Below are 57,671 nucleotides of genomic sequence, written 5' to 3'. Positions count from 1 at the left end.
GACGACGTCGAAATTCTCGGTGATGCTGTTGGCGCCGTCACCGGCCGGATGAGTTTCATTGTCGATGAGGGTGTAGCTGTAACTCACAACCCCCGTGGCCGGGTTGTAGCCGGTGACGGTCAGGGTGTTGCCCAACGGGGTGGTGATCGATTGCGGGAAGCCTGCGGCAACACCACCGCTGATCACGTTGATCCCTCCGATGCTCAGGCTGGTCAGCCCGTCAGGAGCAGACACGCTGAACGTGCCGGTCTTGGTCAGTGCCCCAGGGTTGGGGGCCGAACCATCGGCCAGGTTGGCCTCATTGAGGGTCAGTTCGCCCCCTGCCACCGACAGGCCGGTGAGGGTCACCGGATTGTTCGGCACATCAGGAACAACCGGTGTTACAGGAACAACCGGTGTTACAGGTAGATCTCCTGAACCTCCTGAACCACCTGAACCGCCTGCACCACCTGAACCGCCTGAACCGCCTGCACCACCTGAACCGCCTGAACCGCCTGAACCACCTGAACCGCCTGCACCATTGTCGCCGTTGTCGCCGTTGTCGCCGTTGTCGCCGTTGTCGCCGTTGTCGCCGTTGTCGCCGTTGTCGCCATTGTCCGGGTTTCCGGCCAGCCGTTCCAAGGGGAATTCGGGAATGCCGTTGAAGCCTGCGGTAGGAAAACCAATAGTCGGATCGACCCGCCCGCCCACCTCTTCCAGCATGACAAACGTGTGGCCGCCACCCAGTGCACCAGGTGCGCCGGTCGAACCCAGTCCGGCCGCCGTGGCTTCAGCGGTCTGGGTCGGGTCGTCGCCGGCAACGATCGCTTTTTGCAGTTGCTCGACATCGGTCAGTTGCGCCTGAGTCGGCGTCACCGCTTCAGCGGTGTCTACATGGGGTGCCTGATGCGCGAGTAACTGAGGCGTCATCTCCATACTGCTGCCACGCCCAAGTGTCAGTTCCTGGCCATTCTGCAGATGAACCGCCACCGCGCCTTCGACCCCGGTGACCAGTTGATCGCCGGCGAATAACCGGTCCCCCTCGACCAGCGCGCGTCGGGTGCCATCGCTCGCAACCGCGAACACCTGACCAATGACCTTACTGACAATACCGATGAGCGTAGCCATGTGCACTTCCTCCGCTGCCAACCGCTGTCGGCATCCTGTTTTTGCGAAGAACGTGCTCATGGCTCCAACGGGTTGCCTGGCGCAATCGCCTGCTGGCAGCGGTTACCTGAAGTAAGCCGCTGCCCTGGCGCCGTTCTCGCCAAGCGTGCCGCTCGCGGGCGACGTGTCTGCTGCGGGATAAAAACCCTCTGCAATCAATGGCATCGGGATCCACTTGCGCAACAAGTCACCCTTTGAGCGATGCGTAACGGTTTTGATCCACTAAGGTGACAAAAAACCGTCACCTCAAAACCGTCCGCTTCCCTCCCCTCCAGCACTTCCCCGCCCTATGTCGATATGTGATTTGGAACTTTCCTCAAGCCCCGCTGAGCGCCCTAACGCTCATAAATCAAGGGCTTTCGGAGTGAACAATGTGCTGGATTTTGCGGAGCGCATAAGTTTTTTTTGGCATAAGTCTTATGAAAAATTCTTCTATGGTTCTCTCCAGAATGTTCTTAGCTCTGTTGTTACAAGCATGAAACGGTTTTCACTATAAATATCGTCAAATATTTGGCGACTAATAAGCACCATTAGGAATCAGGGAGAGGCACCCATGCGCGTATTAACCCCCCTCTGCAGCGCAATTCTTCTGGCCATGGCCTGCACTTCTCAGGCTCAAGCCATGTCATTGACGGAGGCAATCCAGAGCACCATCGCGACCCACCCGGAGTTGGCGTCGCGTGTAGACAGCCGCCTCTCGGCCGATGAGCAAGTGAAAGTCGCCAAGGGAGGATTTTATCCTTCGGTTGATCTGAATGCCGCCTACGGGCGCGGGTACAGCGATAACACCAGCACCCGGGCATTAGGCAATCACCACACCGAAATCCTGACCTACACCCAATCGGAATTGCGCCTGCGGCAGATGCTCTTCGATGGCTTCAATACCGCCAACGAAGTCCAGCGCACCAAAGGCGTGGTCAATTCCCGGGCCTATTACGCTCAGGGCACCGCTCAGGATCTCGCCCTGCGCACCATCGAGGTCTACCTCGAAGTGCTCAAGCGCCGCGAGCTGGTGACCTTGGCCACGAACAATCTGCAAGCTCACATGCGGGTCAACGATCAGATCGGTCTGCGTACCCAGCGTGGTATCGGCAGCAACGCCGACTCCGACCAGTCCGTCGCTCGCCGGGCACTGGCGCAAAACAACCTCGATACCGCTGAAGTCGATCTGGCGGATGCTGAATCGAACTTCTACGCCGTCGTGGGGCGCCTGCCCGATGAACTCGAAGCCCCGCCCTCGACCCGCGGCGAGCTGCCCGCCACCCTGCAGGAAGCCCAACAAAGCATGGTGGAAAACAACCCGTACCTGAAATCTGCCCAGGCTGACGTGCAATCGGCCGAGAGCCAGTACGAAGTTGCCAAGTCGCCGTTCTACCCTCGCTTCGACGCCGAAGCCGCCGTGGGTGCGAACAACAATGTCCAGGGCGATGAAGGCCACGACAACGAGTGGCGAGTCGGCGTGGTGATGAACTACAACCTGTTCCGCGGTGGCAGCGACAAGGCTCGCCTGGCCTCCGATGCGCACCAGATCAACCAGGCGATGGACATCCGCAACAATGCCCTGCGCCAACTCAACGAGAACATTCACCTGGCCTGGAACGCCATGGTCAATGCCAAGAAACAAACCCCGACCGCCCGCGAATACGCGGATACCAGCCGACGCGTGCGCGTGGCGTATCAGGACCAGTTCGGCCTCGGTCAACGCACCCTGCTCGACCTGCTGGACAGTGAAAACGAGCTCTACAACGCCAACCGCCGCTACACCGAAGTGCGCTACACCGAGGAGTTTTCGATGTACCGCGTGTTGGCGAACATGGGTCAGTTGCTGAGCAAACAACGGGTGGTGTTGCCCGCCGATGCGATCGCCTCCACGGAAGTAAAAAACGAAGCCCGTTTGCCTGAACTGAAGTAGGCCTATGGAGAGATCAATGTGACCAGCATGGAACCCGGCAACATCAGTGTCGATCCGCGCCTGAGCTTCGATGACCCGCTTCTGGACGGTCTGTTGATCCTCTGCAAACTCCACGGCGCGACAGTCAGTCGCGCCAGCCTGAGTGCCGGGCTCCCCCTGAACAAACAACGTTTGAGCCTGGACCTGCTGCCTCGCGCAGCGGCCCGGGCCAGTTTGCAGGCGCGATTGCTGCGCCGTGAACTGGCGGACATTTCCGCCCTCAACCTGCCTGTGATGCTGATCCTCAACAACGGCCGTACGGCTGTTCTACGACGCTTCGGTGATGACGGGCAGTTGCTGATTTTGCCGAGCGAAGCCGACGGCGGTGAACAATGGGTCAGCACGGACGAACTGGCCGAGAATTACAGCGGCCAGGCCTTGTTCGCGCGGCCACGGCATGAACTCGAAGACTTGCGCTCACCACTGGTGCCGCGGGTGGAGGCGTGGTTTCGCGACACGTTGAAGCTGTCGAAGTGGCTGTACAGCGATGCGATTCTGGCGAGTTTTCTGATCAACCTGCTGGGGATGATGGTGCCGCTTTTCGTGATGCAGACCTACGACCGGGTGGTGCCGAACCAGGCCACGTCGACCTTGTGGGTATTGTCGATCGGCTTGCTGATCGGCACCGGTTTCGAACTGGTGCTGCGGGTGGTGCGTGCGCACCTGCTGGACACCGCCGGTAAGAAAACCGACGTAATTCTTTCGGCCACATTGTTCGAACGCATCACCGGCATGGCGATGAAAGCGCGGCCGGCGACCATTGGTGGTTTCGCCCAAAGCATTCACGACTTCCAGGGCCTGCGGGAATTCCTCACCGCCGTAACCCTGACGAGCCTGATTGACCTGCCCTTTGCCGTGCTGATGCTAGTGGTGATCGGCCTGCTCGGCGGCTGGCTGGTGGTGATTCCGTTACTGGCGTTTCCGATCACGATCATCTTCGCAATGGTGATCCAGGTGCGCCTGCGCGACACCGTACAGAAAAGCCTGACCCTGGGCGCCGAACGCCAGGCGCTGCTGATCGAAACCCTCGGCGGTCTGGAAACCCTCAAGGCCTGCAGCGCCGAAAGCGAACGCCAGCACAAATGGGAAAGCACCCACGGCGCCCTCACCCGCCTCGATAGCCATGCGCGCAACCTCTCGGCACTGGCCACCAACGGCACGTTGTTCATCCAGCAATTCTCCGGCATGGCGACCATCGTCGCCGGGGTCTACAGCATCATCGCCGGCAACCTCAGCGTCGGCGCGCTGGTGGCGACCTACATGCTCGGCAGCCGGGTACTCGCGCCGCTGGGGCAGATTGCCGGTTTGATCACGCGCTATCAGCAAGCGCAACTGACCATGAAAAGCACCGATGCGCTGATGTCCTTGCCGCAGGAACGCGACGCCAAACAACGGCCGCTGGAACGCACACAACTGCAAGGTGCACTGGACGTCAGCAGCGTGACGTTCCACTACAACGGCCAGAACGCTCCGGCCCTGGCCAACATCAGCTTCAGCGTGAAACCCGGCGAGCGGATCGGCATCATCGGCCGCAGCGGCTCGGGCAAAAGTACGTTGGCGCGGCTGGTGATGGGTTTCTACGCACCGGAAGAAGGCCAACTGCTGCTCGATGGCCTGGACCTGCGACAACTGGACGTCGCCGACCTGCGCCAGCAAATCGGTTACGTCGCCCATGACCTGCCGCTGTTGGCCGGCAGCCTGCGCGACAACCTGACCCTCGGCGCCCGTTACATCAGCGATTCACGGATGCTCGAAGTCGCCGAGCTGACCGGCGTTACCGAGCTGGCCCGTCAGCATCCGCAAGGCTTCGACCGGCCGGTGGGTGAACGCGGACAACTGCTGTCCGGCGGGCAACGTCAGGCGGTGTTGCTGGCCCGCGCCTTGTTGCTGGATCCGCCGATCATGTTGCTCGACGAACCCACCAGCGCCATGGACAACAGCAGCGAAGACGTTCTGCGGCAAAAACTCCACCGCTGCGTCCAGGGCAAAACCCTGCTGCTGGTGACCCACCGTACCTCGATGCTCAGCCTGGTGGATCGCCTGGTGGTGCTGGACAACGGGCGGATCGTCGCCGACGGTCCGAAAGAAGTGGTCATCGATGCACTGCGCAAGGGCCGTGTCGGCTCTGCGGCTGTCTAGGAGCTAGCCATGGCCCGTTCATCATCCGACGTTTCAAAGGATCGCGGCTACTTCGGCAGTTTCAGCAAAAGCGCCGAAAGCGAATTCATGCCGGAAACCGCCGGCGCCTCGCTGCAGGATTCACCACGCTGGTCGCGGATCACTGTGTGGCTGGCGGCGGCGCTGATAATCACGGCGGTGGTCTGGGCCAAGTTCGCGGTGCTGCAGGAAGTGACCATGGGCGAAGGCAAGGCGATTCCGTCGAGCAAGGTTCAAGTGATCCAGAACCTGGAGGGCGGCATCGTCACTGAGATCTTCGTGCGCGAAGGGCAAATGGTGAACAAGGGCGACACCTTGCTGCGCCTCGATGACACTCGATTCCTGTCGAACAAGGGCGAAAGCGAGGCGGATCGTTATGCGCTGATCGCGCAGGTCGAACGGCTGTCGGCCGAAGCGGAAGGCCGGCCGTTCAAGCTCTCCCCCGAAGTGATCGCCAAGGCGCCGCAAGTGGCCGAAGACGAACGCTCGCTGTACGAACAACGGCAACGTAGATTGGCCAGCGAACAGCGCACGCTGAGTGAACAACTTCGGCAAAAAACCCAGGAACTGGCGGAATTCCGTTCCAAACAAGGCCAATTCAGTTCAAGCCTGGCGCTGCTGCAGCAAGAAATGAATATGTCCGCGCCGCTGGTGGGCACCGGGGCGGTTTCGCCGGTGGAAATCTTGCGACTCAAACGCAGTGCGGTGGAGATTCGCGGTTCATTGAACGCCACGACCCTGGCGATTCCTCGTGCGGAATCGGCGATCAATGAGATCAAAAGCAAGATTGATGAGTCCGAACAATCCTTCCGCTCCGACGCGGCGAAAGAGCTGAATGAAAAACGCACCGACCTGTCGAAAATCACGGCATCGAGCATTGCTATCGATGACCGCGTAACCCGCACCACGGTGGTGTCGCCGGTTCACGGGATTATCAAAGTGCTGAAGGTCAACACCATCGGCGGCGTGGTCCAGCCGGGCAGCGACATGGTGGAAATCGTGCCCATTGAAGACAACTTGCTGATCGAAGCCAAGGTCCGCCCACAGGACGTGGCGTTTCTGCACCCGGGGCAGAAAGCGATGGTCAAGTTCAGTGCTTATGACTACACGATTTATGGAGGGTTGAGTGCGAAGCTGGAGTTGATTGGGGCGGACACGATTACGGATGACAAGGGCAACAGCTTCTACCTGATTCAGGTGAGGACGGATAAGAATCACTTGGGCGGGGATGTGAAACCGTTGCTGATCATTCCGGGGATGGTGGCGACGGTGGATATCATCACCGGGGAGAAAAGTGTGTTGGATTATCTGCTAAAACCGGTGCTTAAAGCCCGGACCGAGGCGATGCGCGAGCGTTAGTCTCTGGCTGGGGTTTTCTGTGATTGGTCTACCGTTTTCGCGAGCAAGCCCGCTCCCACATTCGACCGAGTTCCTCAGGAGAAATGCGATCAAATGTGGGAGCGGGCTTGCTCGCGAAGAGGCCCTGAATCACAACGACTATTTCGGCCCATGATTACGCTGAAAAACCGCCTCCCCCATCGCTGCAATTTGCCCCTCGATCAAGGCTTCGAACGGCCGTAGCAACGGTTCGAAAGTGGTCGGCGCTTCGAGGGTCTGCAACGCCTGAACAATCGCCTCCACCGTCGACAACGCGCCCGGCCCCGGAGCCTTGCGCAATCGATATCTCGACACCGCGCCCTCTGCCAACGACACCCTCGGCAGCGCAGCCAGCAATGGGTTGAGGTGGAGCATCTTGCGCGCCTTGCGCCAGGTGCCGTCCGGGACGACCAGCAATAAAGGTTGATCAGTTGCCGTGTAAGCCTGCAACGGCTGCGCATCATCGGCAGGAAACAGCAGCCGCGCCTGATAACCCGGCTGATTCAACAATGCCGGCAAATCCTCGAACACCTCGCCAACCATCAACTCGGCATTCTTCAACCCCAACGCCGCCAACCGCGCGGTGTTCAGCGCATGGTTCACTTCGCTGGGATGCTGCAACAACAGCACTCGGGTACGGCTGTCGAGGCTCGGAATCAGCGGGCACAGGCAATGGGTTTGCGGACGCAGGCAGCGCGGACATTGGATTCTGGACATTGCTTCTTTTTCCGTTAAGCAGCCTGATTGAGTTGCGCTTTGAGCAAATCGCGAAAGGTCTGGATCAGCGGCTCGCGGCTGCGGCCACGACGCACGATCATCGAAAACGGCGCCTGGTAACCGAAAGTCGCCGGCAGCAGCACTCGCAAATCGCCCTTATCCGCCCAAGCCTGCGCATAGTGCTCCGGCAGGTAACCGATGTAGGCGCCGGACAGCACTAGAATCAGCTGCGCCTCCATACTTTCCACCGTCGCCGCGCTGTGTTTAAAACCGTGGCGCGCCAGTTCCGCCTGACTCCAGTAACCACGGCCGACCATACGCTGCTGGGTGATCACTTGTTCAGGAATGCGCCGCTCGGTGAACAGCGGATGACGACTGCTGCAATACAACCAATGTTGCTCGCGGTAGAGCGGCATGTAGACCAGACCGCTCATGCGCGTGGAGAACGCGCCGATGGCCAGGTCGAGACGGTTATCCTGCACGCCGAGTTGCAGCTCGTAAGGGCTCATCACCGAGAGGTGCAAATGCACGGCCGGGTGTTCCTGGCTGTAGGCGCCAATGGCTTCGGCGAAGGGCAAGGCCTTGTCGCTGACGGTGGAGTCGATCACCCCCAGGTTCAAGGTACCGCGCAGTTCGCCCTTGAGCGCCGCAGCGTATTGTTCGAAGCCTTCGAGTTCGCCGAGCAGGCGCAGGGTTTCCTGGTGAAACAGCTCGCCTTTGCTGGTCAGGCTGAAACCACCCCGGCCGCGATGACAGAGGACAAGACCGAGGGCGGCTTCGAGCTGGCTCATGTAAGTGCTGATGGCCGAGGTCGAGAGGTTGAGCTCTTGCTGGGCGTTGGCAAACCCCTGATGGCGAACCACGCTGACGAAGATGCGCAACAGTTTCAGGTCGGGTAATGCGTTGGCCATGGGGTTCTCCAGCAAAAACACACGTAGACGATGAGACCTGTAGCAGCTGTCGAGCAGCGCGAGGCAGCGTTCGGCTGCGAAGCAGTCGTGAAATCAGGCGACGCGGTGATTCAGGAAAACCTCGCGCTTAGGTTTTACGACTGCTGCGCAGCCGAACGCAGCCTCGCAGGCTCGGCAGCTGCTACATAAGACATTGCGAGTCTATCGCCGTCATTGGCATTAGTTTAGAAAAATCTGAACTAAGTATTTGCCCGTAGCGATTCTTCCCGGCCACTACATTTCGCAGAATCGGCCCACAGCGGTGCCCGTGTCTCTCCGACCGGTCAACCGACATAAATAAAACAACGACGATGAGGCCCTACCCGTGGACAAGACTCTTCACCAACCACTGGGCGGCAATGAAATGCCGCGCTTCGGCGGCATCGCCACCATGATGCGACTTCCCCATTTGCCAACCGCTGCCGGTCTGGATGCTGCCTTCGTTGGCGTCCCGCTGGACATCGGCACCTCGCTGCGCCCCGGCACCCGTTTCGGACCTCGCGAAATCCGCGCTGAATCGGTAATGATCCGCCCGTACAACATGGCCACCGGCGCTGCACCGTTCGACTCGCTGTCGGTTGCCGACATCGGTGACGTGGCGATCAACACGTTCAACCTGCTGGACGCGGTACGGATCATCGAAGAGTCCTACCACAAAATCCTCGAACACAATGTGATCCCCCTGACCCTCGGCGGCGACCACACCATCACCCTGCCAATCCTGCGTGCGATCCATAAGAAGCACGGCAAGGTCGGCCTGGTGCACATCGACGCTCACGCCGATGTGAACGACCACATGTTCGGCGAGAAAATCGCCCACGGCACCACCTTCCGTCGCGCTGTCGAAGAAGGCCTTCTCGACCCGGACCGCGTAGTGCAAATCGGTCTGCGCGCTCAGGGCTACACCGCTGACGACTTCAACTGGAGCCGTAATCAGGGCTTCCGTGTGGTTCAGGCCGAAGAGTGCTGGCACAAATCCCTGGCACCACTGATGGCCGAAGTTCGCGAGAAAGTCGGCGGCGGTCCGGTGTACCTGAGTTTCGACATCGACGGCATCGACCCGGCCTGGGCACCTGGCACCGGCACCCCGGAAATCGGTGGTCTGACGACCATTCAGGCGATTGAAATCGTTCGCGGCTGCCAAGGCCTCGACCTGGTCGGTTGCGATCTGGTAGAAGTCTCGCCCGCTTACGACACCACCGGCAACACCTCGCTGCTGGCCGCGAACCTGCTGTACGAAATGCTCTGCGTACTGCCTGGCGTAGTCCACCGCTGAGGATTGCTCGTGAACGAACGTGATCAGGTACTCCAGGCCGCTGCCGATCTGGTAGCCGCCTTTGCCCGTAACGACCGCGAAGCTTACTTCGGCGCCTTCAGCGCCGACGCCAGCTTCGTGTTCTACACCCTCGAACATCCCCTGCTGTCGCGCGATGCCTATCAGGCATTGTGGGACACCTGGCGCTCGGAGGATGGCTTCGAGGTGCTTTCGTGCACCTCAAGCAACGCCTTCGTCAGCCTGCAGGGCGACGTGGCGATTTTCATCCATGACGTGGCCACCGAGCTGCGCATGCAAGGGGAGCAACACTTCAGCCAGGAGCGCGAGACGATTGTGTTTCGCCGACAACAACAAGGCCTATGGCTGGCCTGCCACGAACATTTGTCCGCGATGCCGGAAGGGCTGCCAACCCCTTAGCCAAACAGGTGACGCTCACACACGATGAGCGCGCCTTTATGATCGGAGCTGATCATGAATAACAACAACAAAGACCAAAGCCTTACGCACATTGAAACCTACGGGGTCGAACAGATCCCGGACAGTGAACGCACCGCAGGCCCGACGGATTTGTTCCGGATGATCTTCGGTGGTTCCAACACGTTTGCCACCGCTGTGCTCGGCAGTTTCCCGGTACTGTTCGGCCTGTCTTTTCAGGCGGGCGTCTGGGCGATTGTGCTGGGCGTGCTGCTGGGCTCGCTGATCCTCGCGCCCATGGGCCTGTTCGGTCCGATCAATGGCACCAACAACGCCGTGTCTTCCGGTGCGCACTTCGGCGTGCACGGGCGGATCGTCGGTTCGTTTCTGTCGCTGTTGACCGCCATCGCCTTCTTCTCGCTCTCGGTGTGGAGTTCGGGTGATGCGCTGATCGGTGGCGCCAAACGCCTGATCGGCCTTCCGGAAACCGACCTGACCCTGGGCCTGGCCTACGGTCTGTTCGCGATCCTGGTGCTGACCGTTTGCATCTACGGTTTCCGCTTCCTGCTGTGGGTCAACAAGATCGCAGTGTGGAGTGCCAGTCTGTTGTTCCTGCTGGGCATCTTCGCCTTCGTCGGTCCGTTCGATGTGAACTACGCCGGCACCGTCAGCATGGGCCAACCGGGTTTCTGGGCCGCCTTCATCGGCGCGGCGCTGGTGGCGATGAGCAACCCGATTTCCTTCGGCGCGTTCCTCGGTGACTGGTCGCGTTACATCCCGCGTGACACCTCCAAGCGTCGGATCATGGCGGCGGTGGTGATCTCGCAGATCGCGACCTTCATCCCGTTCCTGTTCGGCCTCGCCACTGCCACCATCGTAGCGATCAAGGCGCCGGACTACATCGCGGCCAACAACTACGTCGGCGGCCTGCTGGCCGTTTCGCCGAGCTGGTTCTTCCTGCCGGTGTGCCTGATTGCGGTGATCGGCGGCATGTCCACCGGCACCACCTCGCTCTATGGCACCGGGCTGGACATGTCCAGCGTGTTCCCTCGTGTGCTGTCGCGGGTCAAGGCAACGTTGCTGATCGGCGTGATGTCGATTGCCTTCATCTTCATCGGGCGCTTCACAGCGAACCTGGTGCAGAGCGTGTCGACCTTCGCCGTACTGATCATCACCTGCACCACCCCGTGGATGGTGATCATGATCATCGGCCTGCTGGTGCGTCGCGGCTTCTACTGCCCGGATGACCTGCAAGTGTTCACCCGCGGCGAGAAAGGTGGCCGTTACTGGTTCACGCATGGCTGGAACTGGCGTGGGCTGGGTGCCTGGATCCCGAGCGCTGCGGTGGGCTTGTGCTTTGTGAACCTGCCTGGGCAGTTCGTGGGTCCGCTCGGTGAACTGGCCGGCGGCATCGACATCAGCTTGCCGGTCACCCTTGGCCTGGCGTCGCTGGTGTACCTAGCGCTGTTGAGCCTGTTCCCGGAATCGGCCGCGGTGTTCGGTCCAAACGATGCACGCAGCAACGGCACGGATTCGCTCGCTAAACCGGCGATGCGACAAGTCGCCTGACTCAACGCATTACCTGTGTGGGAGCGGGCTTGCTCGCGAAGACCGCGGCACATCCAACATTGATGTGACTGACAGACCGCTTTCGCGAGCAAGCCCGCTCCCACCAGGAATTGATTTCAGCCTCACCATAAAAAAGACAATCGGAGACACGCCATCATGGCATTGGATTTATTCGTCGTACTCATCTATGCCGCCGCGATGCTGATACTCGGCTACTACGGCATGCGCAAGGCCAAGACCCACGAAGACTATTTGGTCGCCGGTCGTAACCTGGGCCCGACCCTGTACATGGGCACGATGGCTGCCACCGTTCTGGGCGGCGCGTCCACAGTGGGTACCGTGCGCCTGGGCTACGTCCATGGCATTTCCGGTTTTTGGCTCTGCGCCGCACTGGGTTGCGGGATCGTGGCGCTAAACCTGTTCCTCGCCAAGCCGCTGTTGAAGCTGAAAGTGTTCACCGTCACCCAGGTGCTGGAAAAACGCTACAACCCGATGGCTCGTACCGCTAGCGCCACAATCATGCTGGCCTACGCCCTGATGATCGGTGTGACATCGATTCTGGCCATCGGTACCGTTCTGCAAGTGTTGTTCGGCCTGCCATTTTGGATCTCTGTGCTGCTGGGTGGTGGCGTGGTAGTGATCTACTCGACCATCGGTGGAATGTGGTCGCTGACCCTGACTGACATTGTCCAGTTCGGCATCCAGACTGTAGGCCTGATGTTCCTGTTGCTGCCGATCTGCCTGTACCGCGTAGGCGGCTGGGATCAACTGGTCGCCCAATTGCCGGCCGCCAGCTTCAGCTTCACCAGCATTGGCTGGGACACCATCATCACTTACTTCATGATCTACTTCTTCGGCATCCTGATCGGTCAGGACATTTGGCAACGGGTGTTCACCGCCAAGAGTGAAAAAGTGGCCAAGTACGCCGGCACCTCGGCCGGGATCTACTGCATCATCTACGGTTTGGCCTGTGCCCTGATCGGCATGGCCGCTCACGTGCTGATTCCGGATCTGGACAACGTCAATAACGCCTTCGCCGCCATCGTCAAACTGTCTTTGCCGGACGGTATCCGTGGTCTGGTGATTGCTGCAGCACTGGCAGCCATGATGTCCACCGCCAGCGCCGGCCTGCTGGCCGCATCGACCACCCTGACCGAAGATCTGCTGCCGAAACTGCGTGGCGGAAAACAGCCGAACGTTAACGTCAACCGCCTGTTTACCTTACTGACCGGCATCGTGGTGCTCGGCATCGCGCTGGTCGTAAACGATGTGATCAGCGCGCTGACCCTGGCTTACAACCTGTTGGTAGGCGGCATGCTGATCCCGCTGATGGGTGCGATCTTCTGGAAGCGCGCAACCACCGCCGGCGCTATCGCCAGCATGGGCCTGGGCTTCGCCACAGCGTTGGTGTTCATGTTCAAAGACGGTCTGGATGCCAACACCCCGATCTACTACAGCCTCGGCGTTGGTCTGGTGAGCTTCGTGCTGGTCAGCCTGATGTCCCGTCGCCCGGTAATGGTGGCTAACGCCGCCTAAGCTGAACATAACGACTTGATGCTTTCTTCGACGGGTGTGGCGTCGGTTGCCACACCCGTTTTTTTTCGTCTGAAGGAAACTGCTTATGAAGATCGTCAGCCGCGATCAGTGGTTCGAGGTGAAACAGCTCAGTGACGGCATTCGCCTGATTCACGAGCCTTACATCCGCCCCTTCTATCGCTGCAACCTCTGGCACATTCAGGGTCGTGACAAGGACTTGCTGCTGGATAGCGGTTCCGGGCTGGTCAGCCTGCGCGAGCAACTGCCATGGATCACCGAACGGCCGCTGGTCGCCGTGGCGAGTCATTGCCATTTCGACCACATCGCCGGGCATCACGAATTTCCTGAACGGTTGGTGCATCCGGCTGAAGCGCAGATCCTCGCGTCACCGGACGGCGAGAACACGCTGAGCACGGCGTTTGTCGGTGACGAGATGTTCGAAGCGCATCCCGACTGCTCGTTGTGCTACGCCGAATACCGGGTCAAAGCTGCTCCAGCCACCGGCCTGATCGAAGAAGGCGACGTGCTGGATCTGGGCAACCGCACGCTGCAAGTGCTGCATACGCCGGGGCATTCACCGGGCGGCATCAGCCTGTACGAAGCGGCGACCGAGACGCTGTTCAGCGGCGACATCATCTACGACGGGCCGCTGATCGAAGACGCCTATGCCCGCAGCCTGAAGCGTTTGCGCGAGTTACCGATCCGCACGGTGCATGGCGGGCATTTCGGGAGTTTTTCCGGGGAACATTTGCACACGATGATTGACGAGTGGCAGCGCTTGCACGCCTGAAGCCTGCTGTACTCAGCCCCAGGGACGACAACAATAACGCCCTCGAAAAACCACCATGAAAAGAGCTGCCGTTCGTGCTGCCGTGCATCGTTTCATCCGCCGCCTGCTGGAGGGTCAGGATGACTTCGACGACAACGCGAGCCTCGCGCAATTGGGATTGGAAAAAGAAGATATCGAAGAGCTGATCTTCCATCTGGAAGATGAGCTGGGTATGACAGCATTTACGGCGTGCTCAAATCGGGCAAGCCTTATGACCCGAAACTTGCGCTTGCTCGGTGAGGTTCAAGACGGTATCTACAGGTACATGGGCAATCGCAGCATTGGCGCGACTCCCTGTAGGAGCTGCCAAAGGCTGCGATCTTTTAGGCCTTGACGCGTTACCGGCGGCGCTGCTGGCGTCGGCGTTGTTCGTCGTCAGTGCGAATAGGCACAGGTTGCAGAGGCGGTTCGATCAAACCGAGTGCAACACCCAGATCGTGCAGCCAGTTTTGGATTTTCTCTTTCATGGTGCCCCCTTCAGGGTAGTGCCGAGTGACCAAAATTCTGTAGCCACTTCGCACTGATAATAGTCCGATGTCCTACGTAATGCTCGCCCAAAGTCGCAATGATCTGTTACTGAATTGATCAAAATAGCTGACCGATAGTTCAAGCTATCGCCCGAGCCTGACCCGGCGCCGACGGATAGACCAATTGTTGCTGCTCAAGCCAGGCGTTCAAGTTCGCCCCAACCATGCCTTTGCGCCACATCAGCCACGTGGTGGCACTGGCAAATGGCTCGGCCAACGGATGCACCGCCACGCTTTCCCGTCCCGGCAGGCTGGCAAGCATCGACTCTGACATCAGCGCCACGCCTGAGCCGGCGATCACGCAGGCAAGCATCCCCGGATAAGACTCGATTTCCATCGCCCGGCCCATGGCCGCGTGGTAATGGGAGAACCAGGCTTCCAGGCGCATGCGGTAGGAACAACCCTGCCGAAAGGTGAACACCGACCTCCCTTCCACATCCAGCGCGCTGAGGATCGGCGGGTGATCGGCCTCGCTGATCAGCACCAGCCGTTCGTCGCACAACGGCACGCCGTCGAGCCCGGCCAGTTCCAGCGGACCATCCACCAACGCCGCATCGAGACGACCGGTAAGCAAACCTTCAAGCAATTCGCCGCTTGGCCCGGACTGCACTTGCAGGTTCACCGCCGGGTAAGTGCGGTGATAACGCGCCAACAACCCCGGCAGATGAATCGCCGCCGTGCTGTACATCGTGCCGAGTACAAAGTCCCCGGCCGGTTGCCCGCCCTGCACCGCCGCTTGAGCTTCGTCGCGCAAATTGAACAACTTGGCGGTGTAGTCCAGCAGGACTTTTCCCGCAGGCGACAACTGCAAACGCTGACGTTCACGCACGAACAGTTCTACGCCGAGTTGCTCTTCCAGCTGTTTAAGCCGGGTCGACAGGTTCGACGGCACCCGGTGCAGGCGTTCGGCAGCACGGGTGATGGAACCCTCCTGCGCTACCGCCTGGAAAATCCGCAATTGGCTGAACTCCATGCAATTCTCCAAATCAGAACAAGTTACTCACTATTATTCATTTTAAAAGAAAGTCAATCAGTCCTAGCCTGACGGTCATTGATCCTCTGTCGGAATTCAGACTATGTCCCCTCTGATTCGCTTACTCGCCAGTTTCATCGCCCTGATGATGGCCATGGGCATCGGGCGTTTCGCCCTCACGCCTCAGTTGCCGCACCTGCTCAGCGAAGGTCAGATCGATCTGACCGCCGCCGGTCTGATTGCTGCGGCCAACTACCTCGGCTACTTCGTTGGCGCGGTGGACGCGATGTTCTCTCGCCGTCCCGATCAGGTTCGTCGGCGGCTGCTGGGTGGTTTGTGGCTCTGTGCATTGCTGACGTTGGCATCGGTCTGGGCCAACGGGTTTTGGTCCCATCTGGTGCTGCGGTTCGGCACCGGCGTGGCCAGCGCCTGGGTGCTGGTGATGATCACTGCGTTGAGCCAGCCACTGGCCGCGGCGGCCGGTCGCCCACGGCTTGGCGCCCTGGTATTTGCCGGACCGGGTTTGGGGATTTTTCTGACGGGCTTGTTGGCCTTGGGATCGAACCTGCTGGGGCAGACTTCTGCAGCCTTGTGGCTGGTGTATGCCGGCGTCGGGCTGGCGATGCTGCTGGGGATCCTGCCGTTCCTGCCGCAACCGGCCACGACCGTGGCCACCGCCCCCAGCGTCGCTGGCTCGGGAAATCATGGCATCGGCCGTTTAGGCGTGGTCTATGGGCTGTACGGTTTGGGCTACATCATTCCGGCCACTTTCCTCTCGCAAATGGCCAACGCGCAGTTCCATGGCCAATGGCAGGCCGACCTGTTCTGGCCTTGCTTTGGCCTTGCTTCAGCCATCGGGGTGGTGCTGGTGAGTCTGCGTCGACAACACCCGCAGGGCACTCGTTATTGGCTGATGGCGACGTTGTGGCTACAAGCCGCCGGGGTCTTTGCTTGCTTGCTGGGCAGCGGCTCAGGCCTGGCCTTGGGCGTGATCCTCTGCGGCACGCCGTTCCTGGCCTGCATGCAGCTGGTGATGCAACGTTCCCGGGAACTGGCGCCCCACGCCACCCAGCGCAACGCAGGGCTGCTGACCGCGTGCTTCGCCGTGGGTCAGCTCAGCGGGCCGTTGCTGGCGGCGTTGAGCAGCCATTTCAGTGGTGGTTTGCAGCCAGCGCTGGTGTTCGCCGGCGGTGGTTTGATTGTCGCTGGCGGTCTGTTATTGCGTCCGGTCAGCTCTGCCCAAGGGCTTTGCGCAAACGACGGCGCACCCACTGCTCAGCGCTGACAAACGTGATGCCCAACAACACCAGCACCGCGCCGATAACGAAGTTGAAGCTCAGCTCTTCGCCCAGCAGCACCACGCCGAACGTGACGCCGAACAGCGGCGTCATGAACGAAAACACGGCTAGGTTCGCCGCCAGATATCGGCGCAACAGCCAGAACCAGGTCAGGTAACTGAAGAACGACACCACCAATCCCTGGAACAACACACTGGCCACCGCCACGGTGGTCAGGCTGACGTGGGTGACCTGGCCGCTGAGGATCGCGATCAGCAACAGGCCTACGAAACCGACAATCAATTGATAGAACAGCGTCAGGGTCACCGGCGCTTCTGACAGGCGCGAAGCGCGCACCACCACTGTGGTTGCCCCCCATGACGCGCCAGCCAGTACGCCCAGCGCATCGCCCATCAACATGCGGTGATCGAGGTTGTCCCAAGACACCCCACCGGCAAAGGCGATGGCGATCCCGACGAAGGCGAGGAAAATCCCCAGCCACTGGACCGGCCTTAAACGCTCACTCGGCAACAGCCAATGAACTCCCAATGCGGTGAAGATTGGCGCGGTGTAAAGAAACACCGACATGTGCGCGGCGGTGGTCAGTTGCAAGCCTTCGGAAATGAAGAAGAACTCCAGGCCAAAAAGCGCGCCAGCCAGTAAGCCACCGCGCCAGGTGTTGCCCACTTGATCCCAGCCGCCCTTCCAGCAGATCAACACTCCTACGAGCAACGCGGAAATACCCGAGCGCCCAGCGGCCTGCATGACCGGCGCGATGTCTGGCGCCGCCCACTTGATCATCACTTGCTGAATACCCCAGATCAGGCACAACCCGATCATCACTTGCAGGGCAAACCCATCGGCGCTGCGCCGGGTGGCGCTCACCGGAACACCTCGACAACACAAAACATGGCAGTACTCGCAACAGGGGCCGGCGCGAGGTCAGCTTAGTTCAATGCGATCGGCATGAATGACGATCTGGCCGTTCTTGTACAACGCACCAATGGCCTTTTTGAAGTTACCTTTGCTCACGCCAAACATACTGCTGATCACCGTCGGGTCGCTCTTGTCACTGACCGGCAGGCTGCCATTGTTGTCGCGCAACTTGGCGAGAATCTTCGAGTTCAGGCTGGTGGCGGCTTCTTCGCCGACCGGTTGCAGGCTCAGGCTGATCTTGCCGTCGGCACGGACTTCTTTGATAAAGCCCTTCTCTTCTTTACCGGCGCGCATGAACTTGAAGATTTCGTTCTTGTGGATCAGCCCCCAATGCTTGTTGTTGATAATCGCCTTGAAGCCCATATCGGTGGCTTCGGCAACCAGCAAATCAACTTCCTGGCCAGGGGTGTAGTTGCCCGGGGTCTTGTCGAGGTAGCGGTCCAGACGCGCGGTCGCGGTGATGCGGCGGGTGTGCTTGTCGAGGTAGACGTGCACCACGACATACTCGCCGGCGGTCATCTGGCGCTTTTCTTCGGAGTACGGCAGCAACAGATCCTTCGGCAAGCCCCAATCCAGGAAAACACCGATGCTATTGACTTCAACGACTTTTAAACTGGCGAACTCACCGACCTGAACTTTCGGCTTTTCGGTAGTTGCGATGAGTTTGTCATCGCTGTCCAGATAAATAAAAACGTTGAGCCAGTCTTCATCTTCGCTGGGAATATCTTTGGGAATATAACGATTAGGCAGGAGGATTTCGCCATCCGCGCCACCGTCCAGATATAAACCGAAATTAGTGTGTTTAACCACTTGCAAACTGTTGTAGCGCCCGACTAAAGCCATTTCCAATACCCTCATTGCGTGGGCGGCATTCTACCCGGTTTTGCGGGCCGCGTTCGCTGGCCAGCCCGGTGGCGCAAGAAAATCCTCTGAAGGGCTTAATTTTCCTGGGTTTTACCGCACGCGCCTGGCCGCTCGTCAGGCCGTTCTGGCGATTTGCGCGCCTACGCACCAGGCAGAAAACCGTAATTTTTCACGATCGTTCTTAGTTAAAACAGCAGCTTAGAGGCCTATTCAGAATAATAACTTGTGATTAATTCTTCATCTTCCCTGTGTATTTCGGGGGGATATTTACCAAGCAATTGTCAAGTATTTCCTGTACGATGCCTGGCCAAGTTAATTTTCTATAGGTTAATGGCCGCCATGCGTGTAAAAGCATCCAACAGCAAAGCAAAGCCAGCTCCAGCCGTTGAAACCAGCGAATCGATCAACAACCAGATTGCTGCGTTCCTCAAGTCCGGCGGAGAGATCCAGCAAATTGCCAAAGGCGTCAGCGGCCAGACGTTCGGCCCGTCCAAGCAGATCACTCTGGGCAAGAAGTAACTTCCCCAAGATCCGCCGCGTCACCTGGTCCCTAAGCGCTTTGAGCTTCGAAGCGCTTGGACTGGAACCCTCCTCGCAACACCCCCACAAACAAACCAATATTTCAAAAATCGACGAACGGCCCTCGATTCGCCGGTATGCTTACACACGTCTAGATCAAGCGTTTCAGTAGGTTTTCAGTGCCTGCACCTCGCTGTCATGGAGTGACGCATGCTCAAACCCTCCTATTTATTGCTCGGCACCCTGCTGTCGTGTTCGGTCGCCAATGCGCAAATCTTTCAGCGTGAACTGGGCGACTTCGATCTCAAACTCGGCACCACCCCCAGCCGCAGCATGGCCCAAGGGCTGGTCAAACCTTCCAGCACCGGCTCGTTCCACGGTGGTCTCGACCTGAGTCACGACAGCGGTTTTTACGTGGGCCAATGGGCACCGAGCATGGGTTTAACGTCAGGGGCCAACCTTGAAGTCGATTCCTACATGGGGTTCAAACAGCCTTTCGACAATACCCTCGGGTACGAAGTCGGCATGATCCGATACAGCTATCCGAAAGTAGACACCCTCGACAGCCAGGAGCTTTTCGGTGGTCTGACCTTTCTGGGCAGCCGTTTCGGCGCAGCCTTCAGCAACGACCCGGACAAACAGAACAGCACCGTATTCGCCGACCTCGGTGGCAATCAACCGTTCGGCATCGGGATCAGCATGAAATACACCACCCACCAGCTCAACACGCCGGTGTCCGTCGACGGTGGGTATGTAGGCAGTTTCACCGACTGGTCCGTGCAACTTTCCCGTCCGTTCATGGGCGTCGACCTGGACCTGATCTACAGTGACTCCAGCCTGAGCGGCAACAGCTGCTCCGCCTATTCCGGGCACAACAGCCAATGCGACGGGTTGGTCACTCTCAAGGCCGAACGCGCCTTTTACTGATCGGCTGAACTGCGAGGCTCATCCTGCGTTCACATAGAGAAGCCCATTAAAAAAGCCAGGCCTTCGCAAAGGATTCGCCCATGTCGCGCTGGTTGAAGTGTCTCGCCATCGTTATCACCCTCAGTCTCGCCCTCGGTGCGTGCAGCCGCGTGGGCCTGGCCTATCGCAACCTCGACGTGATCATCCCGTGGACGCTCAGCGACTACCTGGACATGCACGGCGAGCAGAAAGGCTGGCTCAACTCGCGCCTCAAGGAACACCTGAGCTGGCACTGCACCACGCAACTGCCGGGCTACCTCGATTGGCTGGATCGCCTGCAGGTCATGGTCGAGACCAACCAGGTCACAGACGCTGCGCTGCAAACCCGCGTCCAGGAAGCCAAAGCCGCCATCACCCAAACCGCCCGGGAAATCACCCCGTCGGCCATTGAGTTGTTACAGGGGCTGGATGACAAGCAAGTCGCGGAAATGAACGACGCCTTCGCCAAGGACCAGCGCAAACGCCAGGAGCAATATCTCAAACCGCCTCTCGATCAACAGATCAAGGCGCGCAGCCAGCGTATGGAAAAACGCCTGAACGACTGGCTCGGCCCGCTCAGCGCAACCCAGCATCTACGCGTTGTCGCGTGGTCCAATGCTTTGGGTGACCAGAATACGCAATGGATCGCCAACCGCGTCCACTGGCAGAAGCAGTTCAGCGCGGCGGTTGCGCAGCGCCAGAGTCCAGAATTCCCACAGCGCATCGAGACGCTTCTGGTGAATCGAGAGAGCTTGTGGACGCCCGCTTATCGCCAGGCCTACGCCAGCACCGAAGCCCAGGCACGGGCGTTATTTGTGGACTTGATGGCCGAAAGCACGCCGGAACAGCGCCAGCGATTGCTGAAGAAAATAGAAGGGGTGAGGAAGGATTTCAGTGATTTGAAGTGTCTGAAGGCAGCAAAACAGAGCTAAGTGCTACGCAAATCCAATGTGGGAGCGGGCTTGCTCGCGAATGCAGTGTGTCAGGCAACGATAAGTTAACTGTCACACCGCTTTCGCGAGCAAGCCCGCTCCCACATTGGATTTGCGCGTTTTCAGGCAATCTGCGCCTTCGACGCCACCTCATCAAACGTCACCTCATCCAGCGCATCTTCCTGCTCATCCAACACCTGCCGCGGATGGTCATTGCCCGGAATACTGCTGTCGATCAGGCTCAACAAACTCGAGCCACGCGGCGTCAAAATGTAGTTCGAACCGTTGCCACCCTGCTCCTCAGGCCGAGGCTCAATATAGCCGCGCGCCAACAGTAACTTTTCATACTCACCGGCCACCGCTTTCAGGTGATCCAGGTTCTCAATCTCCTCGCCCTCCGCCGCTTTTTCCGCCGCGTACTGCTCAGCGTAGGGCCGTGGCGTGAAGCTATGGCCGGCGCTGTTCTGCACCTCGTGCAGCAAGCGTTCAATCAAATCCCAGTTATAAGTCGTCATCCTGATTCAACCTCCAGTGCCCGCGAGTGAGATGGCCTTCATAGGGTGTGACCGGCGCGGCTCGTAGCCGTTCAGCCGAGGTTTTTGCCTGTACCGACCGGCGGCATGTCGAATTGGGCGTAGGCCAAACGACTAGGCTGTGTAAGTCACCTCCCAGCACCCCGCAGGAGAAACCCAATGAACATTCAGAATCATCCCGTCGTCTCCCGAGAAGAATGGCTCGCCGCCCGCAAGCATCACCTGGCCCACGAAAAAGCCTTCACCAAAGAACGAGACAAACTCAGCGCCGAACGCCGCGCCCTGCCCTGGGTGAAAATCGACAACGACTACCGTTTCCAGGGCCCGAACGGCGAACTGAAACTGGCTGACCTGTTCGGCGGCCGTAGCCAGTTGGTCATTTACCACTTCATGTTTGGCAAAGGCTGGGACGAAGGCTGCTCCGGCTGCTCGTTCCTGTCCGACCACATCGACGGCGCCAACCAACACCTGGCCCATCATGACGTCGCCGTGGTGGCGGTTTCCCACGCACCGTTCGCCGAATTCCAGGCTTTTAAACGGCGCATGGGCTGGAAATTCGATTGGGTGTCGTCAGAAGGCTGCGACTTCAATTACGACTTCGGCGTCTCGGCCCGAGCAGAAGACGTCACTGCTGGTAAAGCCACCTACAACTACAAAAAAACTGACGGCGCCGAAGAAGAGCTCCCCGGTCTCAGCGTGTTTTATCGCAACGAGGCCGGTGAAATCTTCCACACCTATTCCACCTATGCCCGAGGCCTGGACATGTTGGTTGGGGCTTACAACTACTTGGACCTGACGCCCAAGGGGCGTAATGAAGAGGAAATCATGGAGTGGGTAAGGCTTCATGATCGGTATGACGACGAGGCGCCAGCCGGCTGCTGCCATGGGGGGTAGAGCATCTGCCGAACACCCTATCCCAAACACCGCAAATCAACTGTGGGAGCGAGCTTGCTCCGGGCGGCGATCCGACGATGACTGACAAACATTCAACACTGATATCGACTGATACACCGCTATCGTTGGATCGCCGCCCGGAACAAGCTCGCTCCCACAGATGTCGGCAGTACTTAGTCATCAGCAATTTGCCAAGCGACTGTCCGACCGCACCAGGACATTTTCCCCTACATCAAATTCAGAACTGGGGCTCTGTACCGCTGGGAGGCTGATCCTTATAGTCAAACCGTCGCCCAAAAGGCGACCGGGTTTGGCGACCTGATCATAGAGAGTCCTTTTTAATTACGAGAGACTCCACCTATGGATAGATACATGCCCCTCACCGGAATCGACCTGATCCCGGCATCACTGCTCATCGACACCCAAGCGCCGCTCGACGTCCTGCAAGCCATGGCGGATTACCGCATCCGCACTGTCACTCAGGCGCTGGAGAACATCGCCTTTCGTGCCGAGATTGGTTGCGACACGGTTGTGCTATCTGACTTTTCTAAACTGCTGGCCATACCATTGCGCGATGGCTGTGATTTGATGGATGTGATTAGCAGACGGTTGCGGGCGCAGGCTGCGGAGTGAATGAAAATGGGCGACCTGTGGGTCGTCCGTTTTTAATGCCTGCTCAATTTTTGGAATACACGAATCAAAGGACGAATAAAGGCTTTCTCCATACTCCATCCCAAACAAATATATCCGCCTCCTTTATGTCCCGGCCCAAGCTAATCATATTTAAATTCAACCGCCAACTTACTGACAGCAACATCCAATGCAATTACGCAGCCACTCCAGATCGGACACCCACCCGTCATTCCGTTCTGAATATAGATTTTTCGAAGTTTTACAAGACAATCAAATAATTCTGAATCCACTTGAGCGCTGACGGGGCTAAACCAGTCCTGTTTACCTTCCTCGTCCACATAATCAAATAGAAGCTGGCAATGATCGTTCTCTGGAGATAGCTCCGCCTCGACTATGACCTTCATAGCCGTCGCGGGGGATGTGTCCAGCAAAATCTGCCCGAGTTGCAGATAAATATCGTCTTCGCTCATTATTCATACCCCTCCGGGACCATTCTGGTGAGTGATCAACCATGTTTAAATCGAAGAGCCACTGCCCCTCAGGAAAATGTGATCTGTACTTGTTTATCTCAACCAAACCAAATAAATCTTCCCTTTTACATTGAGGGCACGCTCGTCACGGGAATGCGTTCCTGAGGCTGCGTTATATCGTAGCTATGCTGCTCACAGCGGCTACCAACAAACTGGAACTCCACCAAATTTCGTCCTTACACTGCTACAACTTAGAGCTCTACTCCTCTGGGCGAAAGTTAATATATAAAGTTTCAATCACCGCACCCTCTACTTCGTCAATATCAGGCACATAAAAACTCATACCTAATTTTTCAACATCGAAACCGTCGTCATCAATAGCTGGGTGTATTCCCTCTCGACGAAACAAGTCCAGCACCTTAGAAGATTCCTCTCCCACCAGCAAATGTCCTTTCCAGGTAAACTTGCTTCCCCGGAAAAACTCAACCCCTTTCACCACATCATTTACATCGTAGTAAACATGCAGATGATGAAGATTAAAAGCGTCGGTCGTGTTCAATGCTGCTGTCGTTTTTTTGAACTCTTTGAACCCGCCACCCAAAACTCTACGAGCCTGCGGCCTAGACAATGTTCCATTCAAGGGGCCGACCGCACCGGATTTAAAATACGTAAAATCCATTCCCTACCTCCTAAAGTCGCTTGGATTTAGCTTGGAGGCATAGTCCAACATTTGCTTGATGCCTTCGTCATATTTATGACCAAATTTACTTCTGATGTCATCCACGTCCATCTGAATAGCATCCATCAGCCTGCCTTCCTCAAGCAACTCCTTCTGTTTTGCCCTGTAGGCTTTGGCTTCTGCACTGCGACCGTAGCTTGCAGTCAACTCGTGATCTGCCGGATCCATCTTGACCGCCGGGCCGTTCCGACTACTGATCGGAGCGCCCTTATAGCAACCCTGTGCAGGACAGTGGTGAGAATCTAAACCGTCGTTTCGAGGTTTGGTCGTATCCCTGTGCGCGCCACCCAGGACGTCATTTGGATCCCTTTTCTCTGCAACCTGAATGATCCTACCGCCAGCCTTAATCCCCAGCGTCTTGAACTCACCCACCACAGCATCAATCAGAAATTCGACAGCAACAACGTACGGATCGCCTTTCAGAACGCTGTCGGCATTCGATTTAGCCTCGCTGTGTTCTTCCTCCATGTACTTCAGAGTACGGTCGGTCAGCGCGGCCGCCAGCTTGATTGCCGCTTCCTCTTTCTTCTGCTGGTATTGTTCCCCAATCGTCAGGTCGATCGCCGCATGGGCTGCCAAGCTGACCGCAAATTTCAATGGTCCCATGATCGCCTGAAGAGACAGCGAAATGGCCTGAATTTGTTCTACCGGGAGCTTGCCGGCAGTTTCCAAAGCCTTTATGAGCGGGTTGAGCATGGCCTCGCCTGCGTTGCGAGGGAGAGGATCAATTTCTGTCCATCCGAGCTGTACTACATCGCCCTTTTTCCAGTCAGACTGGGTGTTATCAGTGGTATTTTTGTTGTCGTTGAGGACATGCAGTTGTCCATCATAAGCCGCCGCTTGATTAGCAAAATCACCCAGTGCTTTCAGCACACTCTCATCCAGTGACTCAAGCGCTTTCGGATCGGCACCTGCGCGCACAAGATTCTTGGTGATTGCAAGGGCACGCTCGTCGCCAAACATGTCCCACACGTTTTTCGGCACATCGCTGTTATCCACGTGCTGCGCCTGGATTTCATACCATTTGTCGTCAATGGCAGTTAAAAGCTTGGTGACCTGCTCCTTCTGGTTCTTGGGGAAATCAACGACGTTGTTCTTCCAGTCATTGACGGTCTTTACCGGATCCATGACCGCATCAATCGAATAACTGCTGGCATACAGATCCGTACGATGCTCCTCATCCCGAGTCACTTCGTAAGCCTTGTTCACATCGCGATTGAGCCCGGCCGTTGAGTCCTGCCCAGTAGCCTTGTCATGGCGCACGACAATCTCGCCCGCCCCCACTGTGGCGTTCAGCGTCTGCTCACGATCCTTGGTGTAGTTGTAACCCTCCACCGCCCAACTGTTCTTATCCGGGGCTTCCATGCCTTTGTTAGGTTTGTCGGCTTGGGAGCCACCCTCCGCGCCGTAGCTACCACTGACATTCAGGTAGTAACCGTGCTCGTTGTCCTTGCCGGTGATGTTGCGGAAACCCAGGGTATCGGTATCCAGCTTGAGATTGCCGTTGTCGGCGGTCAGTACTGCGCCATCCAGCTGCGTGTGACCTTCGGTGCGGATATCGACTTTGCTTTTACCGCTGATCACCGTCTGGTTTTCGACCCAGTTGGTCTGGCCAGTGGTTTTGCCATACCCGACCGAACCACTGACACCGTAAAACGAACCAGTGATGCTCAGGTCCAGTTCCTGCCCACGTGCTTTGCCGGTATCCGGCAACGAGCTCACTGTGAGGTTGCGACCCACATCACCAATGACTTCATCGCCACGCAATGTGGCGCCAGCGATCTTGGTGTCACGTCCACTTTCAAACTCCAGCTTGTTGCCTGCGTACAGATAGGCTTCCTGTTGTTTCACACCCTCACGGTTGAGGTCGCCAATGCCGATGTTGGCGGAGCCATAGATACCAAACCCGTCTTTACCGAGGATGATGCCGCCCTCTGCCCCCCAACTCCGACGATCGTTTTCACTGCTGTAAGCGTTTTGCGCCGATAGCACGTTAAGGTCGTTGCCAGCCTTGAGTTTGATATCCCGCTCGGCAGTGACCTGAGTGGCGACCAGCGTCAGATCGTTTTTCGCATCCAGATTGATGCTGCCACCGGCATTGAGTTGCGTCGCCGTAGAAGTGCCTTGACTCGACTCGCCCTTGTTACCGGAATTACTGATACCGACGCCCAGTTTGAATCCGCCGGAAGTGCCCCCCTTGATGCCGCCCTTGCTTTGGGTCTGATTGTCTTCGCTATTTTCGGCGCCGTGTGCCACATCGAAGGTGATGTTGCGGCCCGAGACATTGATATCGCGCCCGGCATCGAACTGGCTGCCTTTCACGTTGACATCATTTTCAGCTTCAAGCGTGATGTCGCCACCGGCCGACAGACTGGATGGACGATTGGTTATCGATGTCTGGGTGTGAGTCTGGCTGGTACTGGATGAGCCAAGATGACCATCAAACTTGGGCCCGCTAAAGAACTGATCAAGGGCATCGACCGACTTCAGAACGCTGGAACCCTTGCTGACCCCATCCTCACCTTTGCCAGTGCCTTTGAGGCTATCAACAGTGTTGCCATAGTTGTAAGCGACGGTGGTGGTCGAGCCGGTACGTTTCACGCTGTCGCGGGTGGTGACGATGCTGGCTTCTTCCGCCGCATCAATGTTGATGTTGTGACCGGCCTTGAGCTTGATGTTGTTTTCGGCTTGCAGGTCAGAACCCTGCTGATTGATATTCCGACCGGCATTGACGATGAGGTTAAACCCGGCATCGATGGAACTGCCGGCTGCTGTATAACCGCTGCTGTCGACCCCGTGCTTGATGGTTTCATTGCCGACAAACGTGGTGTACCCGTTGTTGTCGACGTTTTGCTTGAGGCCGGTGCTTTTATCGGTTTCCCAACTGTTGCTGCGCTGTTGATCGGTGGAGGCGACGACGTTGACATCACGCCCGGCATCCAGCTTCGCGTTGTTACCGGCGCTGATGCCGCTGCCGATGATATTGATGTCACGGGCCGCATTCAGAATCGCGTCATTTCCGGCGTTGACCTGGCTGCCAACACTGTTGGAACTGACGACCTCGCGCCCCTCTTTGTGTGACGAGTTGACAGTAATGTCACCCCCGAAACTTGGCGTGCCGACCGCCCAGCCAATAGCGTCCTTGAGTGTCAGGCCCAGCTTTTTCTTGTACTCCTCGGCACGGCTGTAGGCCAGATCATCGGAGGACGACAGCGTGATGTCACCGGTTTTGTCCACCAGCCCGGCGTGCAGTTCGGCATCATTTTCGGCATTGACTTCACTGGCGTTCAACCGCACATCGCGCCCCGCCAGAATGACCGCATCGTGGCCAGCATCCAGTTCACTACCGATCTGGGTGACGGTGGTCTGCAGCTGACTCTTGCCGCTGCTCGACATGCCGAACAGACCGGTTTTGGTTTTCTTGCTGTAGTCACCGGTTTCTTCGGTGGCAGACAGGATGGCGACGTCGTTGGTCGCGCCCACCACCAAATCGTTACCGGCCTTCAACTGACTGCCGATGATGGTGACGTTACGCCCGCCATCGAGGCTGACCGCGCCGTCCTCATCTTTGGAGCTGTTGACGGTCAGATCGTGGCCGGCATCAATCACCGAGGCCACATTGGTGCTGTCGTAGCTCTCTTTCTGAGTGGTGCTACTGCGACCGAACGAGCCAGTTTTCTTTCTGTAGTAGTAGGAAGAACTTTCGTCTTTTGCCGAAGCGACGGTGATGTCTTGCACCGCGTCGAGACTGATGTCTTCCTGAGCTTTGATCCGACTGGCGATGATGCCCAAATCGTTGCCGGCATTAAGGGCAATGTCTCGACCAGAGTTCAGCACGGAAGCCTGCTGAGTAGTGCTGTGGCTTTCCTGCGCGCGCTTTTTGCTGCGCGAGACGTAATCACTCTCGTTGGCTGCAGAGGTGATGACGATGTCGTTGCCTGCATCGATCCCGATATCACGTTTGGCGTCGAGGCGACTGGCAACAATGGCTACGTCACGATCAGCGCTGATCGACAGATCCCGGCCAGACGTCACTTCAGCAGCATGCTGGGTAATGGTCTGGTTGAGGAAATGGCTGCCACGCGCATTAGTGCTGCGATCCTGGACTGAGGTGATGTTGACGTCGCGAGTCGCACTTAGATCGAGGTCACGCCCACTCTGCAACACACCACCAATGTTGTTGATGTCACGCCCCGCATCGATACTCAGATCGTTGGCTGCCTCGATCCGTGCCGCGTTATCGAGATAATCGCGATGGAGCAGATTTCCACCCCGACGGACATCAACACCGGTCACGTCACGCTGGTTGATCACATCGCCGTTGGTCGCCGTCAAGGTCACGTCGCGACCGGAAATAATCCCGCCCGATTTATTGACGATGTTATTGCCCGCCTTCAGCGTCAGGCGATCACCTGCCTCGATCAAGCCGGTGTTTGTGAGGTCGTTGCCGGCCTCGGCGGAAAGGTTGTTGGTGGCGCGCAGGGTGCCGGCGTTGTTCAGGTCTTGGCCAGCGATCAGCTTGACGTCGCCGCCCTGGATCAATGCGCCATTGGGTGCCAGACGATTGTTCGCCTGGGCCAGGTAAAGCACCGGCACCAAGACTTTTTCACCGTTCACCACATGCTCTTCGAGCCAGACGATGTCGTGGGTCAGCGCCGCAACTTGCTGTGCGGTGAGAGTTACGCCCATGGACAAGTTCAACTGGTCCTTGCTGGCGATGGCGTTGGTCATCAGGTACTTGAACATGGCTTCGTCAGAGGTCTGACCGTCGAGGAAACGCTGGCCGGTGCGTGCGACGATCGACTGCTGGACCAGGCGTTGCTCAAACAAACCATCGCCCAGGCGTTTGGCGCTGGTGTCCGGGTTGTAGCCGAGGTTCGCCAACAGATAGTCCGAACTCATGAACTGCTTGAGGTTGGTCAGTACCGGGTTGGTTTCGATCAGGTATTTGTGCGGGTTGGAGCGCACGCTGGTGTCAGGCAGTCCCTGCACACGTGGCACGTCGAAGGAAATGTTCCCGCGATTGGGCAACAACACACCGACCGGACCGTCACCGGCGGCAGCATTGACGTTGATCAGAGCGGTCTTGTCGTTGAGATTCACCGACGGGCGACTGGCCAGGGCCAGCTCGCGATTTTTGACCGAGACCGGGTCGTTCTTATCGAACTGGAATTCGGTGGCTTGCCTGACAGGCATGCCGTCCGAACGCTGCGTGTTACCGGCTGAAACGGAACCAATAGTCCAGCTCTGTCCGGGTAGGATCGTCTGCTCGGTGCCGCCTTTACCGCTAAGGCGGAACAGGCCGTTGTCTACCGTTGGCAGGGTGAAGCCAGGCAACGTCAGCGGGTTGACTTGTTGTTGGGCCAAGTCCGGTGGCAGCTGGGAATTAATGCTAATGACGGTTGGGGTAACTTGACCGGCGAGTTGCGTAGCCCCCAGACGAGAGGCGCCGGCTCCCACGGCTACACCGTCACGAACCACACTGTTGGTCAGGTTCTGAGTGGCGTTGATGTAAACCTTGCCACCGGCCTGGACGACTGCATTGGCGTAAGACGACGGACCGCTATAGGTAATGGTGTTTTCAGAAAAGACGGCGTTTTTGACAAAGTCAGGGGCTTCGCTCCTGACTCCATCACTGTAATGTGGACGTGTAAACTCGTAGCTCCCTTCATATTCCACCCATATTGACCCAAACCTAATGTAGCGAATCGCCTCACCACCACTGGAACGCCCCCCTATGCGCTCGAGAGACTCAACGCCTTCGCTGTTCCATACACGCAAGTTTGGACTGATCAAACGTCCATCCCTATACCCGGAGGGACCCGGATCATAAGACGGGTCATTGGCAGCGTTGTAATCCATGATCGCCCGCCACTGATGCAAGGAATCCTTCGCCCCACCAAGCGAGCGTCTTATGCTGTAATCGCCAACCGCCGCCCCCTGGTTAGTGAAGTTCTGCAGATTTAACGACAGGTCGTTTCCTGCACTGATAGTGGAGGCGTTATTCAGTAGCTCTCGACCGTTACCACTAAAGTTTCGACCTGCTGTCAAACTGGCAGATGCCGAGTCCTGAATGATCTGAGATTGGTAGTTTTCCACCCAAACCAGTTATCCAGGGAAATGAGGTGCAAAGCCATCAAACGATGAACATGAGTAGCACTGCAGCCCAATTGCACCCGAAACCAGCCCGCCACCGGTTACCTGAAACACATCCTTGCGGTTCTCGATGTGATCGGCCGCCAAGGTCATATCGCCGACACTTTCGATGGTCCCCGAGATGTTATTGATCGATGAGCTCCAGCCATTGCTTTCATCCCGGGCGATGCTGATGTTGCCCAGGCCATAGATGTCCGCGTAGCGATTGGTGAGCGTCCCCACGCGCAGGGCCATGTCGCCACCACTGAAAATCAGCCCGTTCTGATTGAGCAATGAGTTGCTGTTGATGCGCAAGTTGCCGGCACCACCGAGGGTGCCGCTGTTGGTCAGCGAGGCGGCGTTGACGGTCAGGCTGTCAGCCGATGTGAGTCGTCCCAGGTTGGTCAGGTTGCCACGGCTGGTAACGGTTGCGGTGGTGCCGCCAGTGATACTGGCCGCAGCGGTCAAGTCGATCTGCGAAGCCGTAAGCCCCAGATTCCCGACACTGCTGACCCGTCCGTTTCCGCCGTATGCTCCGCTCAAGTCGAGGCTGAAGGTGCCGTTACTGGCCAGCAGGCCTTCGTTGGACCAATTAACCCCGCTGCCGATGAAACTGTCAGAGCCCAGCAACTGACCGCCTGCGGTTTGTATCAAGTTATTGACGTTAACTCGCAACCGCCCGGCCTGAATCACACTGCTGTTGGTCCAGCTATCGGCATTCAGCGTCAGCCCGCCACGGGTCACCATCGTGCCGCCCGCGTTCATGACGTTGGCCGTCGAGATATCGAACTCACCCACACCGACATGGGTCACGGTACCGCCCGCATTCAAGAAGCTCGGCGTCGCGAGGGTCAGGTCATTGTTGGCCGTTTCCAGCAAACCATTGCGGTTATCGAACAGGCTGCCGATCTGGAAGTTGGTTTTCCCGCTGATACCTAGCGCACGCAGTTTGCCAGTCTGGTTATCGAGGCTGGCGGCACGCACTGCGAGGGTGCCGGCGCTTTCAATCAGGCCGCCGCGGTTGGTGAGATTGCTATCGAGAACGACGTCGATACCATCGCCGCTGATCTTGCCGGCGTTGTTGTTCAGCGCACCGCCAATAACCTTGACCTGGCCTTTGGCGTAAATCCCGCCGTTGCTGTTATCGATAGCAGCGTTGCCAGCGTTAAGCAGAATGTTGCCGGTATTGGCGGCGATGCGTCCGCCGTCGCTGTAGATTCCGCCCAAGGCCTGAAGGTCGAGGCGATTGCCTTCGATCTTGCCGCCCTGGCCGTTGCGCAACACACCCGTCAGGCGGGTCTGCAGCAAACCTTTGAGGCTCGACAGCACACCGGCGCGGCTGTCGAGGCTGGCGGCGGTGATGTTCAGCTCACCGTTCTGGGCGATGACCTTGCCGCCCTGGTTGTCGATAGCACCGCCCTTCACGTCCAGGGTCATTGCCCCCAGACTTTGCAGCGCACCGCCTGCATTGTTGAGAGAGGCCGCTTTGAAATTAACACCGGCATCACGGCTGTAGATCAGACCATCGGCACTGTTGCGAACACTGCCGGTGGCGGTGAGGTCGAGTTGTCCATTGGCGGAAACGGTGCCGTGCTGGCTATTGTTCAAATCGCCGGTCAACAGAGTTAACAGGCTTTGACTAAGCAACTGGCCGCCTTGGTTGTCGATGCTGCTGGAACGCTTGATCACCAGCGGACCGGTGCTGCCGAGCGCACCGTTGGTGTTGGTCAGCGCACCGAGCAAGTCGAGGGTGACGCTGTCGTTGCCGACCAAGCTGCCGTTGCTGTTATCCAGGCTTGTGCCCGTGAACGTCAGGGCTTTTTTGCCAGTGATTTTCCCGGCGTTGTTGTTCAGGCTCGACGCATTGATGTCCAGGGTGTCGCCACTTTCGATCACGCCGCCCGCGGAGTTATTGATCGGGCCTTGGGTCATCGTCAGTGTTTGCTTGCCATTACTGCTGACAACGCCATTGCTGTTGTCGAGGCTGGCAGCGGTGATGGTCACGTTGCCGTTGCCACCCATACCGCCCTTGCCGGTATTGATCAACGCGCCGCTGAGGTTGATGTCCAGATTACCGAACTGACTGGAGACTGCGCCTGCCTGACTGTTATCGAGACTGCCGCCCGTCACGGCCAGTTTGTTCCAGCCGGAAACCAGACCGCCCTGGTTGTTCAGGCTGGCAGCGTTGAGCGTCAACTGATCGTTGCTGATCAGATTGCCGCCACGGTTATCCAGTTGGTTGCCGCTCAGGCTGAAGCTGTGGACGCTGGAGATTTCGCCTTTCTGATTATTCAGGTCGCGCAAGTGAGCGATGCTCAACACGCCTTTGGTGTTGAGCAGGCCGTCCTGGTTATTCAGGTCGGCCGGTACGGTGCCCAGATCGATACTGATGCCGGTGCCACCGAACAGGTTACCGCCCAGGTTGTTCAAGCCGTTGCTGTTGAGAGTGAGTTGCCCGGTCGCTTTGATCAGGCCTCTGGTCAGGCCCTGGTTCTGGTTGGTCAGCAGACCGTCGACGGTGATTTGCAGGTCGCCATCGCTGAGCATTTTGCCGGCGCTGGTATCGAGGCTCGCGGCACGAACTTGCAATGCTGCGGCGGCAATTTTGCCTTTGACCGAGGTCAGCGCCTGCTCAATACGCAGCGTGAGTTTTTGGTTGCTGAGCACCTGACCATCGCTGTTATCCAGCTGTTTGGCGACCAGTTCGAAGGCCTCTTCGCTAGAGATTTCACCATTGCGGTTGTTCACAGCTGCGAGGTTTTTCAGCAACAATTGACCGGGCGCGTTAATGAAGCCGTCCTGGTTGTTCAAGGCCCCGCCGCTCAGGTCAAGACTCAAGGCACCCTTGCTGAAGAGCTTGCCGCCTTGCTGATCCAGGCCACTGACGCTGGCAACCAGCGAGGTGGCCGAGCCGATGCTGCCGCCGGTGTTGGTGACCTGGCCGGCGCTCAGTTCCAGACGGTCGCCCGCGTAAATACTGGCCTGACTGTTATTGAGCGCGCCGGTGGTGATGCTCATTCCACCTTTGCTGCTGATCGCACCTTTTTGCTGGTTATCCAGGCTGGTACTGGTGAGGGTCAGTTTGGTGTCGGTCAGCAGTTTGCCGCCCTGGTTGCTGACCGCGCCTTTGCTATCGATTGTGAGCGCCTTGGCGCTGGAAATCGTGCCGCCGTTGTTGCTCAGGCTCTGGGCATTGATCGCCAATTTACCCTCGCTGATGAGGCTGCCCTGATTGTTGTCCAGATCCGAAGTGAGGTTCACCGTGAGGTTATTCAGCGTGGTCAGCCGACCGCTGTTTTCCAGGGTTTGCCCGGTCAGCGTCAACCCGGTATCTCCGGACAGCAGCCCTTTGTTGCGGTTGATAACCTTGTCCACGGTCAGTGCCAGGTTACCACCGGCCAGGATGTAACCGGCGTCGCTGTTGTCGAGTTGTTGGCCGATCAGTGTCACATCAGCCTTGCTCGACAACTCGCCGCTTCGGTTATCGAGGTTGTCGACGGTCAGTTTCAGCGCTTTTGTCGCCCCCACCAAACCCTCCTGACGGTTATCGAGACTGGTGGCTTTCACTGTCAGGCCGTCATCGGCGATGACCACACCGGCCTGGTTATCGAAGGCATCGGTGACCGTCAGATCAACCTCGCCACGACCACGGATTTCACCGTTGTTGTTATTCAGGCTCGCACTGCGACTGGCGAGGCCGGCAGACTTGATCAGGCCATGGATGTTGCTCAGTGCACGGTCGATGACGAGTGTGAGTTTTTCATTGCTCAGCAGTTTGCCGCCGTCGTTTTTCAGGCTTTGCGCGATAACGCTGTAGGCCTTGGCACCGGAGATTTCGCCGTTGCTGTTGTTCACCTCGTTGAGGTTTTTCAACAGCAACAGACCTGGTGTGTGGAGGTTGCCACGCTGGTTGTTCAGCAGGCCGTTGTTCAGGTCGAGGGTCAGGTCGCTGTTGCTGAACAGCTCACCGCCATCTTGATCCAGGCTCGTGACCTAGACGTTCAACTGCTGCTGACTGCCAATTTGCCCGGCCGAGTTATCCAGGTGTTTGGCGGTCAGGTCGAGAGTGCCGTCAGTCGCCAGACTGCCGCCCTTGCTGTTGTTGAATTCGCCGGTGGTGACGGTCGATGCCGCCTTGGCGCTGATGATGCCTTTATCGCTGTTATCGAGACTGGCGCTGGTCAGCACCAGACCTTTTTGCGAAGCGATCAAACCACCCTGGTTTTGCAGGGCTGCCACTACGTCGAGTGTCATGGCTTCGAGGCTCGAGAGCTTGCCCAGACGGTTGTCCAGACTGCCGCCGTTGAGCACCAGTGTGCCTTCGCTGCTGATCAACCCTTGCTGGTTGTTCTTGATGTCGTCGAAGGTCAAGGCGAGGTTGTTCTGGCTGACGATCTTGCCGCCCGAGTTGTCGAGCCCGACGCCACTGAGCGTGTTCGCGCCTTTGCTGAAAATCAGCCCGGCGGTCTGGTTGATGATCTGATCGACCTTGAGCGCCAGCGTCGTGTCAGAGAGCACTTTGCCGTTGTCGCTGTTGTTCAGGCTCGCACCGTTGATGTGCAGGTCGGTCTGGCTGGACAGTAAACCGCCACGGTTGTCGATCTGACCGACGTTAACCGTCAGCGATTTGAGCGACGCGACCAGGCCGTCATTACGGTTGTCCAGCGTCTTGCCGGTCAACTTCAGATTGCCCTCGGCAACCAGTTCGCCAGCCTGCTGGCTCAAGGTATCGATATTGGCTTCGATATCACCCTTGCCGGAAATTCGGCCGCCATTGTTGGCGACTTCTTTGGCCTTGAGGGTCAGCGGACCGGTGGCGGTCAGCAGGCCACCGTTGCGGTTGTCCAGTTTATTGCCGTCCAGGCTCAGTGCAGCCTTGCTTTCGAGCCGGCCTTTGTCACGGTTGTCCAAGTCAGTGATCAGCAGCTTCACCGCCTGATCGGCACGAATCACGCCATTGCGGTTGTCTGCGTTGTTGCTAATGACTGTCAGTGTGCTGATGCCGGAAATCTTGCCTTCGCGGTTGTCCAGTCGTGTGGCCTGCACATCCATCGCGCCGTTGGCCTGGATCAGCCCTTTGCTCTGGTTGTTCAGGAGACCGCTGACTCGGGTGGTCAGTTGGCCTTCGCTGCTCAGCTTTCCTTGTTGGCTGTTGTCGAGGTTTTGTGCGCGGACTGTCAGAGCTTGTTTCGCCCCCAGGGTGCCGCTGACGTTGTTAATTCCACCACTGGCGGTGATGTCCAGCAGGCGACCGGCTGTCACAAGGCCGGCGACGTTATCCAGTGAGGTTAAGTTCAGGACAACATCAGCCAGGCTGCTCAGCTCGCCGCTGCTGTTGCTCAATCGGCCGACATTACCAGTGAAATTGCCGGTGCTGTTGATCACGCCTTTCGAGTTCAGCACCTGATTGGCATTGAGGTTCAACGTGCTGTTGCTCAGTACTCGCCCGTTGTTTTGATTGTCCAGGGTTGCGGCGGTGATGTGGGTGCTTTGCCCGCTCAGCGTGCCGCCCTGGTTGCTCAAGGTCTGTGCGGTGTTGATGGTGAGAGTGCGGCTGGCGACCAGGCTTTTGCCGGTGTTGTTGAGATTCTGCGCGCTGAGGCTCACATCGCCGTTGGCGTTGCGGCTACCGTCGGCGTTGACCCCGGCCTCGATGACGCCGCTGTTGGTCAACTGACCACCGGCGCTCAGCACGATGCTGTCGCGGGCGGCGAGGGTTTGCTGGTTGCTCAGGTTACCTTGGGTTTGTACGTTTAGCGCCGTGCCCGCATAGACCGGACCGCGAGCGTCGAGGCTGGCGGCTTTGACGTTGACTGCGCCGTTAGTCGCCGAGGTGTCGACCAGACTCAAGTGGCCGTTGGCATCGAGCTGAATATCACCACCACTGGCGATCAGTTTGCCGTCGAGTTTCACCCCGACACCCGACTCGGTACCAACCAGTTTGATCGCCCCGGCGTACATCCCGCCCAGCGCCGACGAGTCGATGGCCAATTGCGGTTTGGCACTGCCGTCATCGGCGCGAGCGGTGGCATTGAGGCTCTGCGCATTGACGTCGTTGCGACCGGCGACAATCGTCAGGTTCTTCGCCTGAATCTCGGCATTGATCTTCGCGCTGCGGGTAATGATTTCGAAGCTGTCGACGTTGTTGGCGTTCAGCCCGGCGCCGTCGATGGACACGCTGCCCTGATCCACCTGAAAGCGATCCAGTCTACCGTTATCCAGCACCGGCTTGCCGGTGGTCAACGTCACGCGTGGGGTGTTGATGAAACCGCAACCGTTGCAGCTGATGCCGTAAGGGTTGGCGACGATCACGCGGGCCGACTGCCCCGCCACTTCGGTGTAACCGCGCAACTGGCTGGGGCTGCCGCCGATGACTTCGTTGAGGATGGTTTGCGCCGCGATCCGGTTGGTCAGGTTGGGGTTGCCGACGATGAGGCCGCCCAGTTGTGTCGCACCGGTCTGCGCGGCGACGTTGTTGAGGATCACACCCTGGGTGCCGACGTTGTAATCGTGGAACTGGTTATGCGACAGCCCGGTGCCATTTGGCGTGGCGATATTGACGATCGGCACACCGTTGCCCGCCTGGCCGAGGCTGGTGCCCGGCGTGGCTACCACAATCCCGTCGGCCTGGGCCCATATCGGCTGCCAGAACATGACGTTGGCCAACAGGAACGCCAACCCGCGCTTGGGCATGCCCCAGAAGTGTTCGCGGGACTTCACGGCAGCAGAAGGCTGACGAGCGAGAAAAGCGTACTGGCGAACGTCCATGTTGAAGGTCTCGATGGGGCGAAATTAGAGAAAGAAATCCATGCGGAAATAGATCGGCGCTTCGCGCTCGGTCAGGGTGTCCGGGCGTTCCAGGGAATGAGCAAAGGTCACGCTGGCGGCGAGGTGCTGACCGCGAGCAAACAGCTCCACGGAGTTGCTGGACATGCGTCCGTGTTGATCGCCGTTGTAGCGATCGCCACGGATCACGCCCTGGTCGTAGCCGAGGCTGGTGCCGTATTCGGCAAACACCGGGCGCATCCATTCCAGGGTCACCGGGCGGGTCCAGCGCAGGTCGTTGCGCCAGTAACCGCCGCTGTCGCCGGACAAGGATTGATCCTTGTAACCGCGAATCGACGATTGCCCGCCGAGGCTGGTGCGCTGCGGGCTGAACAGCACATCTTCGCTGCGCTGGCCAGTCATCAGGCTACTGAAACTGAACGACTCGCCCCACACCTTGAACGGCTGCAGGTAGCTCGCCGTCGCGGTGTATTTGCGGTAGCGCGCGTTCGGTTCGCCGGGGCCTGGATCGCCATTACTCTGAGCATCGAACGCGCCGATGCCTTCCTGCATCCCCACATCGAGGTTGACGAACGCACTGCCAATCCGCCGACCGTGGTTGATGCCGTACTGCATTTCGCTGATGCGGTTACTGCTCAGCTTGAGCTTGCTGTCTTCGATGAAGTTGTTGGTGCGCAGGTAAGAGATACCCGCGTTGAGAGAGGTCTTGCTGACGGCATCGCGATGGATCACTCGCTCGGCACGCAACTGATGGTTTTGGCTATCACCGGTTTGCTTGAAGTTGAAGCCGTTAGCTTGAGCTTGCGAGCGGTACTCACTCTGGCTGTAGGTGTAGTTGAAGTTCCACCAGCCCCACGGCAGGTTGTAATTGATCATCGCGTTGTTGGAGGTGTGCTGGTGATCGGTCATCGCATCGTGACCGCCGCGCAACATCAACTGATCCGCCAAACCCAGCGGGCTGTCCCAATCAAATGTCGTGCCCCACTGCTGCTCGCCGGTGCTGCGCTGGCCGTCGTTGCTGCGGGACAACCCGGCACGCCACGGCTTTTGCGGGGTGTTCTTGACCAGCACTTCACTGCCGCCGACGTTCTTGCCCGGCGCCAACTCCATCTGCGCCTGATTCGATGGCAAACGGTTGAGCTGATCGACCAGTTGCTCGATTTCCCGCAGGTTGACCAACTCGCCAGTCTTGCCGGGAAAAGCCATGCCCAACTCGCGGTCCGACAGCTTGCTGCCCTCCGCGCCTTTCAAACCTTCGAGCTTGCCTTCGACCACCAGCACCTTTAGATGCCCGCCGGACAAATCCTGCTGCGGCAAGTAGGCACGGCTGGTGACCAGGCCTTTCTCGATGTAATGGTCGGTGATGACTTTCAGCAGTTCGTTGAGCTGAGTGACGCCCAGGCATTGGCCGATGTAAGGCTTGAGCAGACGATTTTTCTCGCTCTCGGAGAGACTGTCGGCGCCTTTGAGTTCGATGTCTTTGATCGGGAAGCAACGCGTGTCGGCAGGGGCCGCCGGTTGCGTGGGTTTGGCTTCCTTGCCGGGTAACTCCTTGAGCTCTTCGAGACGCCGACGCTGCTCTTCGAGCAGGCGATCCTGACGTTCGCGGATCAGATCGGTTTCACCGGGGGTGGGGGCGGCGTGAGCAAGATTTAGCGGAGAAAGGCACAGCAAAGCCAGGCACAACCTCGCCACGAGGGCGGGTGGGTACATGTTCGATCCCTCGAATGGAGAGTGGTAGCACAATAGTGGCGCGATATTAGAGGGCCACTATTTTGGCGTCAATAAATGGTTGGACCCAGAAGGCGTAATCGACGAGGGGCACCACCTAAACCGGCTGATCACGAGTGAACTTTCACAACCTCGCGGCCTCAACCGATTAACCGCCCGACACGGAACCGAGGCCACCCCAATGAAAACCCTGCTGAAACTCACCCTCGCCGCCACCCTCACCTGCGCCCTCCCCGTCTGGGCCTGCACGCCCGAGGAAGCCACTGAAAAACGCGAACAATTAGCCAAGGAAGTCACCAAGCTCACCGAGCAAAATCCGGCCAAGGCCAAGGAGATCAACGATGAGTTACAGAAAATGGATTTGGGGACGGCGAGCAAGGATTTGCCGGATAAGTGCCAGTTGATCGATCAGCGATTGAAGGAGCTGGAATCAGCGGAGAAGAAAACCGAGGGTTGATCCGGCTCAGGAATCCCAGGCATAAAAAAACCGGACATTGGTCCGGTTTTTTATTGGTCGCTAGAACTGCTTATTCAGCAGCCGGCGCTTCCGGCTTGCGGCGCTTCAACGGAGCCATACCGTCCTTGCTGACCAGCGACAGGGCGTCGGTCTTCGGGCGGTTGGCGATCTTGCGTTTGGTCGGGGCCTTGGCGCCGGTTTTCTTCTTGTCGCCTTTGGCGTCGACCTTTTTCTTCTTCACGCCAACGGCTTTGCCCGAGGCCTTGACCTTTTTCGGTCCGCCGTAGGTGCCTTTGACTTCCTTGATGGTGCGGCGCTCGAAGCTCTGCTTGAGGTAGCGCTCGACGCTCGACATCAGGTTCCAGTCGCCGTGGCAGATCAGCGAGATGGCCAGGCCATCGTTGCCGGCGCGACCGGTACGACCGATGCGGTGAACGTATTCGTCGCCGCTGCGCGGCATGTCGAAGTTGATCACCAGGTCCAGGCCTTCCACGTCGAGGCCGCGAGCGGCGACGTCGGTGGCAACCAGGATTTTCACGCCGCCCTGCTTCAGACGGTCGATGGCCAGCTTGCGGTCTTTCTGGTCTTTGTCACCGTGCAGGACGAACGCTTTGTATTCCTGCGCCACCAGGCGGCCGTAGATACGGTCGGCCATGGCCCGGGTGTTGGTGAACACGATGGCCTTCTGGTAGGTCTCGTTGGCCAGCAGCCAGTTCACGATCTGTTCTTTGTGCTGGTTGTGGTCAGCGGTGATGATCTGCTGGCGGGTGGTCGCATTCAGATCGCTGACGTTGTTGAGCTGCAGGTGCTCAGGGTTGTTCAGCACCTTGGCGACCATCTCGCGCAGGCCCGAACCACCGGTGGTGGCAGAGAACAGCATGGTCTGCTGGCGGTTGGTGCACTCTTCCACCAGACGCTGGACGTCTTCGGCAAAGCCCATGTCGAGCATGCGGTCGGCTTCGTCGAGGACCAGTACTTCGACTTCCTTGAGGTCGAGGTTACCGGCGTTCAGTTGCTCGATCATCCGGCCCGGCGTACCGATCAGGATGTCCGGCACCTTGCGCAGCATGGCGGCCTGGACCTTGAAGTCTTCACCGCCGGTGATCAGGCCGGACTTAATGAAGGTGAACTGAGCGAAACGCTCAACTTCCTTGATGGTCTGCTGGGCCAGCTCGCGGGTCGGCAGCAGGATCAGGGTCTTGATGCTGACGCGGACTTTCGCCGGGCCGATCAGACGGTTGAGGATCGGCAAAACGAAGGCAGCGGTTTTACCGCTACCGGTTTGCGCTGTCACCCGCAGGTCACGCCCTTGGAGCGCCAGCGGAATAGCCGCTGCTTGCACAGGCGTTGGCTCGACAAATTTAAGCTCGGCCACGGCTTTGAGCAGGCGTTCGTGCAGGGCGAATTGGGAAAACACGGGTGCTACCTCGAAGAAATACAAAAAAACAGCTGCATAGGGTAACGGTTTCGAGCGCTAAGGCCGAGTTTCTTTATACAAACGGCGCTAAACAGTGGTTTTTTTGTTGCGTCTTTTGTCCTCAAACGTCATCCAAAGCGTCTTAAATGCTCTAATCGCCCCGTCGCGTCCTACAGAAGAACCGTTTTTGCCCATGGATATCAAACAGCTCTGGCTCAACGTCCAAGACCTTTGGGGTGCGCTCGATCAGCACCCGCTCCTGCATTCCAGCCTGGCATTGGTGCTATTGCTGGTGATTGCGCTGGTCCTCGGACGAGTGGCGCGCTACCTCATTCTGCATGCGACCAAAATGCTCGGTCGCCAGCCGGCACTGCACTGGATCAACGACTTTCGGCATAACAAAGTCTTTCATCGTCTGGCGCAGATCACCCCCTCGCTGGTGATCCAGTTCGGCTTGCACCTGGTGCCGGAGTTGGGCAAGACCAGTCTGATCTTCCTCGGAAACGTCGCGCTGGCATTCACCATTCTGTTCCTGCTGTTGGCGGTCAGTGCCCTGCTCAGCGCCCTGCTCGACATCTACGCGCGCACCGAACACGCCCGTACCCGCTCGATCAAAGGCTATGTGCAGCTGACGAAAATGGTTTTGTACGTGCTTGGCGCAATCATCATTGTCGCCACGCTGATCGACCGCTCGCCGCTGTTGCTGCTGTCGGGTCTGGGCGCCATGTCGGCGGTGATTCTGTTGGTCTACAAAGACACCCTGCTGTCGTTCGTCGCCAGCGTGCAGCTGACCAGCAACGACATGCTGCGGGTCGGCGACTGGATCGAGATGCCGCAAGTCGGCGCCGACGGTGACGTGGTCGACATCACGCTGCACACGGTCAAGGTGCAGAACTTCGACAAAACCATCGTTTCGATTCCAACCTGGCGCCTGATGTCCGAGTCGTTCAAGAACTGGCGCGGCATGCAGCAATCCGGTGGACGACGGATCAAGCGCAGCCTTTTCATCGACGCCAGCGGCGTGCGATTCATCCGTGATGACGAAGAGCTGAAGCTGTCACAGGTGCACCTGCTGACCGACTACATCAGCCGCAAACAGGCCGAACTCAAGGCCTGGAACGAAGCCCAGGGCAATGTGGCGGCGATGTCGGCCAACCGTCGGCGGATGACCAATATCGGGACTTTCCGTGCCTATGCGCTGGCGTATTTGAAGAGTCACCCGGAAATCCAGCCGAACATGACCTGCATGGTCCGCCAGATGCAGACCACCGCTCAGGGCATTCCGCTGGAGATCTACTGCTTCACCCGCACCACCGTGTGGGCCGATTACGAGCGGATTCAGGGGGATATTTTCGACTACTTGCTCGCGGTGTTGCCGGAGTTCGGCTTGAGCCTTTATCAGCAGCCAAGTGGCGGAGATCTAAGGGCCGGGTTGCTCCCGGCCATGCTAGGCGCAAGCCATATTCCCGAGACTGAAAAACACGTCATGTAACACCTCACTCCAGCAGGGGTTTAGGGTCTATTTCCCAAAGAGCCGGCGCACCTGCACGGGATCGGCATCACCGCTTTGGTCAAGCGCAAGGAAGTATTTGAGCTGCCATTGCTGCGTCTTCACCGCTTGTTTGGCGACGGGTCTGGACCATGGCGGATAGACACGAATCGCCCGCTTGCCACCTTCGCCATCAATCGACATGACACCCTTGGCGGCGAGTATCTTCTGGTCAAATACAAACTGCCCGCGATAGGTTTCATCAGCAACGCTCACCACCACAAAGGCGACGCCATCGCCGGTGTCGAGCGGTGCAATCTCGCTGGCAGGCGTTGGCCGCTTCCATAGCGTGACGAATTGGCCAATCTTGGTCGGCGTGGTTTTCGCTACGCGGAAGACCATCGCCTGGCCATCGAGGCCAAAGCGACAGGCGCCGTAGTCGGCACTCTCCTCCTCGCACCGAGCTTCATCCGTTAATGTCATGCCTGCGGGCTTGTAGATCTGCTCGATGGCGTCGATCAGGTCCGTCATGGCCGTTCCCGCAACGGCAGTACTTCTCGCCTGACGCCCAACCGACTGATCCACACCGCCATCAAAATCACCGCCCCACCCAGCAACAACCGTCCCAGCGCTTCATGCTGATTCCAGATCAGCAGATTGATCAACAACCCCACCGGCACATGCAGGTTGTTCATCACCGCGAGCGTCCCGCCATTCACCAGGCACGCGCCTTTGTTCCACCAGTACAACCCGAGCGCAGTCGAGACCAGGCCGAGGAACACCAGCACGCCCCATTGCAGCGGTGCTTCGGGCAAAAAGTTCTGTTTGCCGAACAACAGAAACGCCGGCAACGCCACCGCCAATGCCCCCAGGTAGAAGTAACCAAAGCGCCGGTAATGCGGCAGATCGCTCGGATGACGCGCCACCAGATGCTTATAAAGCACCTGCCCCGCGGCGTAGGTGAAGTTGGCCAGTTGCAGCAGCAGGAAACCCATGAAGAAATCCGGGTTGATCCGGTCATAGCGAATCACCGCCGCGCCCATCACCGCCACCAGTGCCGCCACCAACGCCCACGGATTGAAGCGTCGGTTCAGCGCATCTTCGATCAAAGTCACGTGCAGCGGCGTGAGGATGGTGAACAGCAACACCTCCGGCACTGTCAGCACCCGAAAGCTCAGGTACAGGCAGACGTAAGTCACCCCGAATTGCAACGCGCCGATCAGCAGCATGCCGCGCATGAACGCCGGTTCAACCGAACGCCAGCGGGTCAACGGAATGAACACCAGCCCCGCCAGTACCACTCGCACCAGCACCGCAAAGTAACTGTCGACATGACCGGCCAGGTATTCGCCGATCAAGCTGAAGGAAAACGCCTGAATCAGCGTGACAAAAAGTAGATAGCCCATGCTCGCCTCGTTTCGAATGGCGGCGACGATAGCGGTTTTTACTCTTCTCTGCGAATCGTCAGGCAACACACAAATCCACTAATGTGGGAGCGGCGGTGCGACGATTCGACTTGCTCGCGAAGAGGGCGTGCCAGTCGGTATCAATGTTGAATGACACACCGCATTCGCGAGCAAGCCCGCTCCCACAGGGGTTATGTGCACGCTCCCGAATCCCGGGCAAAAAAAAAGCCCGATCTCGCTAAAGCGTTCAATCGGGCTACAGCACTCAGGAGCAACAAGTGCAAAGGGAGGTTCGATGCGCGTAAAGCCTTGAAGAGGTTGCGCCAGGTCACTTGAACATCAAGGGATTATCTGGCGATTAAAGCCCTAGGCGACCTGAGAAAGCTTGGCGTTGGCCTGGCTCAGGCCTTTCTCCTGGAAGTCACCGCCCAGGTTCATGCCTTCGGCGTGAATGAACGTTACGTCGTGAATCCCGATGAAGCCCATGACCTGACGCAGGTACGGTTCCTGGTGATCCGCGGTGCTGCCGGCGTAGATCCCGCCGCGGGCGGTCAGCACGTAGGCACGCTTGCCGCTGAGCAAGCCTTGCGGGCCGGTGTCGGTGTACTTGAAGGTCACGCCGGCACGCAGCACATGGTCGAGCCAGGCTTTGAGGGTGCTGGGGATGGCGAAGTTGTACATCGGCGCGGCCATGACCAGTACATCGGCGGCCAGCAATTCGTCGGTCAACTGGTTGGAGCGTTCCAGGGAAACCTGTTCGATGTCGCTGCGTTGTTCGGCAGGTTTCATCCAGCCGCCCAGCAGGTTGATGTCCAGGTGCGGCACCGGGTTGACGGCCAAGTCACGCACCGTAATCTGGTCGGCCGGGTGAGCCGCTTGCCACTGGCTGATGAAGGTCTGGGTCAGTTGACGGGAAACCGAATCTTGCTGACGAGCGCTGCTTTCGATGATCAGAACACGTGACATGGCTTGTAGGCTCCATCTGAGAATGCTGTAAGGCGATGGAGTGAAGGTTAAACGGTGCCATATCGATGAAAAAGCGCAAATAACTGCTATAAACCATCAATAAATTCGTTTATAAGCGGAGCATGCCTGGCGGGCGTGCTCCGCTTGATGTCATTTGGGGGTGCAGGTCAGTTTGATACGCATCTTGATGATGCTCCGGTTGAACTTGGCGGTGGCATTTTTGTGTTTACCAGCGGCCACTTCGATATTGCGGGTGCGTGGCGCTTCCGGGCCATTGTTGAAAACTACCTTACAGGCCGCATCGGTGGTGCCGTAGTTGTTCACCTGAATGGAGGCGATGTCGCTATCCGTGTCATACGCGTTGTAGTCGATGCTCAAGCCGTTCAGCTGTTTTTCAACGTCGATCGGATAGGCAAACGCCGTCAGCGGCAGCATCGCCAACAGCACACAACCCGACACCACACAACAAAGCTTTTTCATTCAGCAGTCTCCAATAAGGACTGCCAGCTTAGGACAAGAGGAGCTATTCATGAAAGCGCCCCGCGTGACCCTTGATCAATGGCGAACGTTACAGGCCGTGGTCGACCACGGTGGTTTCGCCCAGGCCGCCGAAGCGCTGCACCGCTCGCAATCGTCGGTGAGCTACACCGTGGCGCGCATGCAGGACCAGCTCGGCGTGCCGCTGTTGCGCATCGACGGCCGCAAAGCGGTGCTGACCGAAGCCGGCGGCGTGCTGCTGCGCCGTTCGCGGCAACTGGTGAAACAGGCCAGTCAGCTGGAGGACCTGGCCCATCACATGGAACAAGGCTGGGAAGCGGAAGTGCGGCTGGTGGTCGACGCCGCCTACCCGAGCGCCCGCCTCGTCCGCGCCTTGACCGCGTTCATGCCGCAAAGCCGTGGCTGCCGGGTGCGTCTGCGCGAAGAAGTGCTGTCGGGGGTAGAAGAAGTCTTGCTCGAAGGCGTGGCCGATCTGGCCATCAGCAGTTTCAGCATCCCGGGTTTCCTGGGCGCGGAGTTGAGCGACGTCGAGTTCGTTGCGGTCGCCCATCCCGAGCATCCTTTGCATCGCCTCAATCGCGAACTGAATTTCCAGGACCTGGAGAGCCAACTGCAAGTGGTCATCCGCGACTCCGGTCGCCAGCAGCCACGGGACGTCGGCTGGCTCGGCGCGGAACAGCGCTGGACTGTCGGCAGCCTGGCCACCGCGGCGACTTTTGTCAGCAGCGGCCTGGGTTTCGCCTGGTTGCCTCGGCACATGATCGAACGAGAACTCAAGGAAGGTCTGCTCAAGCTGCTACCGTTGGACCAGGGTGGCAGCCGCAACCCGAGCTTCTACCTGTACTCGAACAAGGACAAACCCTTGGGGCCGGCCACGCAGATTCTCATCGAACTGCTGCGCACTTTCGACACTGCGCCGCTGGATGCACCTTTCGCCGCCCCTGAACAAGCCTGACACGGAGTGTACGCATGGCCTATTTCGAACACGAAGGTTGCAACCTGCACTATGAGGAATATGGCCACGGCACGCCGTTGCTGCTGGTCCACGGGCTCGGTTCCAGCACCCTGGACTGGGAACAGCAGATCCCGGCGTTGTCGGCCCGCTACCGGGTGATCGTCCCGGATGTGCGCGGCCACGGTCGCTCCGACAAACCCCGCGAGCGCTACAGCATCGCCGGGTTTAGCGCCGACCTGATCGCCCTCATTGAACACCTGAACCTCGGCCCCACTCATTACGTGGGCCTGTCCATGGGCGGCATGATCGGTTTTCAACTGGCCGTGGATCAGCCGCAATTGCTCAAAAGCCTGTGCATCGTCAACAGCGCGCCCGAGGTCAAACTGCGCAGCCGCGACGATTACTGGCAGTGGTTCAAGCGCTGGAGCCTGATGCGCGTTCTCAGTCTGGGCGCCATCGGCACGGCCCTGGGCGGCAAGCTGTTCCCCAAACCCGAACAGGCCGACCTGCGACAAAAAATGGCCGAGCGCTGGGCAAAAAACGACAAACATGCTTATCTCGCCAGCTTCGATGCGATCGTTGGCTGGGGGGTTCAGGAACGACTTTCGAGAGTCTCCTGTCCAACGCTCATCGTCAGCGCCGACCGTGACTACACACCGGTCTCGCTGAAAGAGACCTATATCAAACTGCTGCCCGATGCGCGGCTGGTGGTGATTGCCGATTCGCGCCACGCCACCCCGCTGGATCAACCCGAAATGTTCAACCAAACGCTGCTCGAGTTTCTCACCGCAGTCGACACCACCTCACTCAGGATCACTGACCCATGCTGAAAAAAATCGCCCTCGTCGCTGGCTCCGTTCTGTTTGCCGCCAACCTGATGGCCGCCACGCCCGCCAAGGCGCCGCACGTACTGCTGGAGACCACCAATGGCCAGATCGAAATCGAACTGGACCCGGTCAAGGCACCGATCAGTACCAAGAACTTCCTTGATTACGTCAACAGCGGCTTCTACAACAACACGATTTTCCACCGTGTGATTCCGGGCTTCATGGTCCAGGGCGGCGGCTTCACTCAACAAATGCAGCAGAAAGAAACCAAGGCACCGATCAAGAACGAGTCCAAAAACGGTCTGCATAACGTCCGTGGCACGCTGTCCATGGCCCGCACCTCTAATCCTGATTCGGCCACCAGCCAGTTCTTCGTGAACGTCAAAGACAATGACTTCCTCGACAGCGGTGACGGCTATGCGGTCTTCGGTAAAGTCGTGAAAGGCATGGACGTGGTGGACGTCATCGTCAACTCGCAAACCACCACCCGTGGCGGCATGAAAGATGTGCCAGCCGACCCTGTGTTCATCAAGTCGGCCAAAGTCATCGACTAAGCTACACAGGAAGTCTTGAGCGGCTGCCAGAGTGCGCCGCTCACACTGTTCAAAGGAGAGCCCGTGCGCGGGCGGAGAACCGATGCTTTATCGCCGTTTTGAGAAACTGATCGACATTTTCCGCGATGCCCCGACGGCCGCTCCGCCGGATCGGGTTCTCCCTTTTTATACCTATTACTTGAAGCAGGTCTGGCCGAGTTTCGCTGTCCTGCTGTTCGTCGGTCTGATCGGTGCGCTGATCGAAGTGGCGCTGTTCAGTTACCTGAGTCGCATCATCGACCTGACCCAAGGCACGCCTAACGTCGATTTCTTCAAGGAACATGGCATCGAGCTGGCCTGGATGGCGGTGGTAGCCCTGGTTTTTCGGCCGATTTTTGTTGGCTTGCATGACCTGCTGGTGCACCAGACCCTGAGCCCCAGCATGACCAGCCTGATCCGCTGGCAGAACCACAGTTATGTGCTCAAACAGAGCCTGAATTTTTTCCAGAACGACTTCGCCGGGCGCATCGCCCAGCGCATCATGCAGACCGGCAACTCGCTGCGCGATTCAGCTGTGCAAGCGGTGGACGCGCTGTGGCACGTGCTGATCTACGCGATCAGTTCGCTAGTGCTGTTCGCCGAAGCCGACTGGCGCCTGATGATCCCGCTACTGACATGGATCGTCGCCTTCATCAGTGCCCTTTACTACTTCGTGCCACGGGTCAAGGAACGTTCGGTCGTGTCCTCTGATGCGCGCTCCAAACTCATGGGACGGATCGTCGACGGCTACACCAACATCACCACCCTGAAGCTGTTCGCCCACACCAACTTCGAGCAGCAATACGCGCGCGAAGCGATCAAGGAGCAAACCGAAAAAGCCCAACTGGCCGGCCGGGTGGTCACCAGCATGGACGTGGTCATCACCAGCATGAACGGCTTGCTGATCGTCGGCACCACCGGCCTGGCCCTGTGGCTGTGGACGCAGTCACTGATCACCGTAGGCGCGATTGCCCTGGCCACCGGCCTGGTGATCCGCATCGTCAACATGTCCGGCTGGATCATGTGGGTGGTCACCGGGATTTTCGAAAACATCGGCATGGTTCAGGACGGTTTGCAGACCATCTCTCAACCGGTCAGCGTCACCGATCGAGAGCAGGCCAAACCGCTGGCGGTCACCCGTGGCGAAGTGCGTTTCGAGCACGTGGATTTCCACTACGGCAAGAAGAGCGGGATCATTGGCGACCTCAACCTGACCATCAAGCCCGGCGAGAAAATCGGCCTGATCGGTCCATCCGGCGCCGGCAAGTCAACCCTGGTCAACCTGCTGCTGCGCCTCTATGACGTGGAGGGCGGACGCATCCTCATCGACGGCCAGAACATCGCAGAAGTCGGCCAGGAAAGCCTGCGCGAGCGCATCGGCATGATCACCCAGGACACGTCCCTGCTGCATCGCTCGATCCGCGACAATTTGTTGTACGGCAAACCCGACGCCACCGACGCTGAACTCTGGGAGGCGGTGCACAAGGCCCGCGCCGACGAGTTCATCCCGTTGTTGTCGGACTCCGAAGGTCGCACCGGTTTTGATGCCCACGTCGGTGAACGCGGAGTGAAACTCTCCGGCGGTCAGCGTCAGCGGATTGCGATTGCTCGCGTGCTGCTCAAGGACGCACCGATCCTGATCATGGACGAGGCCACTTCGGCGCTCGATTCGGAAGTCGAAGCGGCGATCCAGGAAAGCCTCGAAACCCTGATGCAGGGCAAAACCGTGATCGCCATCGCTCACCGGCTCTCGACCATCGCCCGCATGGACCGGCTGGTGGTGCTGGAAAAAGGCAAGATCGCCGAAACCGGCAGCCACGCCGAACTGCTGGCCCATGGCGGGTTGTATGCGCGGTTGTGGCAGCACCAGACGGGTGGATTTGTCGGCATCGACTAAATCTTCTGATCGACAATAATCCTGTGGGAGCGGGCTTGCTCGCGAAGGCGGAGTGTCAGGCAACAATTATGTCGACTGATACACCGCCTTCGCGAGCAAGCCCGCTCCCACAATAGTGAGTGTGATCCCCCCAGGATCAATCCTGCCGGTAAGGCAAGGCCGTCCTCGCTTCCTCGGCATACGCCAACACGCCAACGCGCTCTTGCTGCAGGAAGTCTTTAACGGCCGCTTTCAGGCCGGGATGACGCAAGTAGTGCCAGGAATGAGTGATGACCGGTTCAAACCCGCGAATCAACTTGTGCTCACCCTGGGCACCGGCATCGAATCGCTGGAAGCCATTGGCAATCGCGTAGTCCATGCCTTGGTAGAAACAGGTCTCGAAGTGCAGACGATCGAACTCCGCCAGACAGCCCCAGTAACGACCGTAAAAGCTGTCGCCACCCACCAGACTGAACGCCATGGCCACCGGCCGTGAGCCTTGCTTGGCCAACACCACACGAATCGACTCTGGCATGCGCTCGGCCAGCAAACTGAAAAACTCCCGCGTCAGATAGGGCGCTTGCCGACGCACTGCGTAGGTATTGGCGTAGCAGGCATAGACAAAATCCCACTGCGCCTGATCGAGTTGCCTACCTTCAAGCCATTCGAAATCAATGCCCTGCCCCGCCACTTGTTCGCGTTCCTTGCGCATCTGCTTGCGCTTGCGCGAACTGAGGACGTCGAGAAAGTCCTGAAAATCCCGATAGCCGCGATTCTGCCAGTGGTACTGACAGCCGATTCGCTGCAACCAGCCTGGCTGCTCGGCCAAGGCCGCGTCAGTGAACGGGTCGGTGAAGTTGATGTGGGCACTGGAGAGTTGTTCGATTTCAAGGTAGCCCGGCAGGCTTTTCAACAGTTCGAAACCGTCCTCGAGCGTGGCGGCCAGTAAACGCGGGCCGCTGACCGGACTGAACGGCACAGCCGTCAGCAGCTTGGGGTAGTAATCGATACCGGCACGCTCACAGGCATCGGCCCAGGCGTGATCGAACACGTACTCGCCGTAAGAATGCCATTTGCGATAACTGGGCAGCGCGGCAATCAGGCGATCGCCTTCGATGTGCAACAAATGCTCGGGTTGCCAGCCCGAATGAGGGCCGACGCTGCCGCTGTCTTCCAGCGCGCTGAGAAAGGCGTGGCGCAGAAAGGGCTGATTCTCGGGCACCAAGGCATCCCACGTCTGCGACGCGATTTCGGACAGACTTTCCAGACGTTGCAGCGGCATCAGTTCTTCCCTACTTCTTTGCGTGAAAGCCCGGCGAGTATCGCCCATCGCCAAAAAATCCACACGAGCAATCCGCCGACAGGGCTCTGGATAAGGCTTTACGCCATATTTGTATCGTCATCGAGACGCCATCACATTGCCACTGCCCTGTCATAAACCATCGCGATACTGGCGCCTGTTTTTAGAGCGTCGGGTTCTAGCCCGGCCACTGTTTTCCGCCCGTAACGGTCGGTTGTGTCCTGGATGGCTCAGTCATCCCCTCTCATCTTCGGAGATTGATATGCGTCTTGCTTCCACGAAAACTGCGGCGGCCCTGTGTGGCGGGCTGTTGCTGGCCATGAGTGTTCCGGCCAGTGCCGCAGTCGACGCCAAACTGCTCGACATGCTCAAGGCAAACGGCTCGATTTCGCCTGCGCAGTACACCGAACTGCAAGCCGAGCTGACCAGGGATCAGAAAGACCAGCAAATCGCCCGTCAGGCTCAGCAAGAGACCAACGAGCAGATCGCGGCAACCGCGAAGAAAACCAATGAACTGAGCACCTTCGACCAGAAACTGGCGTGGGCCGCCAAGACCCAATTCAAGGGTGACGTGCGTTTCCGTCAGGAAACCGTCCACAACGATGGCGTTTCAAACAACAAAGACCAGAATCGTCAGCGCATTCGTGCCCGTCTGGGTGCCTACAGCGAAATCAACCCTCAAGTCGACACCGGTATTCGTATCGCCACCGGCAGCAACGACGACGCCCGGTCCACCAACCAGGACCTGAACAACTACTTCGACAAGAAGTCGATCTGGCTGGACCAGGGCTACGTCGACTACCACCCCGACGCGATCAAGAACCTGCACCTCGTCGGCGGCAAGATGCCGCAACAATGGGTGAGCATGGGTGACATCATCTGGGATAGCGACATCAACCCGGAAGGCCTGGCAGCCACTTACAAATACCCGCTGGGCGGCAGCACCGAGCTGTTCGGTAGCGCCGGTCACTACACCCTCAAGGACAACGTCGACGGCGAGGGTGTGCAGTTCAAACACGACCTGCGTCTGTACGCTGGCCAGTTGGGCGCGCGTTTCGCCATCACTGACAGCATGAAAATGACCTTGGGCGGCAGTATCTACTCGTATGACAACGACAAGAACAGCGCCTGCCCTACCACCGGCACCGTCACCGCGCCATGCGCACTGGCCGTCAACGGCAACAGCCCGAACCAAACCTTCAAACTGTACGAAGGCTTTGGTCAGCTCGACTTCAGCAACCTGCCAGTACCGCTCTCGTTGTACGGTCAGTACGTCAACAACAAAGACGCGAGCAACGATCAGGACACTGGTTGGTTGGCCGGTGTGAAGTCCAAGATCTACGGCTTCGCAGTGGACTACAACTACCGCGATGTACAGCGTAACGCGGTTGTCGGCGCCTTCACCGACTCCGACTTCGCCAACGGTTTCACCGGTTCGCGCGGCAGCAAGTTGAAAGTGAGCTACGAGTTGGACAAGAACTTCAACCTCGGCGCGACGTACTTCATGGCTACATCTGACCAAACCAACGCTAGCCTCAACAAGAAAGACTCCGACATCAACACCCTGCAACTGGATGCCGAAGCGAAGTTCTGATTCCCCGCCATACGACTCGGGCAAGGAAGCCCGAGCCGCTTTTACAAACTCGCGTTGTGATATCGGTCCCCATCATCCGTCCGATACGGCAGCGCGAGTTTTTTTTGTTGGCGCAAACAAAGGCGAACTCAGCGCTTGCGCAGAATCACGCTGCCAATCGAGTAACCGGCGCCGAACGAGCTGAGCACTGCCAGCGAACCTGCAACCAGATCGTCCTGGTTCTTGTGAAACGCGATCACGGAACCGGCGGAGCTGGTGTTGGCGTAGGTGTCGAGAATCACCGGGGCTTCTTCTTCGGTGGCTTCGCGGCCCAGCAGCTTCTTGACGATCAGGTGGTTCATGCTGAGGTTGGCCTGGTGCAGCCAGAAGCGTTTCACGTCGCTGATGTTGAGTGTGTTCTCGTCCAGGTGCGTAGCGATCAGCTCGGCGACCATCGGGCAGACATCGCGGAACACCTTGCGGCCTTCTTGCACGAACAGTTTGTCCTTGGCACCGATGCCCTCTTCTGCCGCGCGGTTGAGGAAGCCGAAGTTGTTGCGGATGTTGTTGGAGAACTTGGTCAGCAGCTTGGTGCTGACGATGTCGAACTGGTACTTGGACGTTGCCAAGTCAGCACGTTCGATGATCACCGCGGTGGCGGCGTCGCCGAAGATGAAGTGGCTGTCACGGTCGCGGAAGTTCAGGTGACCGGTACAGACTTCCGGGTTGACCATCAAAATCGCCCGGGCCTGGCCCAGTTGCACGCTATTGGCCGCAGCCTGAATGCCGAAGGTCGCCGAGGAGCAGGCGACGTTCATGTCGTAACCGAAACCCTGGATACCCAAGGCTTCCTGGACTTCGATGGCGATGGCCGGATAGGCCCGTTGCAGGTTGGAGCAGGCGACGATCACGCCGTCGATGTCCGCGGCGGTCTTGCCGGCACGCTGCAAGGCTTGCTCGGCGGCGCCGATGGCCATTTGGCAAAGCACCGACCACTCGTCATTCGAGCGTTCCGGCAGGCGTGGCGCCATGCGTTGCGGGTCGAGGATGCCTTCCTTGTCCATGACAAAGCGGCTTTTGATGCCAGACGCCTTTTCGATAAACGCCGCGCTGGACTCGGTCAACGCTTCGATTTCGCCGCGCGCGATGGCGTCGGCGTTGTCGGCGTTGAATTGAACGACGTAAGCATTGAAAGACTGCACCAGCTCTTCATTGGAGATGCTGTTGGCCGGGGTGTACAGGCCGGTGCCGCTGATGACGACGTTATGCATGGTCGTTTCTCTAATCTGTTCAGGCAGAAAGTGTTGGCACCGACGTACCAACACACAAAGGATCTGCTCCCGTCAGGGGGAGCAAACCTGGCATCGCTTTATTCCGATCCGCCCAGGCCTGTGAAGGCTCAAAACCGCGGGGCCGGCGTTTATAGGCGCGAAGTTTGCCATAAACATTGGGTTTTGGCGCCTTTTGCGAGATCGAAGACTACGGTTCGACTTGGGTCCATTGCTTGTTCAGGCGCTTGTCGGAGATCGGCACCTTGGTCCCCAATTGTTGGGCGAACAGGGAAACCCGGTATTCCTCCAGCCACCAGCGATAGAGCTCCAGCTGCGGATCGCGTTTGCCTTCCTGGGCATGTTTGTTGGCGCGGGATTGATACTGCGTCCACAGGCCAGACAACTCGCCACTCCAGACCCGGTCCCTCTGCACCTGAGCGCCGATTTTCTCGAAGCGCTGCTCGACCGCTTTCAGATAACGCGGCAGCTCCTTGAGCCACTGCATGGGGGTTTCACGTACGAAGCCCGGATACACCAGATGACTGAGCTGCTGCTTGATGTCGTTCAGGGCCACGGCTTGCGCCAGATCAATCTTGCCCTTGAAGCGTTTTTGCAGGCCGTGCCAGAGCTTGAGAATCTCCAGCGTCAGCTTGGCCAGGCGCTCGGCGTGCTCGGTCCAGCCACCGCGCTTGCGTTCGGCCAGCGATGCCAACCCGGCGCCATCCCGTGGCAACGGGTCTTCGCCGTCGAGAATGCAGCTGTCGAGGCTGGCCAGCAGGATGTCTTCGACCAAACTGTCGATGCGCCCCATGTCGCGGTACATCAGGCCCAATTCGGTCAGCCCCGGCAACTTGCCGCGCAGGAACTTCGCCGGTTCGGCCAGTTGCTGCATCAGCAAACGCTGCAAGGCGCGGCGATGTTGAAACTCGGCTTCGGCCGGCGTGGAGAAACGTCCTTCCTTGACCGTGCCGCTCTCTTCCACCAGCGCCGGATACACCGTCATCGATAGCCCGGCGATCTTCTGCTGGGTTTTCTCGGCCACGGCGGCGAAGACTTTCGGCTCCACCGGCTGCTGGTTTTTCGCGGTTTGCGGCACCGCCAAAGCGGCCTGACTGGCTTCGGCAAAGCGTGCGGTCAGTTCCGCCAGATCACGCCCTTCGCCAAGGAACTTGCCCTGGCCGTCGACGATTTCCAGGTTCATCCGCAAATGACTGTCGACCTGCTGCGACGCTTCGGCCCAGGCTTCATCGCTGACCCGCGCACCGGTCATGCGCAGCAGTTCACGGCCCAAGGCCTGCGGTAACGAGCCCTCGGCGAAAGTCATGCGCTGCAATGCGGCTTTGATAAAGTCCGGCACCGGTACGAAATTCTTGCGCAGGGCTTTGGGCAAGTTGCGCACCAGCGCGATGCACTTCGCCTCGATGACGCCCGGCACCAGCCATTCCAGGCGCTCCGGCGGCAGCATCGGCAACAACGGCGCCGGCACACGCAGGGTTACGCCGTCGCGTGGATGGTTAGGTTCGAAGTGGTAGCTCAGCGCCAACTCCAGATCACCAATGTGCAAGGTGTCCGGGTAATGCAGGGCGGTGACTTCACTGGCCTCGCGAGCCAGCACGTCTTCTTCGCGCATGATCAGCAACTGCGGGTCTTTCTGGCTGGTGACCCGGTACCAGCTGTCGAACGTGGCGGTCTGATGAATCTCCGCTGGCAGTCGCGCATCGTAGAAAGCGAACAGGGTTTCTTCGTCGGCGAGGATGTCACGACGACGAGCCTTGGCTTCCAGTTCATCGAGCTGTTCCAGCAGTTGCGCATTGGCCGTCAGGCACTTGGCCTTGGACTGAATCTCGCCACGCACCAGGCCTTCACGAATGAAGAACTCACGAGACACCACCGGGTCGATCGGCCCGTAATGCACTGGCCGGCGACCGACCACGATCAGCCCGAACAAAGTGATCTGCTCGAACGCCACGACTTGACCGCGCTTCTTCTCCCAATGGGGTTCGAAGTGGTTTTTCTTGATCAGGTGCCCGGCCAAGGGTTCGATCCAGTCGGCGTCGATCTTGGCGACCATGCGCGCGTAAAGCTTGGTGGTTTCCACCAGTTCGGCGGCCATCAGCCATTGCGGACGCTTTTTACCGAGGCCCGATGACGGGTGAATCCAGAATCGCCGCTGACGGGCGCCAAGGTAATCACCTTCGTCGGTTTTCTGCCCGATCTGGCTGAGCAGGCCCGAAAGCACGGCTTTGTGCAGTTTCGGATAATCCGCCGGCTCTTTATTAAGGCTCAACTGCATGTCGCGGCAGATCAGGCTCAGTTGGCGATGGGAGTCGCGCCACTCGCGCAAGCGCAAGTAGTTAAGGAAGTTCTTGCGGCACCAATTGCGCAGCGGGCTGGCGGTCAACGCCTGGCGCTGTTCTTCGAAACCGCGCCACAGATTGACCAGCCCGGCGAAGTCCGAGTCCACATCCTTCCACTGAGCATGCGCCTGATCGGCAGCCTGTTGGCGTTCCGGCGGACGCTCGCGCGGGTCCTGAATCGACATGGCGCTGGCGACGATCAGCACTTCCTGCAAGCTGCCGAGTTTCGCCGCTTCCAGCAGCATGCGGCCCATCCGCGGGTCCACCGGCAACCGCGCCAACTGGCGACCGAGCGGGGTCAGCTGGCTGTTGCGGTCGACCGCCGAGAGCTCTTGCAGCAGGTTGAAACCGTCGCTGATGGCCTTGCCATCCGGCGGCTCGATAAACGGGAAATCGGTGATCTCGCCGAGGCGCAGATGCAGCATCTGCAAAATCACCGCCGCGAGGTTGGTCCGCAGGATTTCCGGGTCGGTAAATTCCGGGCGACCGATGAAATCCTCTTCGCCATAGAGACGGATGCAAATGCCCGGTTCGACCCGTCCGCAGCGACCTTTACGCTGGTTGGCGCTGGCCTGGGAAATGGCTTCGATGGGCAAGCGCTGAACCTTGGCGCGGTAGCTGTAACGGCTGATGCGCGCGGTGCCGCTGTCGATCACGTAACGAATGCCCGGCACGGTCAGCGAGGTTTCCGCGACGTTGGTCGCCAGGACCACGCGACGGCCTGGGTGCGACTGGAAAATCCGCTGCTGTTCGGCCGGCGACAGTCGTGCGTAGAGCGGCAGAATCTCGGTGTGCTTGAGCTGGGCCTTGCGCAGCATGTCCGCCGCGTCGCGAATCTCGCGCTCGCCGGGCAGAAACACCAAAACATCGCCAGGACTCTTGCGTTCGCTGCGTTCGAACGCGGCGATTTCATCGAGCGTGGCGAGGATCGCCTGATCCACCGTCAAGTCATCCTCGACGCGGTTGCCCTCTTCGTCCTGCTCCAGGGTCAGCGGGCGGTACCAGGTTTCCACCGGGAAGGTGCGGCCAGAGACTTCGACAATCGGCGCATCGTCGAAATGCTTGGAGAAACGCTCTAGGTCGATGGTCGCCGAGGTGATGATGACTTTCAGGTCCGGGCGACGCGGCAGCAGGGTTTTCAGGTAACCCAGCAGGAAGTCGATGTTGAGGCTGCGTTCGTGGGCTTCGTCGACGATGATCGTGTCGTAGCGCTCGAGGTAGCGGTCGTTCTGGGTTTCCGCCAGCAGGATGCCGTCGGTCATCAGCTTGATCAGGGTGTTGGAATCACTCTGATCTTCGAACCGCACCTGATAGCCGACCAGCGCACCCAACGGCGTCGCCAGTTCTTCAGCGACCCGGCTCGCCACGCTGCGTGCAGCGATTCGACGCGGCTGGGTGTGGCCAATCAGGCCATGCTGACCGCGACCGATTTCCAGGCAAATCTTGGGCAACTGGGTGGTTTTACCCGAGCCGGTTTCACCGGCAATGATCAGCACCTGATGCTTGAGCAGCGCTGCTTTGATTTCGTCGCGCTTGGCGGCGATCGGCAGGCTGTCGTCATAACGAATCACCGGCAGGCTGGCCCGCCGCGCCAACACCTGATCACAGGACGCCTGCGTGCGCGTCACCCACTGGGCCAGTTTGGCCTCGTCAGGTTTCTTGCGCAGCTCAAGCAACTGCCGCCGCAGCCGGTGGCGGTCGGCGAGCATGGCGTGATCGAGGTTTTTCAGCAGTTTGTCGATGGAAGGCGATTCGTCAGTCATCAGGTACGCAATAAGTCGTCTAGTGGCGCAGGGGGGCGGATTGTCGCAGATTTAAAGGACGAACGAGATCCCCTGTAGCAGCTGTCGAGCCGCAGCGAGGCTGCGTTGGCCTCGACGCAGCCTCGCTG

The 57,671-nt window shown here is 58.6% G+C and carries 41 protein-coding genes and 3 pseudogenes (1 of these 44 running past the window's edge); 22 read left to right on the top strand and 22 right to left on the bottom strand.

Features of this window, described 5'->3' with window-relative positions; translation table 11 throughout:
* Positions 1–1,107, bottom strand: partial view of a retention module-containing protein gene (locus FQ187_RS21165; RefSeq protein WP_149630958.1) — the beginning only. Its footprint begins 5,589 nt before the window's first position; 1,107 of the gene's 6,696 nt are visible here — the first part of the coding sequence; its start codon is at positions 1,105–1,107; its stop codon lies beyond the left edge, outside the window.
* Between the two features lie 592 nt (positions 1,108–1,699).
* On the opposite strand from FQ187_RS21165, the gene FQ187_RS21160 reads away from it, so the two are divergent.
* From FQ187_RS21160 to FQ187_RS21150, 3 genes are read left to right on the top strand one after another with little or no spacing between them, the layout of a single operon-like run.
* Complete coding sequence (locus tag FQ187_RS21160) at positions 1,700–3,058, top strand: TolC family outer membrane protein (RefSeq protein ID WP_149630957.1); 1,359 nt, start codon at positions 1,700–1,702, stop codon at positions 3,056–3,058.
* An 18-nt stretch (positions 3,059–3,076) separates the two neighbouring features.
* Entirely contained in the window at positions 3,077–5,236 is a 2,160-nt protein-coding gene (locus tag FQ187_RS21155) for a type I secretion system permease/ATPase (protein WP_149630956.1), read from the top strand.
* A gap of 9 nt (positions 5,237–5,245) precedes the next feature.
* Positions 5,246–6,613 (top strand): HlyD family type I secretion periplasmic adaptor subunit, encoded by a 1,368-nt coding sequence (locus tag FQ187_RS21150; RefSeq protein WP_149630955.1) that lies wholly within the window; start codon positions 5,246–5,248, stop codon positions 6,611–6,613.
* 138 nt (positions 6,614–6,751) lie between these two features.
* On the opposite strand, the gene FQ187_RS21145 is transcribed toward FQ187_RS21150, so the two are convergent.
* Together FQ187_RS21145 and FQ187_RS21140 are read right to left on the bottom strand one after the other, a co-directional pair.
* Entirely contained in the window at positions 6,752–7,348 is a 597-nt protein-coding gene (locus FQ187_RS21145; RefSeq protein WP_149630954.1) for a tRNA-uridine aminocarboxypropyltransferase, read from the bottom strand.
* Between the two features lie 14 nt (positions 7,349–7,362).
* Positions 7,363–8,259, bottom strand: coding sequence for a LysR family transcriptional regulator (locus FQ187_RS21140; RefSeq protein ID WP_008153227.1), 897 nt, complete (start codon positions 8,257–8,259; stop codon positions 7,363–7,365).
* Positions 8,260–8,623: 364 nt separating this feature from the next.
* On the opposite strand from FQ187_RS21140, the gene speB reads away from it, so the two are divergent.
* The 6 genes and pseudogenes from speB to FQ187_RS21110 all read left to right on the top strand — a co-directional run.
* A complete protein-coding gene (gene speB / locus FQ187_RS21135) occupies positions 8,624–9,574 on the top strand; it encodes an agmatinase (protein ID WP_149630953.1) in 951 nt (316 codons plus the stop codon).
* Positions 9,575–9,583: 9 nt separating this feature from the next.
* Positions 9,584–9,991, top strand: coding sequence for a nuclear transport factor 2 family protein (locus FQ187_RS21130; protein WP_149630952.1), 408 nt, complete (start codon positions 9,584–9,586; stop codon positions 9,989–9,991).
* A 54-nt stretch (positions 9,992–10,045) separates the two neighbouring features.
* Positions 10,046–11,557, top strand: coding sequence for a cytosine permease (locus FQ187_RS21125; RefSeq protein ID WP_149630951.1), 1,512 nt, complete (start codon positions 10,046–10,048; stop codon positions 11,555–11,557).
* A 156-nt stretch (positions 11,558–11,713) separates the two neighbouring features.
* Positions 11,714–13,093, top strand: a complete 1,380-nt coding sequence (locus FQ187_RS21120; protein WP_149630950.1) for a sodium:solute symporter — start codon at positions 11,714–11,716, stop codon at positions 13,091–13,093.
* Between the two features lie 85 nt (positions 13,094–13,178).
* On the top strand, positions 13,179–13,883 hold the full coding sequence (locus tag FQ187_RS21115; protein WP_149630949.1) for an MBL fold metallo-hydrolase: 705 nt from the start codon (positions 13,179–13,181) through the stop codon (positions 13,881–13,883).
* Positions 13,884–13,938: 55 nt separating this feature from the next.
* Positions 13,939–14,116 (top strand): annotated as a pseudogene (locus FQ187_RS21110) (acyl carrier protein); the annotation flags it as partial.
* A gap of 144 nt (positions 14,117–14,260) precedes the next feature.
* On the opposite strand, the gene FQ187_RS30515 reads toward FQ187_RS21110, so the two are convergent.
* The gene (locus tag FQ187_RS30515) at positions 14,261–14,389 is read right to left on the bottom strand and encodes a PA1414 family protein (protein WP_007914492.1); all 129 of its coding nucleotides are present in this window, start codon (positions 14,387–14,389) and stop codon (positions 14,261–14,263) included.
* A gap of 139 nt (positions 14,390–14,528) precedes the next feature.
* The gene (locus FQ187_RS21105) at positions 14,529–15,422 is read right to left on the bottom strand and encodes a LysR family transcriptional regulator (RefSeq protein ID WP_149630948.1); all 894 of its coding nucleotides are present in this window, start codon (positions 15,420–15,422) and stop codon (positions 14,529–14,531) included.
* Between the two features lie 103 nt (positions 15,423–15,525).
* On the opposite strand from FQ187_RS21105, the gene FQ187_RS21100 reads away from it, so the two are divergent.
* A complete protein-coding gene (locus FQ187_RS21100) occupies positions 15,526–16,707 on the top strand; it encodes an MFS transporter (protein ID WP_149630947.1) in 1,182 nt (393 codons plus the stop codon).
* On the opposite strand, the gene FQ187_RS21095 is transcribed toward FQ187_RS21100, so the two are convergent.
* Positions 16,652–17,584, bottom strand: a complete 933-nt coding sequence (locus tag FQ187_RS21095; protein WP_149630946.1) for a DMT family transporter — start codon at positions 17,582–17,584, stop codon at positions 16,652–16,654. The genes FQ187_RS21100 and FQ187_RS21095 overlap by 56 nt on opposite strands.
* Positions 17,585–17,641: 57 nt before the next feature.
* A complete protein-coding gene (locus FQ187_RS21090) occupies positions 17,642–18,478 on the bottom strand; it encodes a S1 RNA-binding domain-containing protein (protein ID WP_149630945.1) in 837 nt (278 codons plus the stop codon).
* Positions 18,479–18,829: 351 nt separating this feature from the next.
* On the opposite strand from FQ187_RS21090, the gene FQ187_RS21085 reads away from it, so the two are divergent.
* The 3 genes from FQ187_RS21085 to FQ187_RS21075 all read left to right on the top strand — a co-directional run bounded on the left by FQ187_RS21085 (position 18,830) and on the right by FQ187_RS21075 (position 20,895).
* Positions 18,830–19,018, top strand: a complete 189-nt coding sequence (locus tag FQ187_RS21085; RefSeq protein WP_017337097.1) for a hypothetical protein — start codon at positions 18,830–18,832, stop codon at positions 19,016–19,018.
* Between the two features lie 210 nt (positions 19,019–19,228).
* Positions 19,229–19,945 (top strand): TorF family putative porin, encoded by a 717-nt coding sequence (locus tag FQ187_RS21080; protein WP_149630944.1) that lies wholly within the window; start codon positions 19,229–19,231, stop codon positions 19,943–19,945.
* Positions 19,946–20,025: 80 nt separating this feature from the next.
* Positions 20,026–20,895: a DUF6279 family lipoprotein gene (locus FQ187_RS21075; protein WP_149630943.1), complete on the top strand. Its 870-nt coding sequence runs from the start codon at positions 20,026–20,028 to the stop codon at positions 20,893–20,895.
* 122 nt (positions 20,896–21,017) lie between these two features.
* Here FQ187_RS21075 and FQ187_RS21065 read toward each other — a convergent pair whose 3' ends face one another.
* Complete coding sequence (locus tag FQ187_RS21065) at positions 21,018–21,410, bottom strand: transcriptional regulator (protein ID WP_149630941.1); 393 nt, start codon at positions 21,408–21,410, stop codon at positions 21,018–21,020.
* A 177-nt stretch (positions 21,411–21,587) separates the two neighbouring features.
* On the opposite strand from FQ187_RS21065, the gene FQ187_RS21060 reads away from it, so the two are divergent.
* Both FQ187_RS21060 and FQ187_RS21055 read left to right on the top strand, forming a co-directional pair.
* On the top strand, positions 21,588–22,322 hold the full coding sequence (locus FQ187_RS21060; protein ID WP_149630940.1) for a thioredoxin family protein: 735 nt from the start codon (positions 21,588–21,590) through the stop codon (positions 22,320–22,322).
* 360 nt (positions 22,323–22,682) lie between these two features.
* Positions 22,683–22,955 carry a hypothetical protein gene (locus FQ187_RS21055; RefSeq protein WP_149630939.1) on the top strand — a complete coding sequence of 91 codons (273 nt, stop codon included), beginning with the start codon at positions 22,683–22,685 and terminating at the stop codon, positions 22,953–22,955.
* 140 nt (positions 22,956–23,095) lie between these two features.
* Here the strand turns inward: FQ187_RS21055 and FQ187_RS21050 are convergent, their stop codons facing one another.
* The 6 genes and pseudogenes from FQ187_RS21050 to FQ187_RS21035 all read right to left on the bottom strand — a co-directional run bounded on the left by FQ187_RS21050 (position 23,096) and on the right by FQ187_RS21035 (position 38,798).
* A complete protein-coding gene (locus FQ187_RS21050) occupies positions 23,096–23,425 on the bottom strand; it encodes a hypothetical protein (protein ID WP_149630938.1) in 330 nt (109 codons plus the stop codon).
* A 259-nt stretch (positions 23,426–23,684) separates the two neighbouring features.
* The gene (locus FQ187_RS21045; protein WP_149630937.1) at positions 23,685–24,104 is read right to left on the bottom strand and encodes a hypothetical protein; all 420 of its coding nucleotides are present in this window, start codon (positions 24,102–24,104) and stop codon (positions 23,685–23,687) included.
* Between the two features lie 3 nt (positions 24,105–24,107).
* Positions 24,108–29,567: pseudogene (locus FQ187_RS30510) on the bottom strand (hemagglutinin repeat-containing protein); the annotation flags it as partial.
* 705 nt (positions 29,568–30,272) lie between these two features.
* Positions 30,273–34,172, bottom strand: coding sequence for a hypothetical protein (locus FQ187_RS30505; RefSeq protein ID WP_256667390.1), 3,900 nt, complete (start codon positions 34,170–34,172; stop codon positions 30,273–30,275).
* A gap of 120 nt (positions 34,173–34,292) precedes the next feature.
* Positions 34,293–37,067, bottom strand: a complete 2,775-nt coding sequence (locus FQ187_RS30500) for a filamentous hemagglutinin N-terminal domain-containing protein (protein ID WP_256667389.1) — start codon at positions 37,065–37,067, stop codon at positions 34,293–34,295.
* A 24-nt stretch (positions 37,068–37,091) separates the two neighbouring features.
* Positions 37,092–38,798, bottom strand: a complete 1,707-nt coding sequence (locus FQ187_RS21035) for a ShlB/FhaC/HecB family hemolysin secretion/activation protein (RefSeq protein WP_149630936.1) — start codon at positions 38,796–38,798, stop codon at positions 37,092–37,094.
* A gap of 199 nt (positions 38,799–38,997) precedes the next feature.
* On the opposite strand from FQ187_RS21035, the gene FQ187_RS21030 reads away from it, so the two are divergent.
* A complete protein-coding gene (locus tag FQ187_RS21030) occupies positions 38,998–39,273 on the top strand; it encodes a hypothetical protein (protein ID WP_149630935.1) in 276 nt (91 codons plus the stop codon).
* A 70-nt stretch (positions 39,274–39,343) separates the two neighbouring features.
* Here FQ187_RS21030 and FQ187_RS21025 read toward each other — a convergent pair whose 3' ends face one another.
* Positions 39,344–40,690 (bottom strand): DEAD/DEAH box helicase, encoded by a 1,347-nt coding sequence (locus tag FQ187_RS21025; protein WP_008153197.1) that lies wholly within the window; start codon positions 40,688–40,690, stop codon positions 39,344–39,346.
* A 193-nt stretch (positions 40,691–40,883) separates the two neighbouring features.
* On the opposite strand from FQ187_RS21025, the gene FQ187_RS21020 reads away from it, so the two are divergent.
* Entirely contained in the window at positions 40,884–42,182 is a 1,299-nt protein-coding gene (locus tag FQ187_RS21020; protein WP_149630934.1) for a mechanosensitive ion channel family protein, read from the top strand.
* A gap of 27 nt (positions 42,183–42,209) precedes the next feature.
* Here FQ187_RS21020 and FQ187_RS21015 read toward each other — a convergent pair whose 3' ends face one another.
* The 4 genes from FQ187_RS21015 to FQ187_RS20995 all read right to left on the bottom strand — a co-directional run bounded on the left by FQ187_RS21015 (position 42,210) and on the right by FQ187_RS20995 (position 45,031).
* Positions 42,210–42,710: a MepB family protein gene (locus FQ187_RS21015; RefSeq protein WP_149630933.1), complete on the bottom strand. Its 501-nt coding sequence runs from the start codon at positions 42,708–42,710 to the stop codon at positions 42,210–42,212.
* Entirely contained in the window at positions 42,707–43,585 is an 879-nt protein-coding gene (locus FQ187_RS21010; RefSeq protein ID WP_149630932.1) for a carboxylate/amino acid/amine transporter, read from the bottom strand. Before FQ187_RS21010 ends, FQ187_RS21015 begins: the two co-directional genes overlap by 4 nt.
* A 366-nt stretch (positions 43,586–43,951) precedes the next feature.
* Positions 43,952–44,551: an FMN-dependent NADH-azoreductase gene (locus FQ187_RS21000; RefSeq protein ID WP_149630931.1), complete on the bottom strand. Its 600-nt coding sequence runs from the start codon at positions 44,549–44,551 to the stop codon at positions 43,952–43,954.
* A gap of 150 nt (positions 44,552–44,701) precedes the next feature.
* Positions 44,702–45,031 (bottom strand): hypothetical protein, encoded by a 330-nt coding sequence (locus FQ187_RS20995; protein WP_056742660.1) that lies wholly within the window; start codon positions 45,029–45,031, stop codon positions 44,702–44,704.
* A 49-nt stretch (positions 45,032–45,080) separates the two neighbouring features.
* Here FQ187_RS20995 and FQ187_RS20990 point away from each other — a divergent pair, with 49 nt between their 5' ends.
* From FQ187_RS20990 to FQ187_RS20975, 4 genes and pseudogenes are all read left to right on the top strand, one after another.
* The gene (locus tag FQ187_RS20990) at positions 45,081–46,004 is read left to right on the top strand and encodes a LysR family transcriptional regulator (protein ID WP_149630930.1); all 924 of its coding nucleotides are present in this window, start codon (positions 45,081–45,083) and stop codon (positions 46,002–46,004) included.
* Between the two features lie 14 nt (positions 46,005–46,018).
* Positions 46,019–46,824: pseudogene (locus tag FQ187_RS20985) on the top strand (alpha/beta fold hydrolase).
* A gap of 3 nt (positions 46,825–46,827) precedes the next feature.
* Positions 46,828–47,385 (top strand): peptidylprolyl isomerase, encoded by a 558-nt coding sequence (locus tag FQ187_RS20980; protein ID WP_046048081.1) that lies wholly within the window; start codon positions 46,828–46,830, stop codon positions 47,383–47,385.
* An 82-nt stretch (positions 47,386–47,467) separates the two neighbouring features.
* The gene (locus FQ187_RS20975; RefSeq protein ID WP_149630928.1) at positions 47,468–49,300 is read left to right on the top strand and encodes an ABC transporter ATP-binding protein; all 1,833 of its coding nucleotides are present in this window, start codon (positions 47,468–47,470) and stop codon (positions 49,298–49,300) included.
* A 136-nt stretch (positions 49,301–49,436) separates the two neighbouring features.
* Here FQ187_RS20975 and FQ187_RS20970 read toward each other — a convergent pair whose 3' ends face one another.
* A complete protein-coding gene (locus FQ187_RS20970) occupies positions 49,437–50,561 on the bottom strand; it encodes a GNAT family N-acetyltransferase (RefSeq protein ID WP_046048079.1) in 1,125 nt (374 codons plus the stop codon).
* 280 nt (positions 50,562–50,841) lie between these two features.
* Between FQ187_RS20970 and FQ187_RS20965 the strand changes: the two genes are divergently transcribed.
* Positions 50,842–52,173 (top strand): putative porin, encoded by a 1,332-nt coding sequence (locus FQ187_RS20965; RefSeq protein ID WP_149630927.1) that lies wholly within the window; start codon positions 50,842–50,844, stop codon positions 52,171–52,173.
* Between the two features lie 128 nt (positions 52,174–52,301).
* Here FQ187_RS20965 and FQ187_RS20960 read toward each other — a convergent pair whose 3' ends face one another.
* Complete coding sequence (locus FQ187_RS20960; protein WP_149630926.1) at positions 52,302–53,423, bottom strand: beta-ketoacyl-ACP synthase III; 1,122 nt, start codon at positions 53,421–53,423, stop codon at positions 52,302–52,304.
* 208 nt (positions 53,424–53,631) lie between these two features.
* Complete coding sequence (gene hrpA, locus FQ187_RS20955; protein WP_149630925.1) at positions 53,632–57,543, bottom strand: ATP-dependent RNA helicase HrpA; 3,912 nt, start codon at positions 57,541–57,543, stop codon at positions 53,632–53,634.
* Between the last annotated feature and the right edge of the window lie 128 nt (positions 57,544–57,671).

It is taken from the genome of Pseudomonas sp. ANT_J28, from assembly GCF_008370005.1.
GTDB lineage: Bacteria > Pseudomonadota > Gammaproteobacteria > Pseudomonadales > Pseudomonadaceae > Aquipseudomonas > Aquipseudomonas frigoris.
The sequence above is the reverse complement of the archived record's forward strand: the minus strand, read 5'-3'. Positions and strand labels throughout refer to the sequence as shown.

Bases quoted from the DNA above. Each gene is read 5' to 3' on its own strand.
- FQ187_RS21050 (WP_149630938.1), bottom strand. From the start codon at position 23,425: ATGAGCGAAGACGATATTTATCTGCAACTCGGGCAGATTTTGCTGGAC.
- FQ187_RS21080 (WP_149630944.1), top strand. From the start codon at position 19,229: ATGCTCAAACCCTCCTATTTATTGCTCGGCACCCTGCTGTCGTGTTCG.
- FQ187_RS21055 (WP_149630939.1), top strand. From the start codon at position 22,683: ATGGATAGATACATGCCCCTCACCGGAATCGACCTGATCCCGGCATCA.
- FQ187_RS21105 (WP_149630948.1), bottom strand. From the start codon at position 15,422: ATGGAGTTCAGCCAATTGCGGATTTTCCAGGCGGTAGCGCAGGAGGGT.
- FQ187_RS21150 (WP_149630955.1), top strand. From the start codon at position 5,246: ATGGCCCGTTCATCATCCGACGTTTCAAAGGATCGCGGCTACTTCGGC.
- FQ187_RS21160 (WP_149630957.1), top strand. From the start codon at position 1,700: ATGCGCGTATTAACCCCCCTCTGCAGCGCAATTCTTCTGGCCATGGCC.
- FQ187_RS21120 (WP_149630950.1), top strand. From the start codon at position 11,714: ATGGCATTGGATTTATTCGTCGTACTCATCTATGCCGCCGCGATGCTG.
- FQ187_RS21015 (WP_149630933.1), bottom strand. From the start codon at position 42,710: ATGACGGACCTGATCGACGCCATCGAGCAGATCTACAAGCCCGCAGGC.
- FQ187_RS21060 (WP_149630940.1), top strand. From the start codon at position 21,588: ATGAACATTCAGAATCATCCCGTCGTCTCCCGAGAAGAATGGCTCGCC.
- FQ187_RS21000 (WP_149630931.1), bottom strand. From the start codon at position 44,551: ATGTCACGTGTTCTGATCATCGAAAGCAGCGCTCGTCAGCAAGATTCG.
- FQ187_RS21100 (WP_149630947.1), top strand. From the start codon at position 15,526: ATGTCCCCTCTGATTCGCTTACTCGCCAGTTTCATCGCCCTGATGATG.
- FQ187_RS20990 (WP_149630930.1), top strand. From the start codon at position 45,081: ATGAAAGCGCCCCGCGTGACCCTTGATCAATGGCGAACGTTACAGGCC.
- FQ187_RS21145 (WP_149630954.1), bottom strand. From the start codon at position 7,348: ATGTCCAGAATCCAATGTCCGCGCTGCCTGCGTCCGCAAACCCATTGC.
- FQ187_RS20960 (WP_149630926.1), bottom strand. From the start codon at position 53,423: ATGCATAACGTCGTCATCAGCGGCACCGGCCTGTACACCCCGGCCAAC.
- FQ187_RS20975 (WP_149630928.1), top strand. From the start codon at position 47,468: ATGCTTTATCGCCGTTTTGAGAAACTGATCGACATTTTCCGCGATGCC.
- FQ187_RS20980 (WP_046048081.1), top strand. From the start codon at position 46,828: ATGCTGAAAAAAATCGCCCTCGTCGCTGGCTCCGTTCTGTTTGCCGCC.
- FQ187_RS20970 (WP_046048079.1), bottom strand. From the start codon at position 50,561: ATGCCGCTGCAACGTCTGGAAAGTCTGTCCGAAATCGCGTCGCAGACG.
- FQ187_RS21020 (WP_149630934.1), top strand. From the start codon at position 40,884: ATGGATATCAAACAGCTCTGGCTCAACGTCCAAGACCTTTGGGGTGCG.
- FQ187_RS21075 (WP_149630943.1), top strand. From the start codon at position 20,026: ATGTCGCGCTGGTTGAAGTGTCTCGCCATCGTTATCACCCTCAGTCTC.
- FQ187_RS20965 (WP_149630927.1), top strand. From the start codon at position 50,842: ATGCGTCTTGCTTCCACGAAAACTGCGGCGGCCCTGTGTGGCGGGCTG.
- FQ187_RS21010 (WP_149630932.1), bottom strand. From the start codon at position 43,585: ATGGGCTATCTACTTTTTGTCACGCTGATTCAGGCGTTTTCCTTCAGC.
- FQ187_RS21045 (WP_149630937.1), bottom strand. From the start codon at position 24,104: ATGGATTTTACGTATTTTAAATCCGGTGCGGTCGGCCCCTTGAATGGA.
- FQ187_RS21125 (WP_149630951.1), top strand. From the start codon at position 10,046: ATGAATAACAACAACAAAGACCAAAGCCTTACGCACATTGAAACCTAC.
- FQ187_RS21085 (WP_017337097.1), top strand. From the start codon at position 18,830: ATGGCCGCCATGCGTGTAAAAGCATCCAACAGCAAAGCAAAGCCAGCT.
- FQ187_RS21065 (WP_149630941.1), bottom strand. From the start codon at position 21,410: ATGACGACTTATAACTGGGATTTGATTGAACGCTTGCTGCACGAGGTG.
- FQ187_RS21115 (WP_149630949.1), top strand. From the start codon at position 13,179: ATGAAGATCGTCAGCCGCGATCAGTGGTTCGAGGTGAAACAGCTCAGT.
- FQ187_RS20995 (WP_056742660.1), bottom strand. From the start codon at position 45,031: ATGAAAAAGCTTTGTTGTGTGGTGTCGGGTTGTGTGCTGTTGGCGATG.
- FQ187_RS21030 (WP_149630935.1), top strand. From the start codon at position 38,998: ATGAAAACCCTGCTGAAACTCACCCTCGCCGCCACCCTCACCTGCGCC.
- FQ187_RS30500 (WP_256667389.1), bottom strand. From the start codon at position 37,067: ATGGACGTTCGCCAGTACGCTTTTCTCGCTCGTCAGCCTTCTGCTGCC.
- hrpA (WP_149630925.1), bottom strand. From the start codon at position 57,543: ATGACTGACGAATCGCCTTCCATCGACAAACTGCTGAAAAACCTCGAT.
- FQ187_RS21090 (WP_149630945.1), bottom strand. From the start codon at position 18,478: ATGGCTTTAGTCGGGCGCTACAACAGTTTGCAAGTGGTTAAACACACT.
- FQ187_RS21035 (WP_149630936.1), bottom strand. From the start codon at position 38,798: ATGTACCCACCCGCCCTCGTGGCGAGGTTGTGCCTGGCTTTGCTGTGC.
- FQ187_RS21140 (WP_008153227.1), bottom strand. From the start codon at position 8,259: ATGGCCAACGCATTACCCGACCTGAAACTGTTGCGCATCTTCGTCAGC.
- FQ187_RS30515 (WP_007914492.1), bottom strand. From the start codon at position 14,389: ATGAAAGAGAAAATCCAAAACTGGCTGCACGATCTGGGTGTTGCACTC.